Origin of the sequence: Vibrio genomosp. F10 str. ZF-129 (genome assembly GCF_000287055.2) — a bacterium.
Lineage (GTDB): Bacteria > Pseudomonadota > Gammaproteobacteria > Enterobacterales > Vibrionaceae > Vibrio.
The window spans coordinates 1-57,671 of sequence record NZ_AJYQ02000124.1 but is presented as its reverse complement, the minus strand read 5'-3'; the positions used below and the strand labels follow the sequence as shown (position 1 = coordinate 57,671).

Here is a 57,671-nt window from a genome sequence, read left to right as displayed (position 1 = left end):
GATTAAAATGATGAATGGCGATATATCGGTATCGAGTGAGGAAGGGTTTGGTACCACATTTACTGTGACGATGACGGTGCCTCTTGCTGAGGGTTCAACGACAGATAAAGCCATACCTGTTGTGCAGCCTGGCCTGAATATCTTTATGGTTGAAGACATTGAGTTAAATGTCACCGTTGCCCGCTCATTGCTAGAAAGCCTTGGGCATCAAGTGACGGTAGCCATGACAGGGGAAGAAGCCATTGATACTTTCAATCCGGAGTATTTTGATTTGGTTTTACTGGATATTCAATTGCCCGATATGACGGGGTTTGATGTGGCTCAGTCATACCGACAAACTTACGATGATTTACCGCCTTTAGTCGCCCTAACAGCAAATGTATTGAAGAATAAGAAGGAATACTTAGACAAAGGCATGGATGAGGCATTGAGTAAGCCACTTTCCGTGTTAGCGATTCAAGATGTCATTGCTCGGTTGTGTCAGGCAGAATGTTCATTGAGTGATGCAGCGGCTTCTGAGCCGATTAAAGAAAGCGTCGTATCAGACGATACTTACAGCACTTTACTCGATCTCACGATGTTAGAATCCTATGTCGATATCGTGGGGATCAAGCCAGTTATTGATAGCATTGAAATGTTTGAAGAGATGATGCCTGGCTATATTGAAATTCTCGATTCAAACATGATTGCAAAAGACCAAGACCGAATTGTCTCTGAGGCCCATAAAATAAAAGGCGCCGCTGGCTCCATTGGTTTGAAACGCATTCAAAGTATCGCGCAAAAAGCGCAATCACCAGAAAGGGTGACTTGGTGGGAGAACATTTCTGACTGGGTAGAAGAGATTAAAAATGAATATCAGCATGATATTAAGATATTAAAAGAATGGTTAGCTCAAAGGTAATAATTATGATGAAAAAAATCGCATTGATATCTCTGGCACTGACAGTGCTAGGCGGGTGTCAAAATACGGAAGTGAATTGGCAAGAAAGCAGCACCACGGTCGTTGCGCAAACACAGATTGAGTTAAAAAGCTCACTTTGGGTAGATAGAATGCCAACAATCGGTGAATCATCTCAGTCAGAGGAGAATTTGCATGCTGCCATTTATATTGAATCTCAAGGCGAGTTACCCGCTGAGTTAGATATTAATCGTGTTTCGATTAAACAGGGCGGCGAAGAGTGGCTGATCAGCAGTGAAGAGTTTGATATTCGTACTCATAACTCGAATCAGTGGGAGATCGCATTTGTCTGGCAGTTGCCTGTTAATCCAGGGCTTCCTGTTGATGTGGCATTGCAACTCAGTAGCGACGGTCAAGAGCAGTGGTTGGTTGAACGTGATGTGAACATTGATATGGTTCATTAAGTTGAGTGTCGAATGTTGTAATCTGAACGTGACAAATTGGTAATAAAAAGGCTTGCTATCGATAGCAAGCCTTTCTTGTCATTGATGTACTTAAATGACGATTATTCGTCTAAGTCACCACAGAAACGGTAACCTTCACCGTGAATCGTGGCAATGATCTCTGGCGTACCAGAAACAGATTCGAAGTGTTTACGAATACGTCTGATCGTTACGTCAACTGTACGATCGTGCGGCTTTAATTCGCGTCCAGTCATTTTCTTTAGCAAATCTGCACGAGTTTGAATCTTACCCGGATTTTCACAGAAGTGAAGAAGCGCACGGAACTCAGAGCGTGGAAGCTTGTAGCCGTCGCCACTTGGGCTCACTAGAGAGCGACTGTTAATGTCGAGTACCCAACCGTTAAACTCATATTTTTCTACACTGCGCTTTTCTTCGTGCACATCGCTAGCGTTCATTGAGCGGCTTAAAAGGTTACGAGCACGTATTGTTAGCTCTCTAGGGTTAAAAGGTTTTGTAATGTAATCATCAGCACCAATTTCAAGACCTAAAATCTTATCAACTTCATTGTCTCGTCCGGTTAGAAACATCAACGCTACGTTTGCTTGTTCACGCAGTTCTCTAGCAAGTAAAAGTCCATTTTTGCCTGGAAGGTTAATGTCCATAATAACCAAGTTAACTTGATTATCAGACAGAACTTGGTGCATCTCTTCACCGTCACTGGCTTCAAAAACAGCGTATCCCTCTGCTTCAAAAATACTCTTAAGAGTGTTACGAGTTACTTGTTCATCTTCAACGATAAGGATCTGCGGGGTTTGCATTGTCGGTACCTAAACTTGTGATAAAATTGTGCTAATAGGTTAAATACTAGGCAAAAAAATTACATTTGGTTAATTAATTTTTAATAATAAACTAAAGTTATTAAAAATAATACTACCGTTGCCGACTATCCTTAGTGCCACAATTTGTGGGTAGAATTTCCTTATCCCTTCTGTTAACTCTATTAGTCTATGCCGCAGATTTTATATTTTTAACAGCATGCTAACAATGACTGAATGTTAATTCCTTGAGTTTTGTTGATTTACATCAAGAGTTCAAATGTAACAAATAATAATAGTAATGGGGTTTAGTTGTTAAGCTTATTATGCATCTAAGTGTGCATTTGATACTGTCTTTTTGTCTTTCTGCCAAGATGCACATCGGAATTAAACAAGGTTACCCTTACTTCAGGAGGAAGACTTGACCAAGCCATCGTCCTAGTAAGCAGCAAAGGATTAACATTAATCATGGAGGAACTATGAACGATATAACACCGGATATTTGTGACCAGTATGAAGATAAGGTGACTCTCATTGAGCAGCCCTTACAAAACTTTGGTTTAAGAGATGCTTTTTTTGGCCAAATTGAAACGGTACGTTGTTATCACGACAATTCGAAAGTTCGAGATGTTTTGGCGACAAACGGCAAAGGGAAAGTACTGGTTGTTGATGGCAGCCATTCTTGTCGAAAAGCACTGATGGGTGATCAGGTCGCCATTCTCGCCATTGAAAATGGTTGGGAAGGGGTGATCATTTTTGGTGCGGTAAGGGATGTTGCTCAACTATCTCAAATGGATCTCGGCATCAAAGCGTTAGGTGCATGTCCGTTTAAAACAGAGAAAAGAGGGGCGGGCGATGTCAACGTAACGTTATCGATACAGAACCAGATGATTCAACCTGGTGATTACATCTACTCGGATTGGAATGGTGTTATTACATCAAAAGAGAAGCTGATCGAATCATCATAATATCGGCTTTGGGATGAAGCTGACCGCCACGACTACTCCCTATTAATCGGGTACTAGTAAGTCGTTGGTATCTCTGAGGGTTGATTCTTTAACTGAAGGGAGGCGGGATTATTCGTATATTGAGGTTTAAAAGCGAAATCCAAACCCTAACTCAATACCTTGTTGCCACTCTTGATAATCGAGAGTGGCGTGTAAATCGATATTCTCAGTTAACTTCATTCGGCTAGAGACCTCTGCCGAAAGCGCACCAGATTTCGTGTCATTGACGACTTCGGAATAAGAATGAAGAGAGCTTTTTACAGAAACTCGATTGGTCAATTGATAACTAACACCACTTAACAACCCATTGCCATCACTGTCTGCATTGTTTATACGAGTACCGACGTACAAATCAATGTTATCGAAAAGGCTGTACGAGTAACCGGTGTCAACTTTCCATGAATCGAATTGGTTTGAGCCTTGCTCACTGGTCACAAAAAGTCGATGGGGAGAAGAGGTCGCATTAGAAAGTGGGGGCAGTGGAGACGCGACGACATAAGAACTGAACGTCAGCATGATAAGACTGAATAGTATCTTCATGGGCCACTCCTTTGCCGTACTTTGTTATTTTTGTTTAAGCCTAAGTAAAGCACAAAATCTAACCAACTGTCAGCCCTTCTATATAGTAATTAGTTATTAAAACCTTCATTTTTGATATTTAGCCGTAAACGATTGCATTACAGCAAAATAAACAAGGTAATTAGCGTGAAAAGTTAAAAAAACCAACTTTTCGTTGACTATATGAGCCTAAATAAGGTAAACGTATAGTTAATGAGACACGAGGTTAGAGAAATTTCTATGCTATATGCCCGCACACTAGTAATGACCACCATTATTATTACCGACATGACCAATGTTGGGGCAGGCTGCTAACCGAAAAGAAATTCAAAAAAGGCCTGTATCCAACGAGATACAGGCCTTTTTTTATATCAGTTTAAAAACTTTGGAGAGAAGGGATGCGAGTATTAAAGTTTGGAGGTTCATCATTAGCGGATGCTGATCGTTTTTTAAGAGCGGCGGATATCATCGCTAATAATGCACAGCAAGAAGAAGTGGCCGTCGTACTGTCGGCACCAGGTAAAACAACCAATAAGTTAGTCGCAGTCATAGAAGCGGCTCTTCAAAACGGTGAAGCTGATTTACAGATCTCAGAACTTGAGTCGTCTTTTAAAGAGCTGTTTGAGAAAATTAAGTCTGAACTGCCTAATGTTTGCGGTAAAGGCTTTAACGAGCAAATGAAAACCTCTTTATCTCAATTACGCCAGTTCGTTCATGGCATCAATTTATTGGGCATGTGCCCTAACCATGTGAATGCTCGCATTATCAGTAAAGGCGAACGAATTTCAATTCAATTGATGAAGTCGGTTCTTGAAGCGAAAAATCAACCAGCGAGTCTGATTGATCCTGTCCAGTATCTTTTTGCGAAAGGCGACCACCTTGAAGCCATGGTCGATGTGGAAGTTTCAACCCAGAACTTTAAACAAACCCCTCTTCCAGAAGGCCATGTGAATATCATGCCTGGTTTTACAGCGGGTAATGAAAAAGGTGAATTGGTTACTCTAGGGCGTAATGGTTCGGACTATTCGGCTGCGGTATTAGCGGCTTGTTTACGTGCTGATTGTTGTGAGATTTGGACAGATGTAGATGGCGTTTACAACTGTGACCCGCGCTTAGTTGACGATGCGCGCCTGTTAAAATCATTGAGCTATCAAGAAGCGATGGAGCTGTCGTATTTTGGAGCGTCAGTACTTCATCCTAAAACCATCGCACCGATTGCCCAATTTCACATACCATGTTTGATCAAAAACAGCTTTAACCCACAAGGTGCGGGTACGTTAATTGGCCAAGATACTGGCGAAGATAACCTGGCAATCAAAGGGATCACCACGCTGAATGACCTGACGATGGTTAACGTTTCAGGGCCTGGTATGAAAGGCATGGTTGGAATGGCAAGCCGTGTCTTTGGCGCCATGTCATCAGCAGGTGTGTCTATTGTGCTTATTACACAATCCTCGTCGGAATACAGTATCAGCTTTTGTATTGAATCTGTGGATAAGCTACGCGCGAAACAAGTGTTGAGCGATGCTTTTGAACTTGAGTTAAAAGATGGCTTACTTGAGCCTGTTGAATTCATGGATAATGTCGCTATCGTGACACTGGTCGGTGATGGCATGCGTACTTCTCGCGGTGTTGCATCACAGTTCTTCGCTTCACTGGCTGAAGTTAATGTCAACATTGTGGCTATCGCACAAGGTTCTTCTGAGCGAGCCATTTCTGCGGTTATCCCTGAAGACAAAATTGCGGAAGCGATTAAAGCGTGTCATGAGAACCTGTTTAATTCAAAGCACTTCTTGGATGTTTTCGTTGTCGGTATCGGTGGCGTTGGTGGCGAATTAGTGGATCAGATTCAGCGTCAGCAAGCGAAACTGGCTGATAAAGGTATTGTGATTCGCGTGTGTGGCTTAGCCAATAGCAAGGGCTTGTTGCTCGATAGTGCGGGCTTACCTTTGGAGCATTGGCGAGACCTAATGCAAAACACCACGGAAGAGTTTAGCTTAGCGCGCCTTATTTCTTTGGTGCAACGTAACCACATTATCAACCCTGTGTTAGTGGATTGTACGTCCAGCGAAGTGATTGCTAACCAGTATGCGGATTTCCTAGGAGCGGGTTTCCACGTCGTTACACCCAATAAGAAAGCCAATACATCCAGCATGGCGTATTATCACCAATTGCGTGAGGTTGCCCGTAGCTCCCGTCGTAAATTAATGTATGAAACAACGGTTGGTGCCGGCCTTCCAGTTATCGAGAACTTGCAGAACTTAATCTCTGCGGGTGATGAACTGGAAAAATTCAACGGTATCTTATCTGGATCGCTTTCTTACATTTTCGGCAAGCTAGATGAAGGAATGACCCTCAGCCAAGCGACCAATATCGCCAAAGATAATGGTTTTACTGAACCGGACCCTCGTGACGATCTTTCCGGTATGGATGTGGCTCGTAAACTGCTCATTCTTGCTCGTGAAGCGGGTATGGCATTAGAGCTAGAAGATGTGATTGTTGATCAAGCGCTGCCACCGGGCTTTGATGATTCAGGCAGTGTTGAAGAGTTTATGGCGCGCTTACCAGAAGCTGATGCTTATTTCCAACAGCTTTGTGCTGATTCCGCTAAAGAAGGCAAGGTATTGCGATATGTGGGTGAAATTCAAGATGGGAAATGCAAGGTTCGCATTGCTGCCGTTGATGAAAATGACCCAATGTACAAAATTAAAGACGGTGAAAATGCGTTGGCATTTTACAGTCGCTATTATCAACCTATTCCATTGGTCCTTCGCGGCTATGGTGCAGGCACAGAAGTAACCGCAGCAGGGGTTTTCTCTGATGTTATGCGTACCCTTGGTTGGAAGTTAGGAGTATAACCATGAGTAACTCGATGGATGTAGTGGTTTATGCTCCTGCCTCGATAGGCAACGTGAGCGTTGGTTTTGATGTTCTGGGCGCAGCGGTCTCACCAATTGATGGCACTCTGTTGGGTGATAGAGTGCTGGTAAAAAGTGGCAGCCAACCTTTTAGTTTAAAAACAGCCGGAAGCTTTGTTGCTAAGTTGCCGAGTAACATGGAAGACAACATAGTTTATGATTGCTGGGTCGTGTTTGCTCGTGAATTAGCCAAAAAGAATGTTGAGCTTAAGCCGTTAGAAATGACGCTTGAAAAAAACATGCCTATCGGCTCAGGGCTGGGTTCTAGCGCGTGTTCAATCGTTGCTGCTCTGGATGCTCTTAACCGATTTCATGGGCAACCATTAAATGAAACCGAACTGTTAGCATTAATGGGTGAGATGGAAGGTAAGATCTCTGGTGGTATCCACTACGATAACGTGGCTCCATGTTATCTAGGTGGCTTACAACTGATGTTGGAAGAGCTAGGTATCATTAGCCAGGAAGTCCCATGTTTTGATGAGTGGTACTGGGTGATGGCGTATCCAGGTATTACCGTTTCTACCGCTGAAGCGCGTGAAATACTGCCTTCTCAATATCGTCGTCAAGATATCATTGCTCATGGCCGACACTTAGCGGGTTTTATTCACGCTTGCCATTCTGGTCAGCCTGAATTAGCGGCAAAAATGATCAAAGACGTGATCGCAGAACCATATCGTGAGAAACTGCTCCCCGGTTTTGCTGACGCGAGAAAGTACGCAATGTCAGCAGGGGCGCTAGCCACCGGAATTTCTGGTAGTGGCCCAACGCTATTTAGTGTTTGTAAAGATAAAGAAGTCGCTGAGCGAGTTGCTCGTTGGCTTGAACAAAATTATGTACAAAATCAAGAAGGATTCGTCCATGTTTGTCGTTTAGACAAGCAAGGCTCGACCGTTACAGGAAGTTCACTATGAAGCTCTACAACATCAAAGAAAATGATGAACAAGTCTCTTTTAGCCAAGCCGTTCGCCAAGGTCTAGGCCGTAATCAAGGGCTATTTTTCCCATCAGAATTACCTAAGTTTGACGACATTGATGCGCTACTAGCAGAAGATTTTACGTCTCGCAGTGCAAAAATCTTGTCAGCACTCATTGGTGATGAATTGTCAAAAGAAACGGTGACTGGCTTAGTGGCAGAAGCGTTTCAATTTCCTGCACCGATTAAGCAAGTGAAAGAGGGTGTTTATGCACTAGAGCTATTTCACGGACCAACACTCGCCTTTAAAGATTTTGGTGGCCGTTTTATGGCTCAATCTCTTGCGGCAGTCTCTAATGGCGGGAAAATCACGATTTTAACAGCCACATCTGGTGATACTGGCGCTGCGGTAGCCCATGCCTTTTATGGTATGGAAGACATTAACGTTGTGATTCTTTATCCGAAAGGAAAGATCAGCCCACTGCAAGAAAAGCTATTTTGTACCCTGGGTGGAAATATTCACACTGTGGCGATTGATGGTGATTTTGATGCTTGTCAGGCTCTTGTAAAACAGTCTTTCGATGATGCTCAGTTACGTGAAGATATTGGTTTAAACTCGGCGAACTCTATTAATATTAGCCGTTTAATGGCTCAGATTTGTTATTACTTTGAGGCAGCCTCTCAACTGAGTAAGCAAGAACGTGAAAACTTGGTGGTTTCTGTTCCTAGTGGCAATTTTGGTAATTTAACAGCAGGTCTACTTGCCAAAGCACTAGGCCTGCCAATTAAGCGCTTTATCGCTGCAACCAACGCGAATGATACGGTTCCACGTTACTTAGAAACGGGTAAGTGGGATCCAAAACCAACCGTTGCAACAACGTCAAATGCGATGGATGTGAGTCAACCCAACAACTGGCCACGTATCGAAGAGCTGTGCCAATTAAAAGGTTGGGGTCTTGATACGCTAGGTAAAGGCATGGTAACTGATGAGCAAAGTGCAGAGTCTGTCCGTGATTTGCATAACGAAGGCTATTTATGTGAACCGCATGGTGCAATCGCTTACCGTGTTTTAAGTGAACAGCTGCAAGACGGTGAAACAGGCTTATTCTTGTGTACCGCTCACCCTGCTAAGTTTAAAGAAGTGGTCGATGAGATCTTATCTACCGATATTGATGTCCCAGGGCCTTTAGCTAAGCACGGAGCGATGGAATTGTTGTCAGAAGATCTGGCCGATGACTTTGATGCGCTTAAAGCGGTATTACGCCGAGTACAGAGTTAACAGAATGATACGAATAAGCCTCGAAATTAACTGATGGGGCTTACAACTAGAAAAGCGGCGCTATCTGATAGCGCCGCTTTTTTATATCACTTGAAACTTATGTCACTTTAAACTTTCGTTTAATTATAGAGACTCAGTGAAAGTACGTGCGATAACGTCTTTCTGCTGTTCAGTGGTGAGTGAGTTAAAACGCACCGCGTAACCAGAAACACGAATAGTAAGCTGTGGGTAGTTTTCTGGATGTGCAATAGCATCTTCCAGAGTTTCACGCTTAAGAACGTTAACATTCAGGTGTTGACCACCTTCAATTTTAGCGGGAGTTTCGATGGCAACTTCACGGCTTTCGTACTCGCCAAGATCGCTAATAGCAACAACTTGGTCTGCTTCGTAACCGCTTGCAGCAGCAACACAACGAGCTTCGTTTGTCTCGCTGTCTAGCAGCCAAATTGAGTTAAGTAGATCGTCGTTTGCAGCCGTTGTAATTTGAATACCTTGGATCATAACTTTCTCCTAGTCCACGTACGTGGTACTTGTTGTTAAATTTTAAGTTGAGCAAAAAATTCTTATCTGATGCCGTCTATTTTAATATTGATTTGGGTCAAAAGACAACCAAAAACATTATCTTTATTAAGGTTATTTTATTGATCTAGATCAATAAGTGACTGTTAAATAATGAATTATAAAATATTTTATAGATTAAAATAAATTTTAACGTGATCTTTGTTGTAATTTTACAACATTGAAGAAAGATGATTTTTGGATAAAAACACGCTATAAAACGACGAAATAATGAATAAAATCAAGTTTGTGAATGATCGATTAGACGGTGAGTTTGTGGCAATGAATATAAAAAACTATGGTAACAAGTTGATAGGGGCTCATGTATCGGCAGCGGGTGGTGTTGATCTCGCACCATTGAGAGCGAGAGAAATTGGAGCGAATGCTTTTGCATTATTCACTAAAAATCAAAGGCAATGGAAAGCCAAGCCGCTTGAGGCCAACACCATTAGCGCATTTAAAGCGAACTGTAAAATGCTGGGCTTTACCACAGAACATATTCTTCCTCATGATTCGTATCTTATAAACCTTGGTGCCCCAGAAGAAGAAAAGCTTCTTAAATCGAGAGCCGCGTTTATTGATGAAATGGAACGATGTGAACAATTGGGTCTGACTCTGCTGAATTTTCATCCTGGGAGCCATTTAAAGAAGATCTCTGAGGATGAGTGTCTAGCTTTGATTGCAGAATCGATAAACTTAGCGCACCAAGCCGTTCCCAATGTGATTGCCGTCATTGAGAATACTGCAGGGCAGGGGACTAATCTGGGATGGCGTTTTGAACACCTAGCGGCAATTATTGAGCAAGTTGAAGATAAAACGCGCGTCGGAGTCTGCCTCGATACTTGCCACACCTTCAGTGCAGGGTATGACTTACGTAGTAAAGAAGCGTGCGACAAAACGTTCGATGAATTCGATCGTGTCGTTGGTATGCACTATCTTCGTGCGATGCATATTAATGATTCTAAAGTAGAATTGGCTAGTCGTGTGGATCGTCACCATTCACTAGGGAAAGGGGAAATAGGTTGGAGCTGCTTTGAATACATCGCTAAAGATCCACGTTTTGATTCTATCCCATTGATTTTAGAAACAATTGATCCAGATATTTGGCCTGATGAAATAAATACATTGAGAAACATTCATTTAAACTCAATCAGTTAATTGTGGGTTTGTAAAAGTTGGCACTGATCTTTCATTACTCCTCATGAGAGTCAACATTTGATAGCGAGACGGCGTAATAAGCCAAATTCATGTTGAGCTAGAAAAGCGTTGATGGCTGCATATTTAATGGTTGTACAAAAGAGGAGTGCCATTATGTCAACGAGAACCCATACACCGAGTGCTTTTACGTCAAGAGCGTCACGCATGCCAACCCCTAATCGTCATATTACGGGGCCTGGCCATTTTCGAACCCCCCAAAAAACATCGTGAGTAAGATCGGATCCCTGTAAATTGCATACATTCTGTATAAAATGGATAAAACTGCAATTTATAGGGATACTTGATGACGCGTTCTCTTCAATGGTGTGATTTTATCGATGCCGAAAAACAATTAGACTACTTTACCGAGATGATGGCGTTTATATCAAACGAACGTTTGTCTGGAAAATCCATTTACCCAACGCCAGACCATGTGTTTAGTGCGTTTGAGCTTACGCCTTTTGATAAGGTTAAAGTCGTTATTATTGGTCAAGACCCTTATCACGGCCCAGATCAGGCTCACGGGTTAAGCTTTTCTGTTCTCCCTAATGTGAAAACTCCCCCTTCACTGTCCAACATGTACAAAGAGTTAGCACAAGATATTGAAGGCTTTGAGATCCCCGAGCATGGATACCTTCAGAAGTGGGCCGAGCAAGGTGTGTTGTTACTAAATACAGTGCTCACTGTCGAGCAAGGTAAAGCGCACTCTCATTCCAAAATTGGTTGGGAACGGTTTACCGACAAAGTGATTGATACATTAGCTCAGCAAGGTGAAGGCATTGTGTTTTTACTCTGGGGAGCGCATGCCCAGAAGAAGGGAAGATTTATTGATCAAAATAGCCATTACGTTTTAAGCGCACCTCATCCATCGCCTCTTTCTGCCCATCGCGGTTTTTTCGGCTGTCGGCATTTCTCTCAAGCGAATGAACTTTTAATGAAGCAAAAAAAATCTCCGATTGATTGGATGCTTTAACATAAGGCTATGTGACTGTGTATTGCCGGATAAAAAACATAAACATAAAGAAATGCATGCCAGAAGAAGCTATGAGCCAACTTATGAATCAAAGACAACAAATCACTATTTGATGGTTATTTGAACAAGCTCAATATGCGTTAAGGTTGTCTCATATACACTGACTAGAAGTAGGTGTTATGGAGAGACTATTATGATGATAGAAAGGATTCGGCGTGAGCATGGGTATATGGTCCGCTTACTGGCAATATTGAACAAAAAGTTACTGTTGTTGAAAGATGAACAAGCTATTAGTTACTCGCTCGTGCGAGATATCGTTGATTACCTGACCAACCATTCAGAGAAAGTGCATCACCCAAAAGAAGATATTCTTTATCACTACTTTCTGACGCATTATGGGCATCAATTTGAGATCAGCAATCTTGAGCATGAGCATCAACAGCTGTCTGAGAAAACACATGAATTTCTGAATGTGGTCGATATGATTCTCAAGGATGCAGTGATCCCACAAGAGTTATTTATTAGCCTTCTCGACGAGTTTTTATTGGCGCAAAGGCGTCACTTAGAAGTGGAAGAAGGAGCGGTTTTACCTCTGATTGAGCGAACGTTCAAGGCGAGTGATTGGCAAAAGGTAGAGGAGTTGTGGGATGTCAGTGAGGATGATCCCTTATTCGGTGATACCATTGCTGACAAGTATCAGCAGTTGTCTCGAAGAATTACTTTGCTGGAATCTGAGTCTCTGTGATGATGAATCGCTGCAAGAGGCATTGACGATTGTGGCGAATGACTAAAACCAAAGGCGCTAATTTGAGTGTTAGCGCCTTTACTTTTTTTATTCAAACAATGAACTCAGGCTAAATATCTAAGTCTTCTACTTTAAAGTTCATATCCATATCAAGCAGTTCTTTTTGTAAACGCTGGCGGTCTTTGATTGCTTCTATTTCTCTCCACTTGCGTTTGACCGGTTTAGAGCGAGTTGCTTTACCTCGTGGGAATGATATATCCATAACGTCATCGAACTGCATGCCTTCCATAAGCCACCTCAATTTATTCTATTAAGCCTGAAACAGAGTCTTTTTAATACCACGGTTTGCATAAGCCTATCCTTGATTTGTTTCTCATTTGTTTCTTTTTTATGAAGGTTTTATGTGTGTTTCTTACTAAGTATCACAAAAATAAAAGCCGAAATGATGAATAACTGAGCAAGTAGATGACGAAGATGAATAAAGTTTTCCGCTGATTTGGACAGAGAGGTGATGGGCTTCTAGGTTGGATAATCGTTAACATTTACCTTTTTGGTTCGCTTAATGTCAGTCAAACATCCATTAGGTGTCGTTAAATCCCTGAAAACGCGCCGCTCCTTTCTCTCACTGCCCTAAACCGCTTTTTACTATCAAATGATGCCTGATGGACGTAATAAATTATTAATGTTGAAACTTAACAATGTCTATGTGTGGCACTTGTGATTTATTTTGGTTTTTTGTGTTAAATTCACAATGAAAATTAGCGGATAATTACATGAGTATGAAACATTGTGATTATTGATTTTTGTGAATCCAAGCGTCATCATCCTGCGGTCAAAAAAGATATGGATGATGAGTTAGACAACGATAGCGGTTTAACACAACAAGCATCATTACAAAAATAATAGATATTTATTGCTCTGCCGTTGATGAGCAATATGAGTTTTTAGCACTAAGCTCTGTAAGCCCCTGGCTTGTTTAGCTAAAAGTAGTGCAAATACCGAAAGAGGTTCTTGTGACAGACTTAATTAATTTGATGAACGATCTCCTCTGGGGTTCGATTCTAGTTTATTTACTTGTTGGCGTTGGTATCTACTTTACTGTGCGTCTTGGTTTCATTCAGTTTCGCCATTTCGGCCACATGTTTAGTGTTCTTAAAAATAGCCGTAAAGCAGATAAAGCGGGTATCTCATCTTTTCAGGCCCTTTGTACTAGCTTAGCTGCTCGTGTCGGTACCGGTAATATGGCGGGGGTTGCGGTAGCTCTAACCGCTGGTGGCCCTGGCGCCATTTTCTGGATGTGGTTGATTGCCATGCTCGGTATGGCGACATCATTTGCGGAAAGCACGCTGGCCCAACTGTATAAAACACGTGATAACGATGGTAACTACCGTGGTGGCCCGGCTTACTACATGGAAAAAGGCCTGGGTATGCGTTGGATGGGGGTACTGTTTTCTATATTCCTCATCATAGCCTTCGGATTGGTATTCAATGCCGTACAAGCCAATGCAATAGCAGGTGCCATGAACAATGCGTTTGGTTTTGAAGAGCTGTACGTTGGTATCGCTATTGTTATTATCTCAGCGTTCGTCATCTTTGGTGGAATCCGTAAGATTGCTCGCACAGCAGAGCTGATTGTTCCTGTTATGGCATTGGCTTACTTGTTGATCGCGATTTACGTTATGTTGATGAACATTGAAAAGGTGCCGGATGTATTGGCCTTAATCTTCAAAAGCGCATTTGGTTTTCAAGAAGCGGCTGCGGGCGGGCTTGGTTATGCCATTGCTCAAGCGATGATTCAAGGGATTAAGCGCGGTCTATTTTCAAACGAAGCAGGTATGGGTTCTGCACCTAATGCGGCAGCGTCTGCGACACCGTATCCACCGCACCCTGCTTCACAGGGTTATGTTCAGATGCTGGGTGTATTCACAGATACGATCGTGATCTGTTCATGTACGGTGGCTATTATCTTAATGTCTGGTGAATACGTTCCTCACGGTGAAATTACCGGTATTGAGTTAACGCAGCGTGCATTAACGGCTCAAGTCGGTGATTGGGGTGGAATCTTTGTTGCGGTGGCGATTTTCTTCTTTGCCTTTACATCTATCATTGCGAACTACTCCTACGCAGAAACGAATCTGATATTCTTAGAGCACAACAATAAGAAAGGATTGGCGCTGTTTAGGGTTGTGGTGCTTGGTATGGTGATGTTCGGTTCGCTAGCTTCTCTACCAACCGTGTGGGCACTGGCTGATGTCTCTATGGGGTTAATGGCCATAGTGAACTTGGTGGCGATCATCTTGTTGTCTGGTATCGTGATCAAACTGGCCAAAGATTACAATCGCCAATTGGATGCGGGTAAGCTTCCTACATTTGATGCGAATGACTTTCCAGAGCTTCAATCTCAGTTAGAAGATGGTATTTGGGATAACAGCAAAAAAAGCTAATCGGTTTGACTTATTAGAGTAATTGAAAAGCCATGCAGACAATGCGTGGCTTTTTTTGTAGTCTAGAGACGTCTCATGAATATGGAATTTACACTATGCTAGTCGTTATCTCACCTGCAAAAACGTTGGACTACGAGTCTCCGTTACCTACAGAGCAATTTACTCAGCCAGATTTTATCCCCCATTCTAAAGAGCTTATCGATGAATGCCGTAAGCTGACCCCAGCGGATATTACCGCCTTGATGAAGGTCAGTGACAAAATTGCAGGACTCAATGTGGCTCGGTTTGAGCAGTGGAGCGAAACCTTCTCGTTCGAAAACGCCCGCCAAGCACTCTTTGCATTTAAAGGGGATGTGTACACAGGGTTAGATGCGGCCACTCTTTCTCAAGGAGATTTGGACTTTGCTCAACAGCACTTACGAATGTTGTCGGGTTTATATGGCCTACTCAAACCTTTAGACCTCATGCAGCCATACCGCCTTGAAATGGGAACGAAACTGGCTAATACGCGTGGCACCAATCTGTATCAGTTTTGGGGTAACCTGATTACCGATAAATTGAATCACGATATCAATGTCCAAGGCGATAATGTATTGATCAATTTAGCCTCCAATGAATACTTTAAAGCGGTCAAGCCAAAGAGCTTAGATGCAACGGTGATAACGCCAGTGTTCAAAGATTGCAAAAATGGGCAGTATAAAGTCATCAGCTTTCACGCAAAGAAAGCACGCGGCATGATGGCTCGATATATTATCGAAAATAGGGTTGATTCGATTGAAGCATTGACTCAGTTCGATAGCGCAGGTTATTACTTTGTTGAAGCTGAATCTTCACACAAAGAGCTCGTGTTTAAACGTGAAGAACGCTAACCCGTTTTAGGCGGGCGTATTTAGAAGGTAAGCGCGGCAATGGTGAAGTGGCTAACGTTTTGGTTAAATAAATACGATGCATGGTGCGTGTCTATGGGGCTGACACCAGAAAATAAGCGCAGCTGTGTGCCTTACAAAAAAGATCCATCGACCGAAAACGAATCAATCGCGGAGAGTCATTCAATGGTTGATAATGACAAGAAAAAGCCATGACAATGCCCCCTTTGTTTGATACGCATTGTCACTTTGACTTTGAGCACTTTCAAGGTGACTTCAATGCAGAACTATCGTCAGCTGAGCGAGAAGGGGTAAAGAAGTTTCTTATTCCTGCAATAAATGAGAGCAACTGGCAAGCGGTGCAATTGCTCTCTTCGCAGCACCCTCAAATTTACCATGCTTTGGGTTTCCACCCTTATTTTCTTAATGATTCAGTAGAGCAAGACGTCAAAGCCCTTTCGCAGGCTCTTGAACTCCGTTCCCCTCAGTGTGTTGCCATTGGCGAATGTGGGCTCGACTTTTCAATTGATGCCTCCCAAGCATTGCAAGAACGGTATTTGTTAATACAACTAGAACTGGCTCAGCAGTATCAATTACCCGTTATTCTTCATTGTCATAAAGCGAACCATCGCCTCATCCCATTATTAAAAAAGTACCCGCTTGCTAAAGGAGGTATATTGCACGGTTTTTCCGGCAGCTTGCAGCAAGCGATGGATTTTATTGAATTGGGTTTTTATATCGGTGTGGGTGGAACCATCACCTACCCAAGGGCGAACAAAACGAGAAAGACAATGTCTGATTTACCATTGGACTATTTGGTTATTGAAACCGATGCGCCTGATATGCCTATGTGCGGTTTTCAAGGGAAGAAAAATCACCCTAAAATGTTGCCAAAAGTCTTATCAGAACTGGCGTTGCTTAAAGAGCAATCAGAGCAAACGGTTGCGCAATCGTTGTGGGAAAGTAGCCATAGATCGCTATTTATTTGTGAATGAATTCTAAATAAGTTGTAGGTTCTATGATTTTTGTATGAGTTTGATGTGATTTGAATCACAATTGTGAATGAATAAAGTGTGTGTCTTAACAGAAAGTGTGAGTGCAGCATTACTTTATCTCATTCATGCTGCGTATAATCACCGTGCTTTTTAGCTCCACTTTTGTCACACGCCAATAAATAACTAATAAGGAAATCATAAACTATGAGCCTGTTTATGAGTATCATCGGGATGTTCGTTCTGCTTGGAATAGCAGTTCTTTTATCTGACAACCGCAAAGCGATTAACCTACGTACTGTAGGCGGCGCTTTCGCAATCCAATTTATAATCGGTGGTTTCGTACTTTACGTACCATGGGGTCGCGATCTTCTTGCTGGCTTCTCTGCTGGTGTACAGAACGTAATCGACTACGGTAAAGACGGTACAGGGTTCCTATTTGGAAACCTAGTTAACTTCTCAGTTGATGGTATCGGCTTCATTTTTGCTTTCCAAGTACTACCAACTCTTATCTTCTTCTCTGCATTAATCTCTGTACTTTACTACATTGGTGTTATGCAGTGGGTTATCAAGATTCTGGGTGGTGGTCTACAAAAAGCATTGGGCACATCTCGTGCAGAATCAATGTCTGCTGCTGCGAACATTTTCGTAGGTCAAACAGAAGCACCACTTGTGGTTCGTCCGTTTATTCCTAAGATGACTTCATCTGAGCTATTTGCAGTAATGTGTGGTGGCCTAGCATCTGTTGCCGGTGGTGTACTAGCGGGTTATGCATCAATGGGTGTTCCACTAGAGTACCTAGTTGCTGCGTCATTCATGGCGGCACCTGGTGGTCTATTATTCGCAAAAATCATCAAGCCAGAAACAGAACAGGCTGCTGATGAGCTAGGTGATGACATTGACGGCGGCGCTGATAAACCAGCTAACGTTATCGATGCAGCAGCAAGTGGCGCATCTGTTGGTCTTCAACTAGCACTAAACGTTGGCGCAATGCTACTTGCTTTCATTGGCCTTATCGCGCTAGTGAACGGCATCATCGGTGGTGTTGGCGGTTGGTTCGGTATGGGACACCTAACACTAGAAATGCTTCTAGGTTGGTTGTTTGCTCCTCTAGCATTCCTAATTGGTGTGCCTTGGGCTGAAGCAACAGTTGCTGGTTCTTTCATCGGCCAAAAACTGGTTGTGAACGAATTCGTAGCGTACCTAAACTTTGTACCTTACGTGGGTGAAAATGCTCAAGTTCTTGCATCAACTGGTGCTGTGATGTCTGAGAAGACGCAAGCTATCATTGCCTTTGCACTATGTGGCTTCGCTAACCTGTCTTCTATCGCGATTCTACTTGGTGGTCTAGGTGGTCTTGCTCCTAGCCGTCGTCAAGAGATTGCACGCATGGGTGTTAAAGCCGTTGCAGCAGGTACTCTATCTAACCTAATGGCGGCAACTATTGCTGGCCTATTCCTCTCTTTCTAAGAAAGAAGAGTCAGTTTATATAGACGCCTTGTAATCAAGCCCCGTAGCCACCTAGTGTGCTGCGGGGCTTTTTGTTTTCTGGCAATACATTTTTTGGGGTTAGCGGATAAATAGCTTTTATCGCTAAGAGGTGAACAAGGAGTAAGATAGAGTTAGATTTTTGAGATACAAACCGTTTGCGTTTTATTTGGTGCTACAGTTTTGCAATGAATATCTATACTGTATAGGTTAGATACACATTGTTGAGTGGGTGAATAACAACTCTTCACGGTAATACATCTCAAAATAGGCATATGATTTGCCTACGCAGACACCGCAATCATTGATTGTAGTGCCATGGACCATAATTGGTACTGTGCGGTGACAAGGATAGCAATTAGTACATGTTCGCTGTATGTACTGAGTCTTCAAGGAACCAAGTCCGTTCATTTAAGGCTATTGAGCCCGCTTTGCCCCAACGTTAAATTGCTAATATGGGTGCGAGTTCGATAGAAAATGAATTGAATATATTGATCGGAGATAGAAATGAGCGATTTAAAAGCAGCAGCACTACGAGCACTTAAATTAATGGATCTAACCACGCTAAATGATGATGACACCGATGCAAAGGTGATCTCACTGTGTCATGACGCGAAAACAGCCGTAGGTAACACTGCTGCAATTTGTATTTACCCTCGCTTTATTCCCATTGCGAAGAAGACATTGCGTGAACAAGGCACACCAGACGTGCGCATTGCAACCGTGACAAATTTCCCTCATGGTAATGACGATATTGACATCGCCGTTGCAGAAACAAAGGCAGCCGTTGCTTACGGTGCTGATGAAGTGGATGTTGTCTTCCCATACCGTGCGTTAATTGCTGGCAATGAAAAAGTCGGCTTTGAGTTGGTTAAGCAATGTAAAGAAGCGTGTGGCGATATTTTATTAAAAGTGATCATCGAAACGGGTGAGTTGAAAGAAGAAGCATTGATTAAGAAAGCATCGCAGATTTGTATTGAAGCGGGTGCCGATTTCATCAAAACTTCAACGGGTAAAGTACCAGTGAACGCTACGCCAGAATACGCACGCATGATGCTTGAAGTTATTCGCGATATGGGCGTTGCTAAAACGGTCGGCTTTAAGCCTGCTGGTGGTGTTCGCACTGCGGAAGATGCACAAGCTTACCTTGGTATGGCTGATGATCTTTTAGGTGCCGATTGGGCTGACAATATGCATTATCGTTTTGGAGCATCAAGCCTACTAACCAATCTACTTAACACATTAGAAGTGACAGACCAAACAGCGGATCCTGCCGCGTACTAAATCTATAACTGTCTGTTTTATGAAGTGGTGAAAGTTCACCACTTCATCTCTTTATTCTACAAACCAATGTTTACAGCAAACTTGGGAGATTCTAATGTCTAATATTAATCAAAACTACTTACCTCAAGAAATCATTCGTAAAAAGCGCGATAACGAAGTTCTGACAACGGATGAGATTAATTTTTTCATTCAAGGTGTGGCAAAAAATACCGTATCTGAAGGCCAAATTGCAGCATTTGCAATGGCGATATTCTTTAATGAAATGACGATGCCAGAGCGAATTGCTCTCACGTGTGCGATGCGTGATTCAGGCATGGTGATTGATTGGGCGCACATGAACTTCGATGGTCCAATTGTTGATAAACACTCAACCGGTGGTGTCGGCGATGTGACGTCATTAATGCTTGGCCCTATGGTGGCCGCATGTGGTGGGTTTGTTCCAATGATTTCTGGCCGCGGCCTTGGCCACACGGGAGGAACTTTAGACAAATTAGAGTCCATACCTGGTTATAACATTACTCCAACCAATGACGTGTTTGGTCAAGTGACTAAAGACGCTGGGGTGGCCATTATCGGTCAAACGGGGGATTTAGCTCCCGCAGATAAGCGTGTTTATGCCACGCGTGATATTACCGCAACCGTCGATAACATCTCGTTAATTACCGCTTCGATACTGTCGAAGAAACTAGCGGCAGGTTTAGATTCACTTGTGATGGATGTAAAAGTCGGCTCAGGTGCTTTTATGCCAACGTATGAAGCGTCGGAAGAACTGGCTAAATCTATCGTTGCCGTGGCTAATGGTGCCGGTACTAAAACAACCGCTATCCTTACCGATATGAACCAAGTTCTTGCCTCTTCAGCGGGCAATGCGCTTGAAGTGAGAGAAGCGGTGAGATTCCTAACGGGTGAATATCGTAATCCTCGCTTGCTCAATATTACATTGGCTTCTTGTGCTGAAATGTTGGTGTTGGGGAACCTTGCCGACAACAGTGAAGAGGCCCGAGAGAAATTGATGGCCGTTCTGGATAACGGCAAAGCCGCAGAATGCTTTGGTAAAATGGTTGCAGGCTTAGGCGGGCCAGAAGATTTTGTAGAAAATTATAATAACTACCTAGAAAGCGCAGAAATTATTAAACCTGTTTACGCACTTGAACGTGGTGTTGTATCAGCCATGGATACACGTGCAATCGGAATGGCCGTAGTTGGTATGGGCGGTGGACGTCGCGTAGCAACGGACAGCATCGATTACGCGGTGGGTTTTGATAATTTCATTCGCTTAGGTGACATTGCGGCAGATGATAAACCGTTAGCGGTTATCCATGCTCGTAATGAAGAGCAATGGCAAGAGGCCGCACAGGCACTTCAACGTGCAATTACGATTGGCGGAGACTATCAACCGACTCCAGATGTTTATCGTCAGATCCGTTCTGAAGACGTATGAAATCTGGTGAAGCGCATTTAATGGGTGAGAAAATGAAAAGAGCATTTATTTTAGTATTAGATTCATTTGGTATTGGTGAAACTGCCGATGCGGATAAGTTTGGTGATGTTGGTTCGGATACCATGGGCCATATTGCAGAGCAGTGCAGTAAAGGGCTAGCGGATAATGCCGATCGTAGTGGACCATTAAAACTGCCTAACCTGTCTAAGCTTGGTTTTGCGATGGCGCACAAAGAGTCGACCGGTAAGTTTGCTGCGGGTCTTGAAGGCAGTGTTGATGTGATTGGTGCTTACGGCCATGCCGCTGAGCTGTCATCAGGTAAAGATACGCCTTCAGGTCACTGGGAAATTGCTGGTGTTCCTGTGTTATTTGAATGGGGTTACTTTACAGATAAAGAAAACAGCTTTCCAACGGAGCTAACAGATCGCATTCTAAAACGTGCTGGTTTGTCTGGTTTCTTAGGCAATTGCCATGCATCAGGGACTCAGGTTCTTGATGACTTGGGCGAAGAGCACATGAAGACAGGTTTACCGATTTTCTATACATCAGGTGACTCGGTATTCCAAATCGCTTGTCATGAAGAGACGTTTGGTTTGGACAAGTTACTAGAGCTTTGCCAGATCGCTCGTGAAGAACTTGAAGAGTACAACATTGGCCGAGTGATTGCGCGACCATTTGTTGGTGCGAAAGCGGGCGAATTTGCTCGTACGGGTAACCGCCGAGACTTATCGGTAGAGCCACCGGCACCAACTGTGTTACAAAAACTGGTGGATGAAAAAGGCGGTCAAGTCCACTCTATTGGTAAAATCTCTGACATTTATGCGGGCTGCGGGATAACTCAGAAAACCAAAGCAACGGGAATTCCAGAGCTCTTCGAAGCAACAAAAGAAGCGATCAAAAAGGCTGGGGACAACACGATAGTCTTCACCAATTTTGTTGACTTTGATTCTGCATACGGGCACCGAAGAGATGTCGCAGGCTATGCGGCGGCTTTAGAGTACTTTGATGGGCGAATTAACGAAGTTATCGAGTTAATGCAAGAAGATGACATTCTTATTTTGACGGCAGATCATGGGTGTGATCCAACCTGGCCAGGCAGTGATCATACGCGTGAGCATATCCCCGTTATCGTTTATGGCCAAAAAGTACCAGCCGGTTCATTGGGCCTTAGAGATACGTTTGCTGACATAGGCCAAAGTTTGGCATCGTACTTTGAAACCTCTCCAATGGAATACGGTAAAAACTTTTTGTAATCATGGATTAGGGCTCTGTTGAAGAGCCCTTAACAATTGGATTAGCAATTCAAATAGAGATTGAAGAAGGAATAGATTATGGCAACGCCACATATTAATGCTGAAAAGGGTGACTTTGCAGATGTTGTTTTGATGCCGGGGGATCCACTGCGCGCTAAATACATTGCTGAGACTTTTTTAGATGATGCTGTTCAGGTCTGTGATGTTCGCAGTATGTATGGATACACCGGCACTTATAAAGGTCGTAAGATCTCGGTGATGGGGCATGGCATGGGAATTCCATCATGCTCTATATACGTAACAGAGCTGATTAAAGACTTCGGTGTTAAGAAGATAATACGCGTCGGAAGTTGTGGTGCGGTTAGCGAAGATATTAAAGTGCGTGATGTTGTGATTGGTATGGGCGCGTGCACAGACTCTAAAGTAAACCGTATTCGCTTTAAAGATCATGACTTCGCAGCCATCGCTGATTATAAAATGGTGAGAGCTGCTGAAGAGGCAGCAAAAGCACGTGGTATCGATGTCAAAGTCGGTAACCTGTTTTCAGCAGAACTCTTCTACACTCCTGACCCAGACATGTTCGACGTAATGGATAAATACGGAATTGTTGGCGTCGAAATGGAAGCGGCTGGAATTTATGGTGTGGCGGCAGAATATGGCGCCAAAGCGCTAGCAATCTGTACGGTATCGGATCACATCAAAACCGGTGAACAAACCACGTCAGATGAACGTGCAACCACATTTAATGAAATGATGGAAATTGCTTTGGATTCCGTTTTGCTAGGCGATGAAGACTAACCATTTTTTAGCATAAAATGAAAAAACCTCAGTTTGAACACTGAGGTTTTTTATTTGTATTTGTGCGGCTGTTTGTTTGGCAATGATTGATTCTACCCACGGCTTAGATCACGAACCTAAGTTCTGACCGTGGTTAAGTGCTTAAGGTAGTTAACTGTTATGTCAAAAGTATAATGATGATTATTGCCCACTGAGTAACAAGTTTTCACCCTTGTTCTTTCGTTTCTTTCTTATCAATATTGGCACTAATAGACCGCCAATAAAGCTCATCAATATCATCGTGTACATGTAACGATCACTTTTCCGGTAGTGGTGATCGGAAATGGCCGTGACTCGGCCTGTTTCAAAAGTAATACGAATAAACCCGATAATACTGGAATCATGCATAACAGGCTCGACGAGTTGCTGACGACCTATTCTTGCTGTAGATAATGGCGTATCAAGTCCGAGCACTTCTCTCGCCGTCAGTGCCTCATCGCTTGCAGCGAGTTTAATACCTTCGGTGCTGTAGAGTGTAGCGTCAAAGACCAGCGGGTTTTGCGCGAGTTGATTGGCGAGGGTTAATAGCTTCTCTTGATCTTCTTGCATCACCATTTCAGCGGCGGAAAGCGACGCTTGAGAGATTAATATCTTGGTGAGTGTTTCGAGTTGATTCTGTTGAATTCGTTCATTGCCTTGGCTTATTTTGACGCTATTGATGGCGATAACGGAAACCATGGCAAGCAGCATAAGCACAGCGATGGCCTTAACTGCTACTCGAAATGAAAATAATGATTGATTCATGGTATTCCTAAACAGAATTATTTTGCGTTCGTTAATATTGATACTTGCGTTTTCAAATTGCAATAGGGTAACGTTATGGAGTTATTTTAAGGATTAAAACATGGATACGTTAAAGACTCTACCAATCAGGCGACACACGACTCTTTTGAAGCGACTACCTGAAACTCGCTTTTCAAATCAGCAGGATAAAGCTAAAGCGAATTGGATTATCTTTGCTTCGCACCTTTCCCCTCAATATTTTGACGACATTGATACCTATACGGGTACATACACTCGAATTGTTGAAACTTGGAAAGTGGGTCATTACGAGGTGGCTTTGATGTCAGGAGCTCTGACTCAAGCACATCAAGATATCATTATTTCATTGGGGTTAGATTTTGCCCTTTTAGATGAACTCCCAGATATTTCTAGCCCTGGTTTGATCGTCATGGATATGGATTCAACCGCGATTCAAATCGAATGCATTGATGAGATTGCGATATTGGCAGGAGTGGGAGAAGAAGTGGCGGAAGTCACCGAACGAGCAATGCAAGGGGAACTCGATTTTGAGCAAAGTCTCCGTCAGCGAGTGGCTAAGCTAGCGGGGGCGAATGAATCTATTTTGGAATCTGTTCGTCAAAGCCTCCCGTTTATGCCAGATTTAAAAGAGCTAGTGACGACATTGAATGCATTAGGTTGGAAAACCGCCATTGCTTCAGGAGGATTTACCTATTTTTCTGATTATTTGCGCCAGGAGTTAAACCTTCATCATGCTCAATCTAACACCTTAGAGATTGTTGATGGCAAGCTAACAGGCCAGGTTATCGGTGATGTGGTTTCAGCTCAGACGAAAGCGGACATTTTATTTGAGCTGGCTGAAAAATATGACATCGAGATTCATAATACTGTTGCCGTGGGCGATGGGGCGAATGATCTGGTCATGATGAATGCGGCAGGGCTGGGTGTGGCTTACCATGCTAAACCTAAAGTAGAACAAGCTGCTCAGACTGCGGTTCGATTTGCCGGTCTTGGTGGTGTGCTGTGTATCCTATCTGCGGGTTTAGTCAAGCAACAAAAACTGAGCTGGCAGGCTAAGCCTTAATATTTCGTTGTTATTGGTGTGAACTAGGAATCGCGAGGGGAAATATCTTCGCGATTGCTTTTTCTAGTTGGCCTTGTTTTCTGTAGATTAAGGTTTTCTATAGATTAAAATGTCCTCTCTATATAAAGCTATTTATGCAGCCCCCACGTTGTCTCCACGAACCTACTTTGTTTTAGCGAACCGACCTTGTCTTCACGAAACTATTTAGTCAGCTCGAGTCTGACCAATACTTCCTCAGTAATATCAACGATTTCTCCGTAACCAACAGTAGCGCTAATTTCCTTTTCTAGTTTTCTTGCTTGATGCATGCTGATTTGGGTCAGTTCTTCAATATCCTGTTTAAGCAGGCTGGTTAAAGGTTCAAATATTGGAGCGCCGGATACTCTGAGCACGTAGAAATCTCCGACGGCCATTGCCTTCTTAATGAAAATTAATCTTTCTCTGATGTTCTCAAATTCACTGCTGAGTTTAGTCTGTAGTGATTGAATACGATGACCAAAAATGACGGCTGAGATGTAAATCTCATGGTATTGAGGGATAGCGCCTTCAATACGTTTCATTGGTACAGAAAGCAGTGTATTCATTCGGCCTTTGTAAATCGGTTCTAATGAAAATTGCTTCGCAATACCGAGGCGAGCCATCAACATCAAGTGAGGTGGAAGAGGATAATTAACACCAATCACCATTGGTACTAATGATCCTTTGATTTTCTCAACAAAAACAGGATTGCTCACCATTTTATCAAGCAGAATGTTATGCAGCCCTTCAAGCAATTCATTGCTGGGTAACAACTCTTTCTTTTTGGGTAGCTTAGCCTGATTATGTTTGATCAATCGATCAAAGAACGCGATCGTACTTAAATTACTCGTCGACTCATCAATGCTGAGTTGAATCTTTAAGTTGTCTGCACTAACTCGAATAATATGGTATTGAACGTCACTCAGTGGCAAGGACTTATCGTATAGTTGAAGCTCACGTAGATTGATGCTGCATGCTTCATTCGCTCGTAGTTCGCTAGGTTTATCTAATTGAATGCTCAAGCCATGTTTGGATAGATCGATGGTATGTCCAGTAATTGGGCTGTCTAGATCGATGGTTAGCTCAATGGGCGATTTAAAATGATAGCGAGGCTCTTTACGGCGAGATTTTGCATCAAAGTAGATAGAGGTCGGGTTTCCGGTGACACGACGAGTGTGCCTAAATCGATTGAGTGCTTTACTCGGTAGTTTCGGTTTCTCAGTAAAAAGATAATCAGCTGCGGAATCTGTATCGGATATTTCCTGGAGAATGCCGCAGTGAGACAGTGGCTCAGTGTCAATACCTAGCTCATTAGCGTGCTGTGATAGCTGTTGACATTCTGGATCTGAAAGCTCAAAAATAGAGAGCTTAAACGCCTTCCAGCTCTTTCTTTTCGCCCCAACATGCCAAAATAACTGGCGTTCTTCTCGGGTTGCTTCTGGCATCATCATTGAAAAAAACAGTGACTTTCCATCATGGTCATGAGTAAACGAATAAATGGTATTGCTACAACCACGGATTCCTTCTGTGGTTAACAAGGACATGCGCTGCTCGTGGAACAAAGATCCGAGGGCTTGCTGGTTTCGTTCGTCTTGCCAGTAGTTCCAAATGGGTAAGTTGTTCTCAGTCATCAAGACGAGCTTCAATTCATTGCCACTAAAAAACACCGGTAAATTACAGGTGTGTTTTAAATAGGTATGTTCGTAACCACGGGTGCGGGCGCGAATGATCTTATCTTGATTATCGTGACGCACTTTTTGTGCACTGTTCTGCAGCGATTCTTCAATGACTTTATCGACAACGTCGGAATCTGACAATTTGAGGGTTCGAATGAATTTAACGGCGTCATTTTCATAGCTATCGTCAATACCGACAATTCGGTAATCGAGCGGAAGATGGATATCTTCTACTTCAGAGGATTTTTGTAATTCAACAAATGAAACACGGATCAGTTCGCCCAGTTTATAATTAAATGCCGTTGGCACTTTGAACTTTGCACCGGAAGGCGACAGGTCGATACTTACGGCGTGAACAATCTGTTTGTTTTGTAGTTGAATCTCTACTTGAGAATACACCTTGAGACGGTTTTCTTGTCGCTTCAGGTCATACCCTAGAGTGATGGGTTCAACATGAAAAGGGGTGCTTTCAGCCGACAACTCTTTTTGAGTGGGAACCCCATTTTGTTTCATCACCCGAAAATTATTTTTGGTGTTGATCAGCGCTTCCCAAACGCCTTCAGTATAGCCTCTGAATTTTCTAACATTTTTGTGGTATGCGTTAAAGGCAACATCATCCAACCAGTGCTTCAGTCCGTCGAGTTCATATTCTCGGCATTCGCCCTGAACTCGTCCACGTAAGTCGATGGGTTTGGTGCAAGGGGCCATCACCCGGTTCAATTCCATCTTGACCAGCAACTTAGCCGACGGGGATTCATCTTCTGTCATTTGAGATAAAAGGTAGTCGAAATCCTCCGAATGATAAGCGGGGATGAGTCTCTCTGCGATAGATAGAATTTCAGATTGCTGCATAGTTTTCTGTTAAAGTACTCCGTTGCAATAACATCGACAGATTTACCAAAATCTTTAGCCTTTATGTTAATTTGGCTGACGATTATATAATGTTAAAAATCACTTAAGATGTCACATAGTTTAACAAAGGGTTCCATAGTTAGTTTAGTAAATTATGTGTTGTCAGTTTAGTAAATTGAGGAAACATGGCTAAGGCAAAGCGTGCATATGTTTGTAATGATTGTGGTGCGGATTTCCCTCGCTGGCAAGGCCAGTGCAATGCGTGTGGCGCTTGGAATACGATCACCGAGATTCGTATAGCGGCTTCACCAACGGTCGCTCGTAATGAGCGCTTGTCTGGTTATGCAGGAGCAGGTTCCGAATCAAAGGTGCAAGTTCTCTCTGAAATCGACTTGCAAGAAGTTCCACGATTTAGCAGCGGTTTCAAAGAATTTGATCGTGTACTCGGTGGTGGTGTGGTGCCTGGTGCCGCGATTTTGATTGGTGGTAATCCTGGGGCAGGTAAATCTACATTGTTACTTCAGACAATGTGTTTGCTTTCTGCTCAAATGCCGACGTTATACGTAACGGGCGAGGAGTCATTGCAACAAGTGGCTATGAGGGCTTCTCGTTTAGGATTGCCTAAAGAACATTTGAAGATGCTGTCAGAAACCAATGTCGATAAAATTTGTCAAATCGCCGAAAAAGAGCAGCCGAGAATTATGGTGATCGATTCCATTCAGGTGATGAATGTTGCCGATGTACAATCTTCGCCTGGCAGTATTGCTCAGGTGAGAGAGTCTGCGACCATGTTAACGCGTTACGCTAAGCAGAATAACGTTGCCGTGTTTATCGTGGGCCATGTGACCAAAGACGGTACGCTAGCGGGTCCTAAAGTACTTGAGCATATTATTGATTGTTCGGTGTTACTTGATGGTGGCGCTGATAGTCGCTTTAGAACCATGCGCAGCCATAAAAACCGTTTTGGCGCAGTTAATGAGTTAGGCGTATTTGCGATGACAGGGCAAGGCTTGAAAGAGGTGAGCAACCCGTCGGCTATCTTTTTGTCTCGCGGTGAAGAAGAAACGTCAGGCAGTTCAGTCATGGTGGTCTGGGAAGGCACTCGTCCACTTTTAGTGGAAATTCAGGCTCTTGTCGACTATTCACAGCTGGCTAACCCAAGAAGGGTGTCTGTTGGCTTGGATCAAAATCGACTGTCACTACTGCTAGCTGTATTGCATAAGCACGGCGGATTACAAATGGCCGATCAAGATGTGTTTGTCAACGTCGTTGGTGGCGTGAAAGTGGCAGAAACCAGTGCCGACTTGGCGTTGGTGGTGGCATTGCTATCTAGCTTTAAAGATAGACCGTTGCCAAAAGATGTCGTTGTCTTTGGTGAGGTGGGGCTTGCAGGAGAAATTCGCCCTGTACCCAGTGGGCAAGAACGCTTAATGGAAGCGTTTAAACACGGTTTTAAGCGAGCGATTATTCCCGCGGCGAATATGCCGAAAAACGGCATCCAAGGTATGCAACTCCACGGTGTTAAAAAATTGTCAGACGCCTTGGCTGCTTTTGATGAGTTATAAAACATATTCAACAATTAGGTTTGTAAATCAGAGCAAGTCAAAATAGACTATGCTCAATATCGCTTATCTAGAGTAGTAAATATAATAAAAATGTATCAATTGCATATTTATGATTGATTTTAGGTAAGCAGTAGCCTATAAAAGTTTTTTATCATCTCGTACACGCAAGGGTATCAGTCTTGACGGATTGTGGTATACTCTGCGCGCATTTTATATCCTATTAACAGAGTAAAACGATGACTGATTTATCAAAATACAGAAACATTGGTATTTTCGCGCACGTTGATGCGGGTAAAACCACTACAACTGAGCGTATCCTTAAACTTACTGGCCAGATCCACAAAACTGGTGAAGTTCATGATGGTGAATCGACTACCGATTTCATGGAACAGGAAGCTGAGCGCGGTATTACTATCCAGTCTGCAGCTGTAAGTTGTTTCTGGAATGACCACCGTCTAAACGTTATCGATACTCCTGGACACGTTGACTTCACCGTTGAAGTTTACCGTTCTCTAAAAGTACTAGACGGCGGTATCGGCGTATTCTGTGGTTCTGGTGGTGTTGAACCTCAATCAGAAACCAACTGGCGTTACGCTAACGAATCAGAAGTATCTCGTCTGATCTTCGTTAACAAACTAGACCGTATGGGTGCAGATTTCTTTAACGTTGTTGACCAAGTTAAAAACGTTCTAGGTGCAACTCCTCTAGTTATGGTTTTACCAATTGGCCGCGAAGATGACTTCGTTGGTGTTGTAGACCTATTAAGCCGTAAAGCTTACGTTTGGGATGACACTGGTCTTCCTGAAAACTACTCAGTTCAAGATGTTCCTGCGGACATGGTTGATGAAGTAGAGCAATACCGTGAAGAGCTAATCGAAACTGCTGTAGAGCAAGACGATGATCTAATGGAAGCTTACATGGAAGGTGAAGAGCCTTCTATCGAAGACATCAAACGTTGTATCCGTAAAGGTACTCGTGATATCGCATTCTTCCCAACGTTCTGTGGTTCTGCGTTCAAGAACAAAGGTATGCAACTTATCCTTGACGCTGTTGTAGATTACCTACCATCGCCAACTGAAGTTGACCCTCAACCTCTAATGGACGAAGAAGGCGAAGAAACGGGCGAGCACGCTATCGTTTCTACAGATGAAACATTCAAAGCGCTAGCATTCAAAATCATGGATGACCGCTTTGGTGCACTAACATTCGTCCGTATTTACTCTGGTAAACTAAACAAGGGTGACACTATCCTTAACTCGTTTACAGGTAAAACTGAGCGTGTTGGCCGTATGGTTGAGATGCAAGCTGATGACCGTAACGAACTGACTAGCGCACAAGCTGGTGACATCATTGCAATCGTTGGTATGAAAAACGTGCAAACTGGTCACACTCTATGTGATCCTAAGCACCCAGTAACACTTGAGCCAATGGTATTCCCAACGCCAGTAATCTCGATTGCTGTATCGCCAAAAGATAAAGGCGGTTCTGAGAAAATGGGTATCGCTATCGGTAAAATGGTTGCAGAAGATCCTTCTTTCCAAGTTGAGACTGACGAAGAGACAGGTGAAACTATCCTTAAAGGCATGGGTGAACTTCACCTAGACATTAAGGTCGATATCCTTAAGCGTACATACGGCGTTGACCTAACTGTAGGTGCTCCTCAAGTTGCTTACCGTGAAACTATTACTCAAGCAATTGAAGATAGCTACACGCACAAGAAGCAATCTGGTGGTTCTGGTCAATTCGGTAAAATCGATTACCGTATCAAGCCAGGTGAACCTGGTTCTGGTTTCTCATTCAAGTCTTCTGTAGTGGGCGGTAACGTTCCTAAAGAATTCTGGCCTGCAGTAGAAAAAGGCTTTGCTGGCATGATGGAGAACGGTGTTCTTGCTGGTTTCCCTACGCTAGACGTTGAAGTTGAACTATTCGATGGTGGCTTCCACGCAGTCGATTCATCTGCAATCGCATTTGAAATCGCAGCGAAAGGCGCATTCCGTCAATCTATGCCTAAAGCTGGCGCACAACTTCTTGAGCCAATCATGAACGTTGACGTGTTTACTCCAGACGATCACGTGGGTGATGTTATCGGTGACCTTAACCGTCGTCGTGGCATGATCAAAGATCAACAAGCTGGCGTAACTGGTGTACGTATTAAAGCTGATGTACCACTTTCAGAAATGTTTGGTTACATCGGTCACCTACGTACTATTACTTCAGGCCGTGGTCAATTCTCTATGGAATTCCTACAGTACTCTCCATGTCCAATGAACGTGGCAGAAGAAGTAATCGCTAAAGTTAAAGAAGAAAACGCTAAGAAATAATCGTTTCATTCTCTAACTAAAAAGCCCTACTAGTGAAAGCTAGTGGGGCTTTTTGTTTTCTACAGTTTGTCACTTTTTCACGGCTCGATACCTTTCACTGCTTGGTACTTTTCACAGATCGGTACTGGTATTTTTCATCTTCCACATATTGCGACTTTGTGCGAGCCGAAAGTGATCACATTTAGCGCTTTAGATCTACGTAGATCTGCTCTACTTTAGCGCGAGCCCATTCTGTTTTACGCAGAAATTTAAGGCTAGATTTAATGCTCGGATCACTCTTGAAACAGTTGATATTAACCATCTGGCTGAGTCTCTCCCAGCCATAGTGTTCCACGAGTTCTGTGAGCAGTTTTTGCAGTGTAATGCCATGAAGTGGATTATTGTCTTGTGTCATTCGATACCAATTTCTCAATATGTAGTAGTCATCATCCTCAGAAGTCGCTGAGATGACTAGGGTGTCGGCTTCTAATCAGACAGTATAGCAATTATTGTGAATTAGTTTTGTTTCCATTTTAAAGAGTAGTCGCTTTCTTTAATAATGAGTTTCTCGTTATCTAATTGAGAGAAAATCCGAATTTGTTGTTTGATCCACTGCTCAAACTGCAGGATTTTTTCACGGCGAAAGTAACCAGCGGGGGCACATAGGTAGTAGCTAAATCTAGGCTTGAGTGCGATGTTCCCAATTCTAACCAGTTTCCCTTCCTCGATGTAGCGTCTGGCTAGACTATGTTTTACCAAGGCAACCCCTTGGACAGAGAGAGCCCCCTCGAGTACAAAGTGAGATCCATCGTACTGCAACGTGGATTGGCCTGCTTTCACTTCTACAGTGTCTAACCAGAGCTTCCAATCCATATCTGGCCAGCGGTCTTCAATTAATTCCGCCTTATACAAATCTTCAATACCATAAATGGTCTTTTTTTCTTGATAAATAGGGTGGCAAACCGGATAGACGACTTCATCCATCAGCCAACGACTTTCAACATTTTTATAATTTCCTTCACCATAACGTATACAAATATCAACACTAGAATCCAGGAATGAAACCAATTGATTACTCGGTTCAATGAGCATTGATAGCTCTGGATGTGCTTCTTTAAATTGACCGATTCGGGGAACGAGCCAGTGCTGCGCAAACGAGGGGAGGGTAGAAATCGACAGCTGTGTTGGGTTGGGATCTTGATTAACTTGGCGTATACCATCTTGCAAATGGGCAAAGCCTTTTTTAGCTTGGAGGTAAAGAATTTCACCTTCGTGAGTTAATACGACTTGCCGGTGCTGACGAATAAATAGGTCTGTTTCTAACCACTCTTCTAGCAACCTAATTTGTTGGCTAATCGCAGCGGGGGTTACAAATAACTGAGTGGCTGCGGCTTTGAAACTGCCAAGTTCTGCAGCGGTATAAAAATAATAGATTCCTTGAAAAGGAGGCATTCGCTCATTCACATTAGTTTTCCTTAACTCATTGCTAATTTCAATCGTTTGTCTGGTTAACAATAATGGTTAATTATTCAGCTTGTCAATTAGGTTAATCAACGGAGATAAAGAGATATGGATACTTCAATTACTATTACATCAAGCCCCCGTCGTTATTCGTTGAGTCGCTTGGTTAAGTTCATCTTCATCAAAGTGACGGTTTGGAATGAGCTATCTTGTTCAAGAAAAAGATTGGCAGAGCTTCCTAAGCATTTACTTGAAGATGTTGGTTTAACCAAAGAGCAAGCCCAAATCGAATCCAGAAAGCCGTTTTGGCAATGAGTCAGTTTAATCGCATGTCTCTCTTTTTACTCGGTAAAACTCGGGTTAGAAAGAGTGACACTAACGGCTTAGTTTGAAGGTGGGTGCTTTATTTCTATTTTCATTGCAACAAGCATGGACAGCGTCGGTTAGGTTTTTAATAGGTCGGATACTTCTTCATGTAGCCACTCAGTAAACGCAGCAATGCGTTCCTTCCTCGGTGAGGCAGGATCAAAGCATAGGTTTACTTGAACACCTGGTGTCATCCCAATATTAAACGGCTTAACGAGTAGACCGCGTTCTATAAAATCACCAGCAAGACTGTCCGTTGCAAGGCAAACACCATGACCCGCCATGACTGTGGTTAATCCCATATCAAAGGTACCCACTTCCATCCACTGAATGGCATTAGCTTGAGTCGAGATGTTGGCTTGCCTAAACCATTCCTCCCAAGGGAAACAACCGCTATCAAACTGAATCAGCCAACATTTGAGGAGTTGTTCAGGTGATGTGAAGTTCAAAGAGTTTGCGAGTTCAGGTGAACAAAAAGGGTACACGGGTTCGTTGATGAGCATCTCCAGTGCCAAGCCGTCTTCAACACATAGATCTTCGCCTTGGCGAATGGCTACATCAATCTCACCGTGCTTTAAATTGGGAGTATCACACCCTGTGAGTACCTTAATTGGGATCTCTGGGTGTCTTACTGAGAACTTCCACAACCTTGGCAATAACCAGCGTGAAGCAAAAGAAGGGGGGCTTCTAACGACAAGCAATCCTTGGATTGGCTCTGACTTGATCTTGTTTAACCCTAATAAAATTTCGTTAAACCCACCCGAAACATGGCTAAAAAGCGTGCGACCTGCATGTGTGAGAGCCATTTCTCGGCCTTTACGAACGAAAAGTTTACAACCAACTTGTTCTTCTAATTGTCGTATTTTCTGGCTGACAGCGGCTTGGCTGACAAAGAGTTCATCTGCAGCTTTACTGTAACTGCTTAAACGAGCCGCAACTTCGAAGTAACGTAGACCTGAAAGGTGGCGTAGTCGATTGTCCATAACTTCTACTTATAATCAATGTAAATAATGGTTGTTCGCATATCGAACAGGTTGTTTTCATAATAACGACAGAACGGTGGCAAGTACAGGTGTGGAATGATGGAAGCGTTAATCGGTTGGACAAAGATATTTGGTACTAAGTTGTTTAAAAATAAGCGCATTAAGGGCGGTGAGGTTATTGGGGCGCGGAATGAAATATTGTGTACAGAGCAATTGAGCCGTCGAGTAAAAGAGGACCTAGGGCTAGAATCCGAGAACAATGATGCTTCAGACTATACTAAATATTTATAATTAGAGCTTATAAAAAAAGGAGCCGTAATGGCTCCCTGTCGATTTTAATTACTCTTCCCAAACCACGAATTTGTCTTTAGGCCAATTTGCTCCTACCTCATGGTATTTTTGCTCTAACACATGTCGTTTAATCTTGAGTGTTGGAGTCAGAATATTATTCTCAATACTCCACGGCTCTTTGATCATTAACACGCCTTTGATTTTTTCGTGTGAGGCCAGCTGAGCGTTCATTTTTTCAATCACTCTTTTGGTTGTGCGCTCATAACGTTCCTTGTCAAAATTAGGGAAGTCATGTGGCACGACGAGTAATATTGGCCCTGGAAGCCCCAGACCGATAAGGCACATCATCTCAACTCTGCTGTATTCGAAGAGTTTTTTCTCGATAGGAACTGGTGCGACAAACTTCCCTTTTGCGGTTTTGAAGGTGTCTTTTTTGCGCCCTTGAATAGAAAGATAACCTTCAGAGTCAATAGAGCCGATATCACCAGTGTGCAGCCATCCTTCATCATCAAACGACTCTTTGGTCGCAATATCATTTTTGTAGTAACCTGAAAATATGCCTTTACCGCGCACCATGATTTCACTGTCTTTGGCAATTTTCAGTTCAATCCCAGGACCTGCGTTACCCACAGTACCAATCTTGTCTTCTCTGAACGGGTGATTAATCGTGCTATAGGCGAAGGACTCCGTCATTCCCCATGCTTCGGTAATGTTTAATCCAATACTGTGGTACCAATCGAGTAAAGCCGCTGAAACAGGGGCCGATCCACACCCGAGTACTCTGGCTTGATCAAGCCCTAATCCATCGGCTAGCTTCTTCTTAATGAGCGTGCTGACGAACGGAATTTTGAGTAGAAGATTCATCTTGCGTGGTGGCAGCTTGTCTTGAATGCGTTGCTGGAACAGTGTCCACAGTCTAGGGACTGAAATAAACAGTGTTGGCCGCTGCATTTTTACATCTTCGATAAAGGTATCTAACGACTCTGGGAATGCGGTTTGTACACCACCTGCAATAGAGCACCCAAAGATATACACTCGTTCAGTAATGTGCGCGAGCGGAAGGTAAGAAAACAGTCGGTCACCGCCTTGAATGCCTATATGGTTGATCAGTTGTTCAACCGACCAACTAAACGCGCCATAGGTCAGCATCGCCCCTTTAGGTTGCCCGGATGTGCCAGAGGTGTAAACCAATGACATCAGTTTGTCGTCGCAATGTTCAGGGCGAAGTGTTGACGGCTCAGACGAGGCAATCAGTTCTTCAAATTGGTGTTGGCAGTCAGGTGCACTATCGTAAGGGAGAGCAATACTGATGAGGTGTGGTTGGCTAGCAAGAACCTGTTGCGTTGCTTTAGAGTCATCTAATTTCCCAGCAATGATGAATTTACTCTCACTGTGAGTTGCACAATACTCGATGGTATCGGCCCCTGCGGTTGGAAAAATAGGCACACTCACAAAGTCGCCAAGCATGATCGCCAAATCACAGATAAACCACTCTGCACAGTTCTTTGATATTAGCGCGATTTTATCACCAGGCTTAGCTCCTAATGTATTCAATGCACCGACAAGGCGTAGCGCTTTATCGGCGACTTCAGCGTAAGTGAACTCAACAAACTGGCGATTGATGATCTGCTTTAAGTACACTTCATTGGGGCGCTCTTGAGCCCATTTCAAAATGAGTTCGTTTGGTGGGGGAAGAGTGCAGGTTGGTTTGGATATTTGATCAGGCTGAATCATTCTCTAACTCCATGTAATAGCAAATGATGTAATTATTATTATGTTAATTTAATGTTAACCATTAGTTAACATTAGCATGTTAGTGAGTTGAGTTAAAAGTTAACCGCGCCTTTTTAGGTGATTAGAGTGATCTATCTAATAAAACTGCCTGAAAACATAGAGAGAAACTTTTATTGTATTCTTAGATATGGGTGGAATTAGCCGCCTTAGAGCTCATTATATTGGCACTGAGTAGCTATCATCATATTTTTTGTAAGCGTTAGTTTCCAGGCTACTGTGATTGGTTGCTAGATGTAACGTTGATGTTCTTAGCCTGGAAGTATTCTACTTTCTATTCATTGAATCAACTTAGTGGAATTAAACCTGCCCCACCAATACCCCCGGATAGAGCAAAGAAAACAACCATCCAAACAATAGGCAATTTGATTTGTTTTAAAAGAAATAGACCTATGACGATTAATGCCATATCCAACCCATTGAAAACAGCACTGGTAAATACAGGTTGGTATAGAGCCGCAATCAGCAAACCCACCACCGAAGCATTTACGCCACTGATTGCCCCTGATACGCTTGGTTTACTGGCCAACTGCTGCCAGTTTTTCAGTACCCCAAGTAGCAACAAGAATCCAGGTAAGAAAACAGCAACAGTGGCAACAATGGCACCGATAATAGGGCTTTCAGGCAGCATTTCGTAGCCAATATAAGTCGCAAAGGTAAACATTGGCCCAGGGACGGCTTGAGCGGCAGCATAGCCAGTGAGAAAAGAATCAGAGCTTAATTGGTCGCCGACAATATTTTGCAGCAGTGGAAGTACGACATGGCCGCCGCCAAATACCAAGCTCCCCGCTTGGAAAAAGTCACCAAATAGAGCAATACTCTGGATCGTACCGAACAAGTAAGGCGTAACAAAAGGCATTGCAAGGAATACAACAAACAGGGCCAACGGCCAGATTGATGGCTTGAATGGCGACGAAGCATCCAAGTTCGGTCTTGCTAAGTACTTCACCCCAATGAATGCCGATATTAATAACACTAGAATTTGGGTTGAAATATTGGGCATAACCAAGAGCGCGACGGCTGTTGCTATACAGAGTGCGACGGTTAACGTCTGCTGGCAAAAGTTTTTATACATTCCCCAAGCCGCGTCCGCGACAACCACAACGGCAAGCAGCTTCAGACCATGAATGACATGTTGAAATAAGGAATGTTCAGTCAATTGACTACTCAGAGTCGCGAGCGCAAGCATCATAAAGATAGAAGGCAAAGTGAACCCCAAAAAGGCCATGCATGCGCCGCCTATTCCTCCTCGTTTATAGCCGATAGCAAACCCAACTTGGCTAGAACCAGGGCCTGGTAAAAACTGGCTAAGCGCGACGATTTGTGCGTATTCTTGATCGTCTAACCATTTTCGTTTTTCCACAAATGCATTACGAAAATAGCCAATGTGAGCCGCGGGGCCACCAAAACTTATCCAACCTAGAGCAAAGAAGATTTTAAAAATAGATAACATCATTTATCTCGACATGATTTGTTGACTAAATAGATTCTGCAACACTGTATTGAATGTACTAAAATGATTCAAATTAATAGTTTTAATCATAATCATGAACAATATGGGATAGTGGGCTAGTGAGTGAAATAAACTGGAAAAACATCGATTTAAATTTATTGGTCACCTTTTCACAGTTGTATCAGTACCGCAGTGTCAGCCTAGCAGCCGAAAAGAGCTTTGTCAGTCAGTCTGCGATGAGCCATAGTCTGTCACGCTTGAGGGGCCTTTTTGACGACAGACTATTTGAACGAAAAGGGCACAAAATGGAACCCACGGAGTATGCTCATCATGTTGCTCCTGTTATTTCTCGACTGCTGGGCTCGATTTCATCGGAGCTTTTGGCCAAAGAGCGATTTGACCCTGAAAAATATGGCGGAGTGTGCAGCATAGGGTTAACCGACTACGCTGAGTTTATTTATGCGCCCGTCCTTTATGATGCGATTCGCCATAGTGCGCCTAAAGCACAGGTCAGTTTTATCAATGTAAATAGAAACAATTACATCAAAGTCGTAGAGCAAGAAAAACTGGATGCGGTGATTGGCAGTGTGATTCAAGTTGATGAGCAATTCGAATCGCAAAAGCTCTATACTGAAAAGCACGTGTGTTTGTATGATCCGCTTCAGGTTGATGTAGCAGGCAAACTATCGGTCGACGCGTTTTCACATATTGATCATGCACTTGTTAGCCCAGATGGTGTGCTTTCAACACAGGTGGATAAACGACTTGAAGCCCTGGGGTGCAATCGCCAAGTGACTGTTGCATCACGCAATTTCCTTACCATCCGCAGTTTACTTAAAGGTCGTCGTTTGGTCGCTATTGTGCCTGAGCTTATGGCAAAAACAGATGCGTTTAATGACCATTTAACGACGACACCACCGCCCATTGAGGTGCCAGATTTTGACATATCGTTACTGTGGAGGGTGAGCAAGCAGAAAGACGATAAAAACCTCTGGTTACGCACCCTTATTTGTCAGGTTGTAAAGGCACATAACATGATTTAGTCAGCGCGTACTGCATGGCTTAGTTTCAGTTAATCATTCGGTCGCCGAGGAAGTAAGCACTGATAACTAAGCCTAATACATAAAAGAAATTCTCTTGCGCACTCCAAACATAGACTCGTTGCCAATTTGCAATGGCCGCAAAGGTAAATAGGCTCATGACGAGCATCGTACACAGTGGGGTGACGATGCTGAAAGTAGACCAGAAAGAGAGTCGATGATTTTTAAATAAAGTCAGACCAAGACAAAAGACAATAATCACAGCACAAACAAAGAGTCGCTTCGAATCATACAGCCAAAGCGATGCCCCGCGAGTCATCACGGTATTAAAGCTAAAAAATAGACAACCGATAAAAATACCAGAAAGCAGTATACTATTGGGTAACTGTGCTTGTTTCATACACCCTTAATAAGCATTGCTTGTTATAAAAGTGTAGACCAAACTTAACGGACTTATTTTAGATAATGTGGGTCAGTAGTGCGTCGATGGTTTGGTGATGTTCAGGTTTAACACCCGCTAGATTGCCATATTTAGGGGCATGTCGATCATTTTCAATTGGGAAATGCCAACCAATGGTATGGTCAATAAAATTCTTAGCAAAAGTGTCGGAGATCTCTAAACATCCCGCTAATACCGTATCGACATAGGTCAGCATAATCGGGCTTAATGAGCAGGGTGGCTCTGGTTTGTCTTTCACGTAGACCCAAATAACGGAATCGTCTTCGAGTTGCACGTCGTTTGAAGAGAGAGTGATCACGTCTACTTGCTTTGGATTGATCTGAATGCGATGGTAACCTCGTTCTCGGCGATCAAAATCAGCCAATGCGATGTCATCAATTTTTAGCAAGACTCCGTTCACTTTCCCTTCACCTTCATTGACAACAAGGGGAGACAAAATATAACTGTCGTCAATTTTTCCCCAATACCTAACCAATCCATTCACATTAACAGGGATGGTTTTCCCTGTTTGTCCGGTTAACTTTCTTGAGGCTGAGTTCATTAAGCTACCATAGCCAAAAATGTACATTGATTCTCTCCTTCGTTATACATTGATATTGCTCATTCGACGCTATCACGTCTTATTCTAAATGACGAATTTCCACGAGGTCAAAAATGATTGATAGAGTCACAATGACATAAAATCAACGTGTCACTATGACTCTTTTTATTCTTGGTCTGTTACTTACCCTGTTGAATGATAAAGCATCTAAGATTGGCTCGATAAATGCTATCTATTTATCACTATCATTATTCACACCGTTTACTTTGTCAGTCGCAAAGTTGTTTAGGAGTTGATTTGCTCAATATTACCGATAAAAAAGTAGAAGAAGCGATACCTGCTTATTTGCGTTTAGGTTTTCGTCCGTTTTTTTTGCTGGGAAGTGTGTACGCTGTCATTGCAATCGCAGTTTGGGTTTGGATGCTTCAAACTGGCCAACCGCAAGCGCTGAGGGTTCCCTCTCTTTGGTGGCATGTGCATGAAATGTTGTTTGGTTTTGCTATGGCAATTGTGGTGGGTTTTGTACTGACTGCCGTGCAAAACTGGACGGGAATAAATGGCACTAAACACCATCGCTTAGCGATATTAGTGCTGCTCTGGTTATTACCAAGAGTGTTGTTTTGGACACCTGCTCCTCTTTGGTTGGTGTCTAGCATTGAAGCTCTGTTTCTAGCGTTTGCAGCCTTTGAAATTGCTACTCGGGTTGTTAAAGCGAAAGGGTGGCGCAACCTATTCTTCGTACCATTGTTTATTCTTGCTATTGCCGCCAATTTCGCGAGCTATGCGACGATCAAGGGATTACCACCGTTCCCATCGTCTGCGGTTTGGCAAGCGATGTTGTGGTGGTTTGCCATACTGTTGTCTGTGATGGGAGGACGGGTCATCCCATTTTTTACCGCGAGACGCTTCAATTTTGGAAAATCACAGCCACTTGCTTGGTTAGAGTGGGGGGCCAATGTGCCTTTGGCGGGGTTGTTTATTCTCAGTTTTTTCCCATTAACGTTTGCTCAACTAGGCCAACCGTTAATGATGATTGCAGGGGGAGCCCAGTTAGTGCGCGTTATGCGTTGGAAGCCTTGGTTAACCTTAAGTGAGCCTTTAGTCTGGTCGTTGCATGTCGCGTACTTGTGTCTGCCTGTCAGTTTGATATTACGCGGCCTGATGCAAAACCCGTTTGTTAGCCACAGCCTCATACACTTGTTTGCCATTGGCGCTTTGGCTGGCGTTATTTTGGCCATGATTGCGCGAGTCACTATGGGTCATACCGGACGTGACATTTACGAAGGACCCAATATGACGGTCGCGTTTGTTGCAGTAGTGATGGCGGCGTTAATTCGAAGCGTGGGCGTGTCATTCTTCCCTGAACAGTTCATGATGATGGTCAATATTAGCGGTGGGTTATGGATCTTGGCATTCTCGATGTACATCGTCCGATTTGGTCATATGTTACTGAAACCGAGAATTGATGGTCATCCAGGGTAACGACATGACTTTTATTTGTTGAAATAAAGATTTTGTGAAATAAAGGCTTAACAGGTTAAAGATGTTAAGCCTTTATCGTTTGTGCACTGACTTATCTATTCGTTCAGTACTTTTTAGACGCTAACTGACTTCTGATAACTGAACGACTTGTTGATGAACCGTCGCATCAACATAATGCTGAATCGCCTGTTGTTCTTCTTTATCTAGGTATAATCCCAGTTTAGTACGGCGCCATAGAATGTCGTCTGAGGTGCGAGCCAATTCATGTTCAATCACGTAATCCACTTCTCGTTGGTAGACCCCGTGTGCTTCTTTAGAGAATTGAGTGCCCATATCGGCTTGGCTTGTCGTGCCTTCTAGAAGCTTGCGAGTGTCGGTACCAAATTGGGTAACATAGCGAAGGACTAACGCTTCAGGTAACCATGAATACTGGGCATGAATGGTGTGAGCGAGTTGCTCTCTGGTACAGCTAAAGTTTCCCCCAGGTAGGCAGTGGTCTGCTGTCCATTCTTCGCCCATGCTGCTCAAGAAAGGCTTAAGTTTATTCATGGCTGCTTCACCCAACTTACGATAAGTAGTGAGTTTTCCGCCAAAAATAGAAAGCAGGGGTGTTTGATTTTTTTCGGATTCAAGCTCTAACGTATAGTCGCGGGTAATAGCTTGTGGAGAGTCGGACTCATCGTCACAAAGCGGTCGAACTCCACTGTAGGCCCAAACAACATCCTCAGAACTGACTTGAGTGACAAAGTGCTGATTCACCACATCAATGAGATAATCGACTTCATCGTCGGATATGACCACCTTGCGTGGATCGCCTTGATATTCCACATCCGTTGTTCCAATGATGGAAAACTTATCTAAGTAAGGGATCATGAAAACAATTCGGCTGTCTTTATTTTGTAGAATATAGGCTTTCGGTTCATCGTGAATTCTTGGGATGACAATATGAGATCCTTTGATCAGTCGAATATTACGAGGGGAGGTTTGCTCTAATCCATCATCAAAAAACTGCTTAACCCAAGGCCCGGCGGCATTGACCAGCGCCTTTGTCTTTCGCTCAAAACGCTGATCGGTTGTCACATCATGGATTGTCACGTGCCATAGACCCTCTTTTCTGTGCGCTTTTTCAACTCGACAGTAATTACGTACATCGGCACCGTTTTCTTTTGCGGCTAAGACATTCAGCAAAACCAAACGAGCATCGTCCACCCAACAGTCTGAGTATTCAAATCCTTTTTTTATCTCTGGTTTTAACAACCCAGATTTTGCTAAGTCGACAGATTGACTGGCGGGTAGTGTCGTGCGTTTGCCTAAGTGATCGTAAAGGAATAGCCCACAGCGAATCATCCACGCTGGGCGTAAAAAGGGACGGTGAGGCAAACGAAAACGCATGGGAAGGGCGATATGTGGCGCTTTCTTCAGAATCACTTCTCGCTCTGCTAGCGCTTCTGAGACTAAGCGAAATTCATAATGTTCAAGATAACGCAGACCACCATGAATCAGTTTCGAACTGGCTGAAGAGGTCGCTGATGCAAAATCGTTGGCTTCATAGAGGCCCACAGATAAACCTCGACCTGCTGCATCGGCGGCGATCCCTGCGCCATTAATCCCCCCGCCAATAATGATCATGTCTAGGGTTGTAGTGTTATTGTGTTGAGTACTCATGTGTTATGCCTCTTTGTGAGCGAACGAGCATTTTTGAACATGGATTAATCGTAACCTAGGTTTCGTTTGTGATCATCATTTATTTTCGTTAATGCGCGTTTTATCTAATTTAGGAACAAACAGAGTGATTGAATATGAAATAAAATGGTTTAGGCATAAAAAAACCTCTAGCATGTGCGTAGAGGTTTAAAGTGATAGCGGCTTAGTCGTGCTATCATCAAAAGTCATCGCGTATTCGATCTAGTTTGCGACCACTTCAAGTGGAATTGAATGCTCTTTCAATAGGTTAGAAATCGCTTTCGGCGGCTCTTTATCGGTGAAGAGCATGTGGAGTTGTGACACATTGCCAAGCTTAACCATTGCATTGCGACCAAACTTGCTGTGGTCAATAGCAAGGTAAACACTACGGCTATTCTCTATGATGGCTTGTTTTACTCGCACTTCATGATAATCAAAATCCAGTAGCGACCCATCATAGTCAATGCCGCTAACGCCAAGTATGCCGAAATCTAGCCGAAATTGTTTGACGAAGTCGAGCGTGGCTTCACCAACGATGCCGCCATCTCTATTGCGCACTTCACCGCCAGCCAGAATGACATTGAATTCTGGATTGGGTAGCAAAATGGTCGCGACATTCAGGTTATTGGTGACAATTCTTAATCGTTTATGGTTCTTATTGAGCGCTCGAGCGATTGCTTCGGGTGTCGTGCCTATATCGATAAAGAGCGTTGCACCATCTGGGATGTGCTTAACCAGTTCATCAGCAATAACATCCTTTTCATTGAAGTTCATGTTCTTACGCGTGTTATAAGCGGTGTTTTCTGAACTTAATGGAATGGTTGCTCCGCCATGGTAACGCCTAATCTTATTTTCATTGGCGAGCTCATTCAGATCACGTCTTATTGTTTGTGGGCTAACATCAAACTGCTCGACGAGTTCTTCAGTGCTGACATAGCCTTGTTTTTTTACCAGTTCAATGATCTGCTGGTGCCTTGGTATTTGTTTCATTGATGATCCCTAGTCTTGAGCGTGGACGGTTGAATATCGCTTCAAGATTATATTTTGGGTTATTGTGCGTGAGAGCGCGTGAACTTTGAAGAATAGATGGGTGATTATTTGTCTTAAAACGCAAAAAGAGCGCGTAACAGCGCTCTTTTTAATCATAAAGCGTGACTAGTCTTCGAGATCGCGCAATTCTGACCAAGCTTGTGTGCATTTTATGGCACGTTTCCAACCTTTGTATCGGCGATTTCGTTTCTCTTCGTCATGATGTGGAATGAAGCTTCTATCGAGTACCGCCTTTCCTTTTAATTCATCAACACTTCCCCAGTATCCCACCGCCAAGCCAGCCAGGTAAGCGGCACCAATTGCGGTGACTTCAGTGACTTCTGGCCGGTGGACTTCCGTATCGAGTACGTCCGATTGGAATTGCATCAAGAAGTTATTGGCAACAGCGCCGCCATCGACTCTAAGTGACGAAAGTTTAATTCCAGAGTCTGCTTGCATGGCATCCAAAACATCACGAGTTTGGTAAGCAATGCCTTCGAGTGTGGCGCGGATAATATGATTTGAGTTCACGCCACGTGTTAGGCCAACAATGGTGCCTCTTGCGTAAGCATCCCAATATGGGGCACCTAATCCAGTAAAAGCAGGGACGACATAAACACCGTTGGAAGAGTCGACTTTAGTGGCGAAATATTCTGAATCTTTAGCGTCAGACAGCAACTTCATTTCGTCTCTAAGCCACTGAATAGAAGCTCCGCCCATAAAGACAGCTCCTTCAAGCGCGTAGGCTGGCCCACCGTTGGGGCCGCAAGCGAGCGTGGTAAGCAGACCGTTTTTAGAGGAGACCTTGGTTTGCCCCGTGTTCATTAATAAGAAACAGCCTGTCCCGTAAGTGTTTTTCGCTTGCCCGGCTTCTACACACATTTGGCCATAAAGGGCAGCTTGCTGGTCCCCTGCGATGCCTGCAATAGGAATTCGTGTTCCGCCTTTTCCTCCAATGTTGGTTTCGCCATAGATCTCTGAAGAACGTCGTGCATCGGGCATCATTGAAGCCGGTATACCTAACTCGTTTAAAAGTGTCTCATCCCATGTTAAATCATTGATATTAAATAGCATGGTGCGAGATGCGTTGGTGTAGTCGGTCACATGTACGCGGCCCTGAGTCATTTTCCATACTAGCCAAGTATCCACTGTTCCAAACAAGAGTTTACCCGCTTCGGCATCTTCTCGTGCGCCTTCTACGTTATCGAGAATCCACTTTATTTTTGTGCCAGAAAAGTAAGGGTCAAGAATTAAGCCGGTCGTGTCTTGCACATATTGCTCCAAACCTCGCTCCTTGAGCTCTTCACAAATGCTAGCCGTGCGTCGACATTGCCAAACAATGGCGTTGTATACGGGCTTTCCGGTCTCTTTATTCCAGACAACCGTAGTTTCGCGCTGGTTAGTAATGCCAATGGCGGCGATTTGATCACTACGAATGCTCGATTTGCCCAGAACTTCAACGAGGGTCGCACTTTGTGTCGCCCATATTTCAAGTGGATCATGTTCAACCCAACCACCTTTTGGGTAAATTTGCGTGAATTCACGTTGAGAAACACTCACTATGTTAGCGTCATGATCGAGAATGACCGCGCGAGAACTGGTTGTTCCTTGGTCTAACGCAACAATATATTTCTGCTCAGCCATGATAAGTTTCCTGTTGTTCCATCATCGGTATCTTAGTTGATATGCTTATGATTAAAATTATCGTTAAAGACATATTGTGCACGTTTGGATGAAAACGAAAATAAACGAACCTTAAAAGTGAGCGTTAGCGCGTTATTTTTTGTTAACTTAAAGTGTTTTATTATAAAGGGTACGTGTCGATTTAAGTTTAGGCTGCAAAAGTAGAAAGTAGAAAGAAGAAAGAAGAAAGATAAAAGAAGAGAGATAGAAGAAGAAGCCGAGATAGAACTAGCCAGTCGAAATAACAAAGTAAAAAAAACAGCCTCACGAGGAGGCTGCTACAAAATTAAACCAGATGCAATCTCATTAGTTGTTGCTGTGTAGCTCAGAGTTCAACTCAACCGCTGATTTGTTTGCTAGGCACTCAATCTGACCAGTCACAGAGTTGCGACGGAACAGAAGATCAGAAACGCCTGCCAGGTCACGAGCTTTGATGATTTCTACTTCGTTGCCTTCTTTGTCTAGCATGCGAACTTTCGTCCCTGCTGTTACATAGAGGCCAGATTCAACCGTACAGCGATCACCCATTGGGAAACCCAGTCCAGCATTGGCACCAAGTAGGCAGTTTTCACCGATAGAGATAACCATAGTACCACCACCAGATAGCGTACCCATGATAGACGCACCACCACCGATATCAGAACCATTACCCACGACAACACCAGCAGAGATACGTCCTTCAACCATGCTTACGCCTTTCGTGCCAGCATTGAAGTTAATGAAACCTTCGTGCATAACTGTTGTGCCTTCACCCACGTGCGCACCAAGACGAACGCGTGAAGTATCAGCAATACGGATACCTGTTGGTACAACGTAATCGACCATTTTAGGGAACTTGTCTACACAATCGACACTCAATGCGCGACCCGCTAGACGAGCTTCAATTTGACGCTCAGCCAATTCTGGAAGGTCGATAGGGCCTTCGTTTGTCCATGCAATGTTGTGCAGCAGGCCAAAAATGCCATCCAGAACTGTACCGTGTGGCTGAACTAAACGGTTAGAGATAAGCTGTAGCTTTAAGAATCCTTCGGCTACTGACTGTGGTTTTTCGTCTGTCGCTAAGATAACTAATACCAGTGGTTGCTCAGAAGACGCTGCTTTTTCTGAAAAAGAAGCATTAGCTACATCACCATTGGCAGCGAAGGCCGTTGCTAGTTCGGCAACTTGTTTTGCTGAGATTTCGATTGCTTGGTTGCCTTGCTCGTAACCTGAAACCGCTGCAATAGCATTCACCAGAGAATCACTAGGATTCAATACTGGATGAGGGAAGAACGCTTCAATGATTTTTCCGTCTCGATTTTTAGTTGCTGTACCAAAGGCAAGTGCAAAGTTAGCCATAGTTATCTCCATGCGTATATTCGGTTAAGCGGTGATAAGTTTCACTGCTTTATATTTGATGCTGTCCATCATAGTGAGAGGCTTACAGACTTTAAAGCCCTAAAGTAGAGAAAGTCTGTAAACCGATATGTCTTGTCTTATTAGAGATATGTTTGTCCATTAAGAAAATAATGTGTATTAGACAGTGTGCGGCAGACAAAATAAAACCCGAAGCAATGCTTCGGGTTTTGATTAAGACTTTACTTATTACTGATTGGCGTGCGCTTTGCGCTATAGCTTTTCGCTTTATATGTTCTCTTTAAAGAGAGTCCAACCATATCACCCGTTTGAGCTCGGATGTTGTCTCTACTTAAGTAGAGAGACCGAATCAATTACTTGCTAAGGTCGTCAGCGTGCTCAGATAAGAACGCTGCAACACCTGTTGGTGATGCGTCCATACCTGCTTTGCCTTCTTCCCATTGTGCAGGACAAACTTCACCGTTCTTCTCGTGGAAGTTTAGTGCGTCTACCATGCGTAGCATTTCGTCGATGTTACGACCTAGTGGAAGATCGTTTACTACTTGGTGACGTACAAGACCGTCAGCATCGATTAGGAAAGAACCACGGAAAGCAACACCAGCTTCTGGGTGCTCAACGTCGTATGCTTTACAGATTTCGTGTTTAACATCAGCAACTAGAGGGTATTTAACTTGGCCGATACCGCCATCAGCGATAGCAGTGTTACGCCATGCGTTGTGAGAGAATTGAGAATCGATTGAAACACCGATTACTTCAACGCCTTTCGCTTGGAAATCAGCTAGACGGTTATCAAAAGCAATCAGCTCAGAAGGACAAACGAATGTGAAGTCTAGTGGGTAAAAGAAAACAACGGCTTTTTTACCTTTAGTGAACTCAGCAAAATTGAAGTTATCTACGATTTCACCGTTACCTAGAACTGCTGCTGCTGTAAAGTCAGGGGCTTGACGTCCTACTAGTACCATTTTGAATCTCCTAAAAAGTGGTTGTCCAAGCATGTTTGCTTGGGCTTTCGTTTCTACGCGACAAACTATAGTACAAAAGTTACTATAGAAAAAAGCGAATTAAATAGATTAAGTTAATCGATAAAAGCGATGAGCCTTTATCGATTGTTACTTTGACTGAAACTTCTAAAACTATTGATTATATTATGAATAAATGGCCTAGCCTTAAGCAACTGCATTATTTGATCACCTTGCATGAAACTCGTCATTTTAGTGATGCTGCCAATAAGTGTTTTGTAAGCCAATCCACTTTGAGTAAAGGGATTCAAAACCTAGAAGAACTGATCGGTTGTCCTTTGTACGAGAAAAAAGACAAAAAAAGTCCTCTTGTTTTTACTCAAGCTGGCGAGATGGTCGTGACTCAAGGGAGGGAGCTGTTAGCAAAAGGACAAGACTTAGTTGAGCTAGGGCAGTTATGCCAAGGGGATACCCTGCAAGGGCAGTTGAAAGTTGGTTGTATTCCGACTATTGCTCCGTTTCTTTTATGTGATTTGGTTCAGGAAGCAAATAGACGTTTTCCTCATCTCAATTTGCTATTACGAGAAGATACCACCACCAATCTGTTGGCCGCCCTGCGTCATGGTGAACTTGATGTTCTCATTCTAGCGTTACCTGTCGATATCGATGGTATGCACAGTAAAATTGTTGGGAAAGATCCATTTAGGATGGTGATCAGTCGTCATCAGGCAGACGCCATTCGAGTGCCAATTAAATATGACGACTTACCCGATGAGTCTGTTTTTCTATTAGAGAAAGAACACTGCTTAACGGAACACGCTGTGTCGGCATGCAAATTAACCGATAAAGAAAAGATCAATCCATTCAGTGCAACCAGCTTGCATACGTTAGTGCAAATGGTGGCGAATGGGCTGGGAACAACATTTATTCCTCAAATGGCTATTGACCATGGCTTACTTGAAAACCAAAATTTGGTCGTTGTTGACCCACCTGGTCAGCAAGCTTATCGAAACATAGGACTTGTTTGGAGACCGAGTACTTCTCGGACATCAACATTTAACCAATTAGCCGATGTTGTCTCTGAGCTATTATAGAGTTTGGTCGTGGCCCCTATTATCTTGTGAACCAGCTAGAAAGCACGGGGCATTCGGCCTGTTTTTTAGCGTTTTATTCTGCTTCTTCAGGATCGCTGTCTTCTTGCAACTCAAGTAAGGTGATAGCGATCGAAACGAAGTCACTGTCGGTAATAATCCCCACCAGCTCGTCACCATCCACAATGGGTAAGCACCCCACCTTATGTTTTTGCATGTACTTGGCGCTTTCCTTTAAACCAGCATGTGGTGATACCGTCATAATCTTAGTGTGCATGACATCATTGAGCGGTGTGGATAGGGTATAAGATTGATCACTGGGCAATTTCTGTAAGCTTGATTCTTGCGCGGCTAACACACCACGCTGCGTGATAATACCGAGTACTTTTCTTTCTGCATCGACAACTGGAATATGGCGAATATCAAGCGCCTCCATCATGTTTTTTGCATCAGACAGGGTATGAGAGCGCAACAGTGTATGGGGGTTGCGGGTCATCATGTCTTCGACTTTTATCATATTCGCCTCCTGCTATTGTCTTTAACCTAACTATAGAAACAAACCAGTAGAATATCTGAGATCTTCCCCCACTTTCCCATGTTATTCGTCATGTCCTTGATCTGTTTCAAATAACAAAGTACCAGTACCCACTTTGAAGTGGGTACTGACAAAAAGCGTGATTCAAATGACACTGTGTGGGATTACAGTTTGAAAAAGCGCAGTAGAGATTTTTGCTCTTCAACGAGGTCAGAAAGTGCCTCACTGGCTTGCTTACTGATTCCAACCTGTTCAACGTTTTGGTTTACGATATCAAAGGTTATGGAGACATTTTGTGAAATATCCTGAGTCACACCAGATTGCTCTTCTGATGCCGTTGCTACTTGCGTGTTCATATCTGAAATCAAGGTTACCGAATTGGCTATCTCAACAAATGACGACCGCAGCTGTTCACTGATAGACCGCGAGTCATCGACCAAAGACATATTCGATTCCATGTATTGATTCGCTTCCTCAGCCTGTTTTTGTAATCGTGAAATGATTTCCTGGATATCAACCGTAGACTGCTGAGTTTTCGCCGCCAGAGAACGCACTTCATCGGCAACGACAGCAAATCCGCGTCCTTGCTCACCCGCCCGTGCTGCTTCGATAGCTGCATTCAAGGCAAGCAGATTCGTTTGCTCAGATATGGTATTGATGACCTCTACAACCGTACCGATTTCAATAGAGTATTCTCGGAGCTGATTGACGATTTTGGTCGTTTCCTCAATGGAATGTTCAATATTTCGTGACACATTATCAGAAGAGTTTAGAGCTTCTTGGCCTGATGCAACGTTGGAAGTAGCACCGCTGGCTGCACTTTCAGCACCAGAGGCATTCTGACTTACTTCACTGGCGGTACTTGATAGTTCGGTAATGGCGGTAGCAATCTGTTCGACTTGGCTTAACTCTTTGTGCGCGTTATCTTGAGTTTGTGACATGACATCGCTCAGTTGTAGAGCGCTTGAAGAGATGTTGTCTGAAATAGAGTGGAAGCTTTCGATAATGCGGCGTAATTCTTTGCGCATTTGAACAATATTGTAATAAATACCGGTTTCACTGCCATCAGTCTGAAGCTCTTCGGAGAGCTCCCCTTCAGACACATCTCGAACCAGTTTTTCAATATCACTAGGCTCTCCACCGACGACCCGTAAGATACCGCGATAAATATAGAAAGCGATGAATAACGCAATCAATGTTGCAGCGGTCGACAGCATCAACAAGATGGTTTGAGCACTATTGAATTTCTCAACCATGCTAGGGCCCACTTTATCTTGCTGTTCCTTGGTTCTTAATTTGATCGTTTCAATCGTTGCTGCCGCAGATCCACCGATGACGTCTAATTTATCTCTAATAATGGCATTACGTTGTTGGATGGTTTTAACAATCGAAGAAAATGCCTCTTGGTAAGCAGAAAAGGCGGATTGGTAACTGTCTAATAACTTGCGTTCTGAGGATGTAGTGATGACTTGTTTCAATGTATCAGCACGAATTGCCATTTGTTTGAATTCAGTGCTCACACGGTCAGCGTCAACTTGCTCATTGCTGACCAGGTATTTCACCGCATAGAGACGCCCGAGTAAGATACTTTCTTGCAATTGCCCAGAATATAGCGCTACAGCAACGGATTTTGTGTCATAGGCTTCTTTCATTATGGCCGAGAGTGCTTTTCGCATGGCTAAACCAGCAGGGTCTAACTGAGAAGATACTAAGACATTGCGTTGGTCGATCAATTGCACCACTTGATTGAAGCTGCTTTCATACTCCTTCATTTGGGCGCTGATGTTATCAAATTCTGCTGCGTGATCTGAGTCGAGCTTAAGTTTTTTGGCCTCAACCAGCAATGATATGCTGGTATCCAATCGAGATTTGACCTGTTCTCGAGTTGCATTAGTTTGATATTTCAAATATTTATTGGCGGCTAAACGTGCTTCTAAAATATTAGCTTGAATGCGGCCAGTATAAACACTGCCTAATGCCAAGCCTCGGTATTGGTTGAACCCTGCATTTGTCGCACTAAAACGAAAATATGAGATTGCTGAAGTGATGAGCAGTAAGCAAATAATCAGCCCGAACCCGTAGGTAAGTTGTTTTTTTAAACGCATTCTGTATTACCCAAATATAATGTTAGTAGGCCCAGCGACGTTGTTTTTATTATGCTTTTTGTTTCATTTTAGAAGAGATAATTAGATTAGACGAATTGATTGCGGCGTTATTTTTTAAGTGATTGTTTTATCATTTAAAAAAGTAACAATTTATTTTGAACGTAGGAACAGCTCTTGCTATTGAAGTGTAGCGGCATATACTAGTCGGCTGCGTAAAAACCATCGCTGATGGTTCTCTTACGGCTAACGGCTCTATGGACTAGAGCAAGTTTCCACTAGACAAGACGATGACCATGCAAGTTTCTGATTTTCACTTTGAACTCCCTGATGAACTGATTGCTCGCTACCCAACAGCAGAGCGTACAGCAAGCCGCCTTCTGCACTTAGATGGCATGAATGGTGATCTGAATGATCGCGCGTTTACCGATGTTCTTGATTTGGTTGAACCCGGCGATTTGATGGTTTTCAATAACACGCGAGTTATTCCAGCCCGTCTTTTTGGCCGCAAGGAATCCGGTGGAAAACTGGAGGTACTTGTTGAACGAATGCTCGATGAAAAAAGCATTCTGGCTCATGTCCGTTGCTCTAAGTCGCCAAAGCCTGGCACGCGTTTGTTTTTAGGTGAAAAAGACGAATACAAAGCCACTATGGTAGAGAGGCACGATGCCTTATTCGAGATTCATTTTGATTCAGACCAGTCAGTGCTTGAGATATTAAACCGTGTTGGTCACATGCCATTGCCACCTTACATCGACAGACCCGATGAAGATGCAGATAAAGAGCGTTACCAAACGGTTTATAACGAAAAGCCGGGTGCGGTCGCCGCTCCGACAGCGGGTTTGCACTTTGATGAAGAGATTCTAGCTAAGATACAAGAAAAGGGGGTTGAATTTGCTTATGTTACCTTGCATGTCGGTGCAGGGACGTTTCAACCCGTAAAAGTCGACAATATTAACGATCATCATATGCACGCCGAATATGTCGAAGTCCCGCAAGAGGTTGTGGACGCGATTGCAGCGACGAAAGCTCGTGGCGGGCGTGTTATCGCTGTCGGTACGACTTCGGTTCGCTCACTAGAAAGTGCCGCTCAAGATGCGGTTAAGAATGGTACTGAGCTGGTTCCATTTTTTGGTGATACTGAAATATTTATCTTCCCTGGGTATGAATATCAACTGATTGATTGCTTGGTGACCAATTTCCACTTGCCAGAGTCAACGCTGATCATGCTTGTCAGTGCGTTTGCAGGTTATGACAATACCATGACGGCGTATAAACACGCGGTTGAGGGGGAGTATCGCTTCTTTAGTTATGGCGATGCGATGTTTATCAACAAAAAAAACAAGTAACGCGACGATAGACTGGCCGTGTCTGCAGTGCTCATTTATACTTTTTCAGTTATGAATAGTGCACTTTTTTATTGTCATGTGCTGAGTTTTTGTAAAACAGGTAATAACGAGTGCTAGCAGTAGGCTAGAGAAAGAGCTTATCTCTTACTTCGCATGGAATCCGCGACCGCTCTCGTAGGGTGAAAGCCCATTAATGAAAGTCAGATTGTTTCTCTGGCAAAGTGGAGTTCTCGTGAAATTAAAATACGAACTGAAAAAAACAAACGGTAACGCGCGTCGTGGCCAACTTCAATTTGAACGTGGCACGGTAGAAACGCCAGCGTTCATGCCAGTGGGTACTTACGGTACGGTTAAAGGCATGACACCGGAAGAAGTAAAAGGCACGGGTGCTGAAATTCTTCTCGGTAACACTTTCCATTTATGGTTACGTCCGGGTCAAGAGATTATGAAGCTGCACGGCGACTTGCACGACTTTATGAACTGGAAAGGCCCAATTTTAACTGATTCAGGTGGCTTCCAGGTATTTAGCTTGGGTAAAACACGTAAGATCACCGAAGAAGGGGTTCACTTTCGTAGCCCTGTGAACGGTGACAAAATCTTTATGGATGCCGAAAAGTCAATGCAGATCCAGTACGATCTGGGTTCTGATGTTGTGATGATTTTTGACGAGTGTACGCCATACCCAGCAACACACGATGAAGCTCGTATTTCAATGGAACGTTCAATTCGCTGGGCTGACCGTAGCCGTAACGAATTTGATCGCCAAGAGAACCAAAATTCACTGTTTGGTATCGTACAAGGCGGTGTTTACGAAGATCTGCGCGACGTATCAGTCAAAGCGCTGACAGATATTGGTTTTGATGGCTACGCGGTTGGTGGTTTGGCGGTTGGCGAACCTAAAGAAGACATGCACCGAGTTCTTGAACATACGTGCCCACAGCTTCCGGAAGATAAACCTCGTTACCTCATGGGTGTCGGCAAACCCGAAGACCTAGTTGAAGGGGTTCGTCGTGGAATTGACATGTTTGATTGCGTGATGCCGACTCGAAATGCACGTAACGGCCACCTATTTGTCACAGGAGGTGTGATCAAGATCCGTAATGCGAAACATAAAATCGATACAACACCACTGGATCCGCACTGTGACTGTTACACTTGCCAGAATTATTCAAAGTCATATTTACATCACCTAGATCGTTGTAATGAGATTTTAGGTGCGCGATTAAATACGATTCATAACCTGCGTTATTACCAACGCTTGATGGAAAGCATCCGCACTGCCATCGATGAAGATCGATTTGAGAGCTTTGTGGAAGAGTTTTACGCTCGTCGTGATCGCTCTGTGCCGCCGCTCGGTAAAGAATAATTGTAAAACCCTTTTGTTTTCGCGACCAATTCGCTCGGAGTTATGAGCGGGGTACTTGAAAATGAAAGGGAAATCCCCAACTTAATTGAATTATCAATAAAAAATACTATAGAGGACGTCTTTAATGTTTATTTCTCAAGCTCACGCAGCAGCAGAAGGTGCACCAGCAGGTGGTGGTTTCGAAATGATTATCATGCTTGGTATGTTCGCAGTAATCTTCTACTTCATGATTTACCGCCCTCAAGCTAAGCGTGTAAAAGAGCATAAAAATCTTATGGCAGCGATGGGCAAAGGTGATGAAGTGATCACTAGCGGTGGCCTTGTGGGTAAAATCACTAAAATCGCAGAAGACAACGATTACATTTCAATTGAACTAAACGTAAACAATGAAGTTGTAATCAAGAAAGATTTCGTTACTGCTGTGTTACCGAAGGGTACACTGAAGTCTCTATAAACGGCTAAAGGATTCTTGCTGTGCTAAACCGTTATCCGTTATGGAAGTACCTGTTGGTGATATTTGCTATCGCTACAGCCGCGTTATACGCACTTCCGAACCTATACGGTGAAGATCCAGCTATTCAAGTTACAGGGGCGCGCGGCGCCTCTGTTGATCTGTCAACGCTGGATTCCGTCACCAATGCCCTTGAAAAACAGGGTCTATCTCATAAATCTATTGCTCTAGAAAATGGACAAATTCTTGTTCGCTTTAACGATACTGATACACAGCTTACCGCTCGTGACATTGTCAATGAAGCCCTTGGCAAAGATAAAATCGTTGCTCTAAACTTAGCGCCTTCTACCCCTACCTGGCTTGAATCTATTGGCGCTGCGCCAATGAAATTGGGTCTTGATTTGCGTGGTGGTGTTCACTTCTTAATGGAAGTGGATATGGATGCGGCAATGAAGACACTGGTCGGTCAACAAGAAGAAGCCTTCCGTAGTGAACTACGTGAAGACCGTATTCGTTACCGCTCTATTCGCCCATCCGGCAGTGATTCTGTTGAAGTTTTATTGCGTGATGCTGAACAATTAGCAGAAGCGAAAAAACTACTGGCAGAAAAACACCGTGATATGACGTTTGTTGATTCAGACAGTAATGGCCGATTTTCTCTAGTTGCTACGTTTAATGAAGCTCGTTTGACTGAAATCCGTAACTACGCGGTTGAACAGAATATTACGATTTTACGTAACCGTGTTAATGAACTGGGTGTGGCAGAGCCGCTCGTTCAACGTCAAGGTGCAAACCGTATCGTTGTTGAACTTCCTGGTGTTCAAGATACGGCTCGTGCGAAGGAAATCCTTGGTGCGACAGCAACGCTAGAGTTCCGAGAAGTTGATGACCAAGCCGATCTTTCTGCTGCGGCAAGTGGCCGAGCACCAGCGGGTAGCGAAATAAAAACTAACCGTGATGGACGCCCTGTCGTGGTTAAAAAGCGTGTCATCTTAGGCGGTGCTCATATCACTGATGCCAGCTCAAGTGTTGACGAATATGGTCGCCCGCAAGTGAACATCTCACTCGATAGTGAAGGTGGTAGCAAGATGTCGACGTTCTCTCGTCAAAATGTCGGTAAGCTCATGGCGACCGTATTTGCAGAGTACAAAGACAGTGGCCGTAAAACACCTGAAGGTAGCGTGATTCTATCTAAGCATGAAGAAGTGATTAACCAAGCGACAATTCAAACTGCACTTGGCCGTAACTTCCGTATTACGGGTATTGATTCTGTTGCTGAAGCGCACAACCTTGCGTTATTGCTCCGTGCTGGTGCTTTGATTGCGCCAATTTCAATCGTTGAAGAACGTACTATCGGTCCATCGATGGGACAACAGAACATTGATATGGGTATTCAAGCGATGATCTGGGGTATGGTCGCGGTTATGCTATTTACGTTGGTTTACTACCGTAAATTTGGCTTCATCGCAAATATGGCTCTGATGGCTAACTTGGTGCTTATTATTGGCGTTATGTCGATGATTCCGGGGGCGACAATGACGCTGCCTGGCATTGCCGGTATTGTCTTGACCGTGGGTATGGCGGTGGATGCAAACGTACTGATCTTTGAGCGTATCCGTGAAGAACTTCGCGAAGGGAAAAACCCTCAACAAGCGATTCACCAAGGTTATTCAAATGCATTCAGTACTATTGCCGATGCGAACATCACCACCTTAATCACGGCGATCATTTTGTTTGCAGTGGGTACAGGTGCGATTAAAGGTTTCGCTGTCACGCTATCTATTGGTATTTTGACTTCTATGTTTACTGCGATTGTAGGAACCCGTTGTGTGGTTAACCTGCTATATGGTGGTAAGCGCATCGATAAACTGTCGATCTAAGGCTAGGAATTATTATGTTTCAAATTCTAAGAGCAGAGAAAACGATCGACTTCATGCGTTGGTCGAAAGTAGCGTTTGCTTTCTCTTTGGTGATGATCGCGGCTGCCATCTTTACCCTTTCAACCAAGTGGCTGAACTGGGGTTTAGACTTCACTGGCGGCACACTGATTGAAGTGGGTTTTGAGCAACCTGCCAATCTAGAAGATATCCGTGGGGCGCTTGAAGCTGAAGGCTTTGGTGATGCTACGGTACAGAACTTCGGTTCAGCACGTGAAGTGATGGTTCGTCTTCGTCCACGTGACGGTATTGCAAACGAAACGTTAGGTAACCAAATCCTCGATGCTATTAAAGATGGCACAGGGGAAAGCGTTGAAATGCGCAGAATCGAGTTTGTTGGCCCGAATGTGGGTGATGAACTAACAGAAGCGGGGGGGCTTGCGATTCTTGCTTCTCTAATCTGTATTTTGATCTATGTATCGATTCGATTCGAGTGGCGTTTGGCGGCGGGGGCTGTTATGGCTCTTGCACACGATGTTATCATTACTCTAGGCATCTTTTCGTTATTGCAAATTGAAGTGGACTTAACTATTGTCGCGGCTTTGCTGACGGTCGTCGGGTACTCACTCAATGATACTATCGTTGTATTTGACCGTATCCGTGAAAACTTCCGTAAGATGCGTAACGGTGAACCACCTGAGGTTATGAATAACTCTATTACTCAAACCTTGAGTCGTACCTTGATCACTTCAGGTACTACTTTATTTGTGGTTATTGCGCTGTTTACTCAAGGCGGAGCGATGATTCATGGTTTTGCGTTAGCGTTGCTATTAGGTATTACTGTCGGTACTTACTCTTCAATCTATGTGGCTTCAGCATTAGCATTGAAACTGGGTATTGAACGAGAGCACCTAATGCCAACTCAAGTTGAGAAAGAAGGTGAAGATCTGGATGAAATGCCATAAGGCGTTTTATTAATCAGCTTCAATATTGAGATATGGTATTTAAAAAGCCGCTAGGAAACTAGCGGCTTTTTTTGTGGTTTAAGAGCGATAATCTCAGCCATAAGGCGTTATGTTTTTGTAGGATAGTGTACTCTTTTAGTGCCCAGTTTTTAGGCTGATTTTATACCAATCACAGTAAGTCAGTGATCAGAA

Annotated in this window: 52 protein-coding genes and 1 other annotated feature (1 of these 53 running past the window's edge); of the genes, 31 read left to right on the top strand and 21 right to left on the bottom strand. The window is 43.5% G+C overall.

What is annotated here, in order from left to right; translation table 11 throughout:
* Both arcB and A1QO_RS16480 read left to right on the top strand, forming a co-directional pair.
* On the top strand, nt 1-901 hold the final stretch of the coding sequence (gene arcB / locus A1QO_RS16485) for an aerobic respiration two-component sensor histidine kinase ArcB (RefSeq protein WP_026026877.1). Its footprint begins 1,445 nt before the window's first position; 901 of the gene's 2,346 nt are visible here — the last part of the coding sequence; its start codon lies beyond the left edge, outside the window; its stop codon occupies nt 899-901.
* Nucleotides 902-906: 5 nt separating this feature from the next.
* Nucleotides 907-1,362 carry a hypothetical protein gene (locus tag A1QO_RS16480; RefSeq protein WP_017035423.1) on the top strand — a complete coding sequence of 152 codons (456 nt, stop codon included), beginning with the start codon at nt 907-909 and terminating at the stop codon, nt 1,360-1,362.
* Nucleotides 1,363-1,463: 101 nt separating this feature from the next.
* On the opposite strand, the gene arcA is transcribed toward A1QO_RS16480, so the two are convergent.
* The gene (gene arcA / locus A1QO_RS16475) at nt 1,464-2,180 is read right to left on the bottom strand and encodes a two-component system response regulator ArcA (protein WP_017035422.1); all 717 of its coding nucleotides are present in this window, start codon (nt 2,178-2,180) and stop codon (nt 1,464-1,466) included.
* 476 nt (nt 2,181-2,656) lie between these two features.
* Here arcA and A1QO_RS16470 point away from each other — a divergent pair, with 476 nt between their 5' ends.
* Complete coding sequence (locus A1QO_RS16470; RefSeq protein ID WP_017035421.1) at nt 2,657-3,145, top strand: putative 4-hydroxy-4-methyl-2-oxoglutarate aldolase; 489 nt, start codon at nt 2,657-2,659, stop codon at nt 3,143-3,145.
* 126 nt (nt 3,146-3,271) lie between these two features.
* On the opposite strand, the gene A1QO_RS16465 is transcribed toward A1QO_RS16470, so the two are convergent.
* Nucleotides 3,272-3,724 (bottom strand): hypothetical protein, encoded by a 453-nt coding sequence (locus A1QO_RS16465; RefSeq protein WP_017035420.1) that lies wholly within the window; start codon nt 3,722-3,724, stop codon nt 3,272-3,274.
* Nucleotides 3,725-3,995: 271 nt separating this feature from the next.
* Nucleotides 3,996-4,111 (top strand) — a sequence feature (Thr leader region).
* 29 nt (nt 4,112-4,140) lie between these two features.
* Here A1QO_RS16465 and thrA point away from each other — a divergent pair.
* The 3 genes from thrA to thrC are packed head-to-tail and all read left to right on the top strand — an operon-like array spanning nt 4,141 to nt 8,851.
* Complete coding sequence (gene thrA / locus A1QO_RS16460; RefSeq protein ID WP_017035419.1) at nt 4,141-6,600, top strand: bifunctional aspartate kinase/homoserine dehydrogenase I; 2,460 nt, start codon at nt 4,141-4,143, stop codon at nt 6,598-6,600.
* A 14-nt stretch (nt 6,601-6,614) separates the two neighbouring features.
* Complete coding sequence (gene thrB, locus A1QO_RS16455) at nt 6,615-7,571, top strand: homoserine kinase (protein ID WP_026026524.1); 957 nt, start codon at nt 6,615-6,617, stop codon at nt 7,569-7,571.
* A complete protein-coding gene (thrC, locus tag A1QO_RS16450) occupies nt 7,568-8,851 on the top strand; it encodes a threonine synthase (RefSeq protein WP_017037347.1) in 1,284 nt (427 codons plus the stop codon). The genes thrB and thrC overlap by 4 nt, the downstream gene beginning before the upstream one ends.
* Before the next feature lie 123 nt (nt 8,852-8,974).
* Here the strand turns inward: thrC and grcA are convergent, their stop codons facing one another.
* Nucleotides 8,975-9,352: an autonomous glycyl radical cofactor GrcA gene (grcA, locus tag A1QO_RS16445; protein ID WP_017035416.1), complete on the bottom strand. Its 378-nt coding sequence runs from the start codon at nt 9,350-9,352 to the stop codon at nt 8,975-8,977.
* Nucleotides 9,353-9,640: 288 nt separating this feature from the next.
* Here grcA and nfo point away from each other — a divergent pair, with 288 nt between their 5' ends.
* Nucleotides 9,641-10,567 carry a deoxyribonuclease IV gene (nfo, locus tag A1QO_RS16440; protein ID WP_017039780.1) on the top strand — a complete coding sequence of 309 codons (927 nt, stop codon included), beginning with the start codon at nt 9,641-9,643 and terminating at the stop codon, nt 10,565-10,567.
* 50 nt (nt 10,568-10,617) lie between these two features.
* On the opposite strand, the gene A1QO_RS20480 is transcribed toward nfo, so the two are convergent.
* On the bottom strand, nt 10,618-10,773 hold the full coding sequence (locus tag A1QO_RS20480; protein WP_017035414.1) for a hypothetical protein: 156 nt from the start codon (nt 10,771-10,773) through the stop codon (nt 10,618-10,620).
* A 137-nt stretch (nt 10,774-10,910) separates the two neighbouring features.
* Between A1QO_RS20480 and ung the strand changes: the two genes are divergently transcribed.
* Nucleotides 10,911-11,579 (top strand): uracil-DNA glycosylase, encoded by a 669-nt coding sequence (gene ung, locus A1QO_RS16435; protein ID WP_017037349.1) that lies wholly within the window; start codon nt 10,911-10,913, stop codon nt 11,577-11,579.
* Nucleotides 11,580-11,772: 193 nt separating this feature from the next.
* Nucleotides 11,773-12,324 carry a hemerythrin domain-containing protein gene (locus tag A1QO_RS16430; RefSeq protein WP_017035412.1) on the top strand — a complete coding sequence of 184 codons (552 nt, stop codon included), beginning with the start codon at nt 11,773-11,775 and terminating at the stop codon, nt 12,322-12,324.
* A gap of 109 nt (nt 12,325-12,433) precedes the next feature.
* On the opposite strand, the gene A1QO_RS16425 is transcribed toward A1QO_RS16430, so the two are convergent.
* A complete protein-coding gene (locus A1QO_RS16425; RefSeq protein WP_017035411.1) occupies nt 12,434-12,613 on the bottom strand; it encodes a DUF3545 family protein in 180 nt (59 codons plus the stop codon).
* A 724-nt stretch (nt 12,614-13,337) separates the two neighbouring features.
* On the opposite strand from A1QO_RS16425, the gene A1QO_RS16420 reads away from it, so the two are divergent.
* From A1QO_RS16420 to deoD, 9 genes are all read left to right on the top strand, one after another.
* Entirely contained in the window at nt 13,338-14,768 is a 1,431-nt protein-coding gene (locus tag A1QO_RS16420; RefSeq protein ID WP_017037351.1) for an alanine/glycine:cation symporter family protein, read from the top strand.
* A 95-nt stretch (nt 14,769-14,863) separates the two neighbouring features.
* A complete protein-coding gene (gene yaaA, locus A1QO_RS16415) occupies nt 14,864-15,637 on the top strand; it encodes a peroxide stress protein YaaA (protein WP_017035778.1) in 774 nt (257 codons plus the stop codon).
* Nucleotides 15,638-15,676: 39 nt separating this feature from the next.
* The gene (locus A1QO_RS20475; protein WP_017041601.1) at nt 15,677-15,850 is read left to right on the top strand and encodes a hypothetical protein; all 174 of its coding nucleotides are present in this window, start codon (nt 15,677-15,679) and stop codon (nt 15,848-15,850) included.
* Nucleotides 15,847-16,629, top strand: a complete 783-nt coding sequence (locus tag A1QO_RS16410) for a TatD family hydrolase (protein WP_017035776.1) — start codon at nt 15,847-15,849, stop codon at nt 16,627-16,629. Before A1QO_RS20475 ends, A1QO_RS16410 begins: the two co-directional genes overlap by 4 nt.
* A gap of 204 nt (nt 16,630-16,833) precedes the next feature.
* Nucleotides 16,834-18,096, top strand: a complete 1,263-nt coding sequence (locus A1QO_RS16405) for a NupC/NupG family nucleoside CNT transporter (protein WP_017035775.1) — start codon at nt 16,834-16,836, stop codon at nt 18,094-18,096.
* Nucleotides 18,097-18,621: 525 nt separating this feature from the next.
* Nucleotides 18,622-19,398, top strand: a complete 777-nt coding sequence (gene deoC / locus A1QO_RS16400) for a deoxyribose-phosphate aldolase (RefSeq protein WP_017035774.1) — start codon at nt 18,622-18,624, stop codon at nt 19,396-19,398.
* Between the two features lie 94 nt (nt 19,399-19,492).
* On the top strand, nt 19,493-20,839 hold the full coding sequence (gene deoA / locus A1QO_RS16395) for a thymidine phosphorylase (RefSeq protein ID WP_017035773.1): 1,347 nt from the start codon (nt 19,493-19,495) through the stop codon (nt 20,837-20,839).
* 32 nt (nt 20,840-20,871) lie between these two features.
* Nucleotides 20,872-22,092, top strand: a complete 1,221-nt coding sequence (locus A1QO_RS16390) for a phosphopentomutase (RefSeq protein ID WP_026026526.1) — start codon at nt 20,872-20,874, stop codon at nt 22,090-22,092.
* A 78-nt stretch (nt 22,093-22,170) separates the two neighbouring features.
* Complete coding sequence (gene deoD, locus A1QO_RS16385) at nt 22,171-22,890, top strand: purine-nucleoside phosphorylase (protein WP_017040337.1); 720 nt, start codon at nt 22,171-22,173, stop codon at nt 22,888-22,890.
* Nucleotides 22,891-23,070: 180 nt separating this feature from the next.
* Here deoD and A1QO_RS16380 read toward each other — a convergent pair whose 3' ends face one another.
* The gene (locus A1QO_RS16380; RefSeq protein ID WP_017035770.1) at nt 23,071-23,673 is read right to left on the bottom strand and encodes a YtjB family periplasmic protein; all 603 of its coding nucleotides are present in this window, start codon (nt 23,671-23,673) and stop codon (nt 23,071-23,073) included.
* A 100-nt stretch (nt 23,674-23,773) separates the two neighbouring features.
* On the opposite strand from A1QO_RS16380, the gene serB reads away from it, so the two are divergent.
* Nucleotides 23,774-24,754, top strand: coding sequence for a phosphoserine phosphatase (gene serB / locus A1QO_RS16375; protein ID WP_017035769.1), 981 nt, complete (start codon nt 23,774-23,776; stop codon nt 24,752-24,754).
* 200 nt (nt 24,755-24,954) lie between these two features.
* On the opposite strand, the gene A1QO_RS16370 is transcribed toward serB, so the two are convergent.
* Nucleotides 24,955-27,300, bottom strand: coding sequence for a PilZ domain-containing protein (locus tag A1QO_RS16370; protein WP_017035768.1), 2,346 nt, complete (start codon nt 27,298-27,300; stop codon nt 24,955-24,957).
* 185 nt (nt 27,301-27,485) lie between these two features.
* On the opposite strand from A1QO_RS16370, the gene radA reads away from it, so the two are divergent.
* Complete coding sequence (gene radA / locus A1QO_RS16365) at nt 27,486-28,865, top strand: DNA repair protein RadA (RefSeq protein WP_017037356.1); 1,380 nt, start codon at nt 27,486-27,488, stop codon at nt 28,863-28,865.
* A 236-nt stretch (nt 28,866-29,101) separates the two neighbouring features.
* The gene (gene fusA, locus A1QO_RS16360) at nt 29,102-31,186 is read left to right on the top strand and encodes an elongation factor G (RefSeq protein WP_017040336.1); all 2,085 of its coding nucleotides are present in this window, start codon (nt 29,102-29,104) and stop codon (nt 31,184-31,186) included.
* Nucleotides 31,187-31,367: 181 nt separating this feature from the next.
* Here fusA and A1QO_RS16355 read toward each other — a convergent pair whose 3' ends face one another.
* Both A1QO_RS16355 and A1QO_RS16350 read right to left on the bottom strand, forming a co-directional pair.
* Nucleotides 31,368-31,580: a VF530 family DNA-binding protein gene (locus A1QO_RS16355; protein WP_017040335.1), complete on the bottom strand. Its 213-nt coding sequence runs from the start codon at nt 31,578-31,580 to the stop codon at nt 31,368-31,370.
* 101 nt (nt 31,581-31,681) lie between these two features.
* Nucleotides 31,682-32,629 carry a LysR substrate-binding domain-containing protein gene (locus A1QO_RS16350; protein ID WP_017040334.1) on the bottom strand — a complete coding sequence of 316 codons (948 nt, stop codon included), beginning with the start codon at nt 32,627-32,629 and terminating at the stop codon, nt 31,682-31,684.
* 105 nt (nt 32,630-32,734) lie between these two features.
* Here A1QO_RS16350 and A1QO_RS16345 point away from each other — a divergent pair, with 105 nt between their 5' ends.
* Nucleotides 32,735-32,941 carry a DUF1127 domain-containing protein gene (locus tag A1QO_RS16345; protein WP_017035763.1) on the top strand — a complete coding sequence of 69 codons (207 nt, stop codon included), beginning with the start codon at nt 32,735-32,737 and terminating at the stop codon, nt 32,939-32,941.
* A 128-nt stretch (nt 32,942-33,069) separates the two neighbouring features.
* Here A1QO_RS16345 and A1QO_RS16340 read toward each other — a convergent pair whose 3' ends face one another.
* Nucleotides 33,070-33,975, bottom strand: coding sequence for a LysR substrate-binding domain-containing protein (locus A1QO_RS16340; RefSeq protein ID WP_017040333.1), 906 nt, complete (start codon nt 33,973-33,975; stop codon nt 33,070-33,072).
* Nucleotides 33,976-34,074: 99 nt separating this feature from the next.
* Between A1QO_RS16340 and A1QO_RS16335 the strand changes: the two genes are divergently transcribed.
* Complete coding sequence (locus A1QO_RS16335) at nt 34,075-34,266, top strand: hypothetical protein (RefSeq protein ID WP_017035761.1); 192 nt, start codon at nt 34,075-34,077, stop codon at nt 34,264-34,266.
* A gap of 48 nt (nt 34,267-34,314) precedes the next feature.
* Here the strand turns inward: A1QO_RS16335 and A1QO_RS16330 are convergent, their stop codons facing one another.
* Nucleotides 34,315-36,000: an AMP-binding protein gene (locus A1QO_RS16330; RefSeq protein WP_017040332.1), complete on the bottom strand. Its 1,686-nt coding sequence runs from the start codon at nt 35,998-36,000 to the stop codon at nt 34,315-34,317.
* Nucleotides 36,001-36,343: 343 nt separating this feature from the next.
* Nucleotides 36,344-37,510 (bottom strand): chromate efflux transporter, encoded by a 1,167-nt coding sequence (chrA, locus tag A1QO_RS16325; protein WP_017040331.1) that lies wholly within the window; start codon nt 37,508-37,510, stop codon nt 36,344-36,346.
* A gap of 119 nt (nt 37,511-37,629) precedes the next feature.
* Here chrA and A1QO_RS16320 point away from each other — a divergent pair, with 119 nt between their 5' ends.
* The gene (locus tag A1QO_RS16320) at nt 37,630-38,553 is read left to right on the top strand and encodes a LysR family transcriptional regulator (protein WP_017040330.1); all 924 of its coding nucleotides are present in this window, start codon (nt 37,630-37,632) and stop codon (nt 38,551-38,553) included.
* A gap of 25 nt (nt 38,554-38,578) precedes the next feature.
* Here A1QO_RS16320 and A1QO_RS16315 read toward each other — a convergent pair whose 3' ends face one another.
* Together A1QO_RS16315 and A1QO_RS16310 are read right to left on the bottom strand one after the other, a co-directional pair.
* Nucleotides 38,579-38,950, bottom strand: a complete 372-nt coding sequence (locus A1QO_RS16315) for a hypothetical protein (protein WP_017040329.1) — start codon at nt 38,948-38,950, stop codon at nt 38,579-38,581.
* A 58-nt stretch (nt 38,951-39,008) separates the two neighbouring features.
* Nucleotides 39,009-39,578 carry a gamma-glutamylcyclotransferase family protein gene (locus A1QO_RS16310; protein WP_017035756.1) on the bottom strand — a complete coding sequence of 190 codons (570 nt, stop codon included), beginning with the start codon at nt 39,576-39,578 and terminating at the stop codon, nt 39,009-39,011.
* Between the two features lie 270 nt (nt 39,579-39,848).
* Here A1QO_RS16310 and A1QO_RS16305 point away from each other — a divergent pair, with 270 nt between their 5' ends.
* Entirely contained in the window at nt 39,849-41,033 is a 1,185-nt protein-coding gene (locus A1QO_RS16305; protein WP_017040328.1) for an NnrS family protein, read from the top strand.
* Nucleotides 41,034-41,153: 120 nt separating this feature from the next.
* Here the strand turns inward: A1QO_RS16305 and glpD are convergent, their stop codons facing one another.
* From glpD to A1QO_RS16280, 5 genes are all read right to left on the bottom strand, one after another.
* Nucleotides 41,154-42,698 (bottom strand): glycerol-3-phosphate dehydrogenase, encoded by a 1,545-nt coding sequence (gene glpD, locus A1QO_RS16300; protein WP_017040327.1) that lies wholly within the window; start codon nt 42,696-42,698, stop codon nt 41,154-41,156.
* Nucleotides 42,699-42,938: 240 nt separating this feature from the next.
* Nucleotides 42,939-43,706 (bottom strand): DeoR/GlpR family transcriptional regulator, encoded by a 768-nt coding sequence (locus A1QO_RS16295; protein WP_017035753.1) that lies wholly within the window; start codon nt 43,704-43,706, stop codon nt 42,939-42,941.
* 165 nt (nt 43,707-43,871) lie between these two features.
* On the bottom strand, nt 43,872-45,389 hold the full coding sequence (gene glpK, locus A1QO_RS16290; RefSeq protein ID WP_017035752.1) for a glycerol kinase GlpK: 1,518 nt from the start codon (nt 45,387-45,389) through the stop codon (nt 43,872-43,874).
* A gap of 345 nt (nt 45,390-45,734) precedes the next feature.
* Nucleotides 45,735-46,766 (bottom strand): 2,3,4,5-tetrahydropyridine-2,6-dicarboxylate N-succinyltransferase, encoded by a 1,032-nt coding sequence (gene dapD, locus A1QO_RS16285; protein ID WP_017040326.1) that lies wholly within the window; start codon nt 46,764-46,766, stop codon nt 45,735-45,737.
* A gap of 371 nt (nt 46,767-47,137) precedes the next feature.
* A complete protein-coding gene (locus tag A1QO_RS16280; protein WP_017035750.1) occupies nt 47,138-47,746 on the bottom strand; it encodes a peroxiredoxin C in 609 nt (202 codons plus the stop codon).
* A gap of 185 nt (nt 47,747-47,931) precedes the next feature.
* On the opposite strand from A1QO_RS16280, the gene A1QO_RS16275 reads away from it, so the two are divergent.
* On the top strand, nt 47,932-48,837 hold the full coding sequence (locus A1QO_RS16275) for a hydrogen peroxide-inducible genes activator (protein ID WP_017035749.1): 906 nt from the start codon (nt 47,932-47,934) through the stop codon (nt 48,835-48,837).
* Nucleotides 48,838-48,910: 73 nt separating this feature from the next.
* Here A1QO_RS16275 and A1QO_RS16270 read toward each other — a convergent pair whose 3' ends face one another.
* Both A1QO_RS16270 and A1QO_RS16265 read right to left on the bottom strand, forming a co-directional pair.
* Nucleotides 48,911-49,351 (bottom strand): CBS domain-containing protein, encoded by a 441-nt coding sequence (locus A1QO_RS16270; RefSeq protein WP_017035748.1) that lies wholly within the window; start codon nt 49,349-49,351, stop codon nt 48,911-48,913.
* Between the two features lie 182 nt (nt 49,352-49,533).
* Complete coding sequence (locus A1QO_RS16265) at nt 49,534-51,474, bottom strand: HAMP domain-containing methyl-accepting chemotaxis protein (RefSeq protein ID WP_017040325.1); 1,941 nt, start codon at nt 51,472-51,474, stop codon at nt 49,534-49,536.
* 293 nt (nt 51,475-51,767) lie between these two features.
* On the opposite strand from A1QO_RS16265, the gene queA reads away from it, so the two are divergent.
* From queA to secF, 5 genes are all read left to right on the top strand, one after another.
* The gene (queA, locus tag A1QO_RS16260; protein WP_026026960.1) at nt 51,768-52,820 is read left to right on the top strand and encodes a tRNA preQ1(34) S-adenosylmethionine ribosyltransferase-isomerase QueA; all 1,053 of its coding nucleotides are present in this window, start codon (nt 51,768-51,770) and stop codon (nt 52,818-52,820) included.
* Nucleotides 52,821-53,013: 193 nt separating this feature from the next.
* On the top strand, nt 53,014-54,186 hold the full coding sequence (tgt, locus tag A1QO_RS16255; protein WP_017038532.1) for a tRNA guanosine(34) transglycosylase Tgt: 1,173 nt from the start codon (nt 53,014-53,016) through the stop codon (nt 54,184-54,186).
* Nucleotides 54,187-54,310: 124 nt separating this feature from the next.
* The gene (yajC, locus tag A1QO_RS16250) at nt 54,311-54,640 is read left to right on the top strand and encodes a preprotein translocase subunit YajC (protein ID WP_017035744.1); all 330 of its coding nucleotides are present in this window, start codon (nt 54,311-54,313) and stop codon (nt 54,638-54,640) included.
* A gap of 20 nt (nt 54,641-54,660) precedes the next feature.
* A complete protein-coding gene (secD, locus tag A1QO_RS16245; protein WP_017035743.1) occupies nt 54,661-56,517 on the top strand; it encodes a protein translocase subunit SecD in 1,857 nt (618 codons plus the stop codon).
* A gap of 14 nt (nt 56,518-56,531) precedes the next feature.
* On the top strand, nt 56,532-57,479 hold the full coding sequence (gene secF / locus A1QO_RS16240; RefSeq protein WP_017035742.1) for a protein translocase subunit SecF: 948 nt from the start codon (nt 56,532-56,534) through the stop codon (nt 57,477-57,479).
* The last annotated feature ends 192 nt before the right edge of the window (nt 57,480-57,671 follow it).

What these genes read in the sequence shown, in the direction of transcription:
- A1QO_RS16480 (WP_017035423.1), top strand. Translation starts at nt 907, where the DNA reads ATGATGAAAAAAATCGCATTGATATCTCTGGCACTGACAGTGCTAGGC.
- arcA (WP_017035422.1), bottom strand. Translation starts at nt 2,180, where the DNA reads ATGCAAACCCCGCAGATCCTTATCGTTGAAGATGAACAAGTAACTCGT.
- A1QO_RS16470 (WP_017035421.1), top strand. Translation starts at nt 2,657, where the DNA reads ATGAACGATATAACACCGGATATTTGTGACCAGTATGAAGATAAGGTG.
- A1QO_RS16465 (WP_017035420.1), bottom strand. Translation starts at nt 3,724, where the DNA reads ATGAAGATACTATTCAGTCTTATCATGCTGACGTTCAGTTCTTATGTC.
- thrA (WP_017035419.1), top strand. Translation starts at nt 4,141, where the DNA reads ATGCGAGTATTAAAGTTTGGAGGTTCATCATTAGCGGATGCTGATCGT.
- thrB (WP_026026524.1), top strand. Translation starts at nt 6,615, where the DNA reads ATGGATGTAGTGGTTTATGCTCCTGCCTCGATAGGCAACGTGAGCGTT.
- thrC (WP_017037347.1), top strand. Translation starts at nt 7,568, where the DNA reads ATGAAGCTCTACAACATCAAAGAAAATGATGAACAAGTCTCTTTTAGC.
- grcA (WP_017035416.1), bottom strand. Translation starts at nt 9,352, where the DNA reads ATGATCCAAGGTATTCAAATTACAACGGCTGCAAACGACGATCTACTT.
- nfo (WP_017039780.1), top strand. Translation starts at nt 9,641, where the DNA reads ATGAATAAAATCAAGTTTGTGAATGATCGATTAGACGGTGAGTTTGTG.
- A1QO_RS20480 (WP_017035414.1), bottom strand. Translation starts at nt 10,773, where the DNA reads ATGCGTGACGCTCTTGACGTAAAAGCACTCGGTGTATGGGTTCTCGTT.
- ung (WP_017037349.1), top strand. Translation starts at nt 10,911, where the DNA reads ATGACGCGTTCTCTTCAATGGTGTGATTTTATCGATGCCGAAAAACAA.
- A1QO_RS16430 (WP_017035412.1), top strand. Translation starts at nt 11,773, where the DNA reads ATGATGATAGAAAGGATTCGGCGTGAGCATGGGTATATGGTCCGCTTA.
- A1QO_RS16425 (WP_017035411.1), bottom strand. Translation starts at nt 12,613, where the DNA reads ATGGAAGGCATGCAGTTCGATGACGTTATGGATATATCATTCCCACGA.
- yaaA (WP_017035778.1), top strand. Translation starts at nt 14,864, where the DNA reads ATGCTAGTCGTTATCTCACCTGCAAAAACGTTGGACTACGAGTCTCCG.
- A1QO_RS20475 (WP_017041601.1), top strand. Translation starts at nt 15,677, where the DNA reads ATGGTGAAGTGGCTAACGTTTTGGTTAAATAAATACGATGCATGGTGC.
- A1QO_RS16410 (WP_017035776.1), top strand. Translation starts at nt 15,847, where the DNA reads ATGACAATGCCCCCTTTGTTTGATACGCATTGTCACTTTGACTTTGAG.
- A1QO_RS16405 (WP_017035775.1), top strand. Translation starts at nt 16,834, where the DNA reads ATGAGCCTGTTTATGAGTATCATCGGGATGTTCGTTCTGCTTGGAATA.
- deoC (WP_017035774.1), top strand. Translation starts at nt 18,622, where the DNA reads ATGAGCGATTTAAAAGCAGCAGCACTACGAGCACTTAAATTAATGGAT.
- deoA (WP_017035773.1), top strand. Translation starts at nt 19,493, where the DNA reads ATGTCTAATATTAATCAAAACTACTTACCTCAAGAAATCATTCGTAAA.
- A1QO_RS16390 (WP_026026526.1), top strand. Translation starts at nt 20,872, where the DNA reads ATGAAAAGAGCATTTATTTTAGTATTAGATTCATTTGGTATTGGTGAA.
- deoD (WP_017040337.1), top strand. Translation starts at nt 22,171, where the DNA reads ATGGCAACGCCACATATTAATGCTGAAAAGGGTGACTTTGCAGATGTT.
- A1QO_RS16380 (WP_017035770.1), bottom strand. Translation starts at nt 23,673, where the DNA reads ATGAATCAATCATTATTTTCATTTCGAGTAGCAGTTAAGGCCATCGCT.
- serB (WP_017035769.1), top strand. Translation starts at nt 23,774, where the DNA reads ATGGATACGTTAAAGACTCTACCAATCAGGCGACACACGACTCTTTTG.
- A1QO_RS16370 (WP_017035768.1), bottom strand. Translation starts at nt 27,300, where the DNA reads ATGCAGCAATCTGAAATTCTATCTATCGCAGAGAGACTCATCCCCGCT.
- radA (WP_017037356.1), top strand. Translation starts at nt 27,486, where the DNA reads ATGGCTAAGGCAAAGCGTGCATATGTTTGTAATGATTGTGGTGCGGAT.
- fusA (WP_017040336.1), top strand. Translation starts at nt 29,102, where the DNA reads ATGACTGATTTATCAAAATACAGAAACATTGGTATTTTCGCGCACGTT.
- A1QO_RS16355 (WP_017040335.1), bottom strand. Translation starts at nt 31,580, where the DNA reads ATGACACAAGACAATAATCCACTTCATGGCATTACACTGCAAAAACTG.
- A1QO_RS16345 (WP_017035763.1), top strand. Translation starts at nt 32,735, where the DNA reads ATGGATACTTCAATTACTATTACATCAAGCCCCCGTCGTTATTCGTTG.
- A1QO_RS16340 (WP_017040333.1), bottom strand. Translation starts at nt 33,975, where the DNA reads ATGGACAATCGACTACGCCACCTTTCAGGTCTACGTTACTTCGAAGTT.
- A1QO_RS16335 (WP_017035761.1), top strand. Translation starts at nt 34,075, where the DNA reads ATGGAAGCGTTAATCGGTTGGACAAAGATATTTGGTACTAAGTTGTTT.
- A1QO_RS16330 (WP_017040332.1), bottom strand. Translation starts at nt 36,000, where the DNA reads ATGATTCAGCCTGATCAAATATCCAAACCAACCTGCACTCTTCCCCCA.
- chrA (WP_017040331.1), bottom strand. Translation starts at nt 37,510, where the DNA reads ATGTTATCTATTTTTAAAATCTTCTTTGCTCTAGGTTGGATAAGTTTT.
- A1QO_RS16315 (WP_017040329.1), bottom strand. Translation starts at nt 38,950, where the DNA reads ATGAAACAAGCACAGTTACCCAATAGTATACTGCTTTCTGGTATTTTT.
- A1QO_RS16310 (WP_017035756.1), bottom strand. Translation starts at nt 39,578, where the DNA reads ATGTACATTTTTGGCTATGGTAGCTTAATGAACTCAGCCTCAAGAAAG.
- glpD (WP_017040327.1), bottom strand. Translation starts at nt 42,698, where the DNA reads ATGAGTACTCAACACAATAACACTACAACCCTAGACATGATCATTATT.
- A1QO_RS16295 (WP_017035753.1), bottom strand. Translation starts at nt 43,706, where the DNA reads ATGAAACAAATACCAAGGCACCAGCAGATCATTGAACTGGTAAAAAAA.
- glpK (WP_017035752.1), bottom strand. Translation starts at nt 45,389, where the DNA reads ATGGCTGAGCAGAAATATATTGTTGCGTTAGACCAAGGAACAACCAGT.
- dapD (WP_017040326.1), bottom strand. Translation starts at nt 46,766, where the DNA reads ATGGCTAACTTTGCACTTGCCTTTGGTACAGCAACTAAAAATCGAGAC.
- A1QO_RS16280 (WP_017035750.1), bottom strand. Translation starts at nt 47,746, where the DNA reads ATGGTACTAGTAGGACGTCAAGCCCCTGACTTTACAGCAGCAGCAGTT.
- A1QO_RS16275 (WP_017035749.1), top strand. Translation starts at nt 47,932, where the DNA reads ATGAATAAATGGCCTAGCCTTAAGCAACTGCATTATTTGATCACCTTG.
- A1QO_RS16270 (WP_017035748.1), bottom strand. Translation starts at nt 49,351, where the DNA reads ATGATAAAAGTCGAAGACATGATGACCCGCAACCCCCATACACTGTTG.
- A1QO_RS16265 (WP_017040325.1), bottom strand. Translation starts at nt 51,474, where the DNA reads ATGCGTTTAAAAAAACAACTTACCTACGGGTTCGGGCTGATTATTTGC.
- queA (WP_026026960.1), top strand. Translation starts at nt 51,768, where the DNA reads ATGCAAGTTTCTGATTTTCACTTTGAACTCCCTGATGAACTGATTGCT.
- tgt (WP_017038532.1), top strand. Translation starts at nt 53,014, where the DNA reads ATGAAAGTCAGATTGTTTCTCTGGCAAAGTGGAGTTCTCGTGAAATTA.
- yajC (WP_017035744.1), top strand. Translation starts at nt 54,311, where the DNA reads ATGTTTATTTCTCAAGCTCACGCAGCAGCAGAAGGTGCACCAGCAGGT.
- secF (WP_017035742.1), top strand. Translation starts at nt 56,532, where the DNA reads ATGTTTCAAATTCTAAGAGCAGAGAAAACGATCGACTTCATGCGTTGG.